This window comes from Cyclobacterium sp. SOCE241, from assembly GCF_056867545.1.
In genome coordinates this window covers 115,344-173,014 of record NZ_CP149779.1, presented here as the reverse complement: position 1 = coordinate 173,014, position 57,671 = coordinate 115,344, and the positions used below count along the sequence as shown (strand labels likewise).

Annotated in this window: 57 protein-coding genes and 2 pseudogenes; 19 read left to right on the top strand and 40 right to left on the bottom strand. The window is 37.5% G+C overall.

Annotation, left to right across the window (positions count from 1 at the left end; all coding sequences use genetic code 11):
• Positions 1–290: 290 nt before the first annotated feature.
• The 14 genes and pseudogenes from WG932_RS00810 to WG932_RS00745 all read right to left on the bottom strand — a co-directional run.
• Complete coding sequence (locus WG932_RS00810) at positions 291–2,762, bottom strand: SusC/RagA family TonB-linked outer membrane protein (RefSeq protein ID WP_483088540.1); 2,472 nt, start codon at positions 2,760–2,762, stop codon at positions 291–293.
• Positions 2,763–2,785: 23 nt separating this feature from the next.
• Positions 2,786–2,998: a peptidase associated/transthyretin-like domain-containing protein gene (locus tag WG932_RS00805; RefSeq protein WP_483086584.1), complete on the bottom strand. Its 213-nt coding sequence runs from the start codon at positions 2,996–2,998 to the stop codon at positions 2,786–2,788.
• Positions 2,999–3,041: 43 nt separating this feature from the next.
• Positions 3,042–4,937: a RagB/SusD family nutrient uptake outer membrane protein gene (locus tag WG932_RS00800; protein WP_483086583.1), complete on the bottom strand. Its 1,896-nt coding sequence runs from the start codon at positions 4,935–4,937 to the stop codon at positions 3,042–3,044.
• Positions 4,938–4,948: 11 nt separating this feature from the next.
• On the bottom strand, positions 4,949–6,052 hold the full coding sequence (locus WG932_RS00795) for a hypothetical protein (RefSeq protein ID WP_483086582.1): 1,104 nt from the start codon (positions 6,050–6,052) through the stop codon (positions 4,949–4,951).
• Between the two features lie 101 nt (positions 6,053–6,153).
• Positions 6,154–6,984, bottom strand: coding sequence for a hypothetical protein (locus tag WG932_RS00790; protein ID WP_483086581.1), 831 nt, complete (start codon positions 6,982–6,984; stop codon positions 6,154–6,156).
• Between the two features lie 93 nt (positions 6,985–7,077).
• On the bottom strand, positions 7,078–7,659 hold the full coding sequence (locus tag WG932_RS00785) for a TonB-dependent receptor plug domain-containing protein (RefSeq protein ID WP_483086580.1): 582 nt from the start codon (positions 7,657–7,659) through the stop codon (positions 7,078–7,080).
• Positions 7,590–8,393 carry a carboxypeptidase-like regulatory domain-containing protein gene (locus WG932_RS00780; RefSeq protein ID WP_483086579.1) on the bottom strand — a complete coding sequence of 268 codons (804 nt, stop codon included), beginning with the start codon at positions 8,391–8,393 and terminating at the stop codon, positions 7,590–7,592. Before WG932_RS00780 ends, WG932_RS00785 begins: the two co-directional genes overlap by 70 nt.
• Before the next feature lie 162 nt (positions 8,394–8,555).
• Positions 8,556–8,894, bottom strand: coding sequence for a FecR domain-containing protein (locus WG932_RS00775; protein ID WP_483086578.1), 339 nt, complete (start codon positions 8,892–8,894; stop codon positions 8,556–8,558).
• Positions 8,803–9,558, bottom strand: coding sequence for a FecR family protein (locus tag WG932_RS00770; protein WP_483086577.1), 756 nt, complete (start codon positions 9,556–9,558; stop codon positions 8,803–8,805). Before WG932_RS00770 ends, WG932_RS00775 begins: the two co-directional genes overlap by 92 nt.
• Positions 9,559–9,725: 167 nt before the next feature.
• Positions 9,726–10,205: a sigma-70 family RNA polymerase sigma factor gene (locus tag WG932_RS00765; protein WP_483086576.1), complete on the bottom strand. Its 480-nt coding sequence runs from the start codon at positions 10,203–10,205 to the stop codon at positions 9,726–9,728.
• A gap of 233 nt (positions 10,206–10,438) precedes the next feature.
• Entirely contained in the window at positions 10,439–10,828 is a 390-nt protein-coding gene (locus WG932_RS00760; RefSeq protein ID WP_483088539.1) for an alpha-L-rhamnosidase C-terminal domain-containing protein, read from the bottom strand.
• Between the two features lie 24 nt (positions 10,829–10,852).
• Positions 10,853–11,672 (bottom strand): annotated as a pseudogene (locus WG932_RS00755) (alpha-L-rhamnosidase-related protein); the annotation flags it as partial.
• Positions 11,642–12,166, bottom strand: coding sequence for a family 78 glycoside hydrolase catalytic domain (locus tag WG932_RS00750; RefSeq protein WP_483088538.1), 525 nt, complete (start codon positions 12,164–12,166; stop codon positions 11,642–11,644). The pseudogene WG932_RS00755 and the gene WG932_RS00750, both read right to left, overlap by 31 nt.
• Positions 12,167–12,205: 39 nt before the next feature.
• Positions 12,206–13,170, bottom strand: a pseudogene (locus WG932_RS00745) (alpha-L-rhamnosidase N-terminal domain-containing protein); the annotation flags it as partial.
• A 959-nt stretch (positions 13,171–14,129) separates the two neighbouring features.
• On the opposite strand from WG932_RS00745, the gene WG932_RS00740 reads away from it, so the two are divergent.
• The 6 genes from WG932_RS00740 to WG932_RS00715 all read left to right on the top strand — a co-directional run bounded on the left by WG932_RS00740 (position 14,130) and on the right by WG932_RS00715 (position 20,129).
• Positions 14,130–14,360: a hypothetical protein gene (locus tag WG932_RS00740; protein WP_483086575.1), complete on the top strand. Its 231-nt coding sequence runs from the start codon at positions 14,130–14,132 to the stop codon at positions 14,358–14,360.
• A gap of 264 nt (positions 14,361–14,624) precedes the next feature.
• Positions 14,625–18,023, top strand: a complete 3,399-nt coding sequence (locus tag WG932_RS00735; RefSeq protein ID WP_483086574.1) for a SusC/RagA family TonB-linked outer membrane protein — start codon at positions 14,625–14,627, stop codon at positions 18,021–18,023.
• Positions 18,024–18,042: 19 nt separating this feature from the next.
• Positions 18,043–18,933: a RagB/SusD family nutrient uptake outer membrane protein gene (locus WG932_RS00730; RefSeq protein WP_483086573.1), complete on the top strand. Its 891-nt coding sequence runs from the start codon at positions 18,043–18,045 to the stop codon at positions 18,931–18,933.
• Positions 18,915–19,214 (top strand): hypothetical protein, encoded by a 300-nt coding sequence (locus WG932_RS00725; protein WP_483086572.1) that lies wholly within the window; start codon positions 18,915–18,917, stop codon positions 19,212–19,214. Before WG932_RS00730 ends, WG932_RS00725 begins: the two co-directional genes overlap by 19 nt.
• The gene (locus WG932_RS00720; protein ID WP_483086571.1) at positions 19,184–19,648 is read left to right on the top strand and encodes a RagB/SusD family nutrient uptake outer membrane protein; all 465 of its coding nucleotides are present in this window, start codon (positions 19,184–19,186) and stop codon (positions 19,646–19,648) included. Before WG932_RS00725 ends, WG932_RS00720 begins: the two co-directional genes overlap by 31 nt.
• A 37-nt stretch (positions 19,649–19,685) precedes the next feature.
• Positions 19,686–20,129: a hypothetical protein gene (locus WG932_RS00715; RefSeq protein WP_149394768.1), complete on the top strand. Its 444-nt coding sequence runs from the start codon at positions 19,686–19,688 to the stop codon at positions 20,127–20,129.
• 1,391 nt (positions 20,130–21,520) lie between these two features.
• Here the strand turns inward: WG932_RS00715 and WG932_RS00710 are convergent.
• The 4 genes from WG932_RS00710 to WG932_RS00695 form a co-directional block, all read right to left on the bottom strand.
• On the bottom strand, positions 21,521–22,660 hold the full coding sequence (locus WG932_RS00710; RefSeq protein WP_483086570.1) for a PKD domain-containing protein: 1,140 nt from the start codon (positions 22,658–22,660) through the stop codon (positions 21,521–21,523).
• Positions 22,661–23,162: 502 nt separating this feature from the next.
• The gene (locus WG932_RS00705; protein ID WP_483086569.1) at positions 23,163–23,492 is read right to left on the bottom strand and encodes a hypothetical protein; all 330 of its coding nucleotides are present in this window, start codon (positions 23,490–23,492) and stop codon (positions 23,163–23,165) included.
• A gap of 22 nt (positions 23,493–23,514) precedes the next feature.
• Positions 23,515–24,192, bottom strand: coding sequence for a serine hydrolase domain-containing protein (locus tag WG932_RS00700; protein WP_483086568.1), 678 nt, complete (start codon positions 24,190–24,192; stop codon positions 23,515–23,517).
• Between the two features lie 446 nt (positions 24,193–24,638).
• Positions 24,639–25,127, bottom strand: coding sequence for an acetyltransferase (locus WG932_RS00695; RefSeq protein ID WP_483086567.1), 489 nt, complete (start codon positions 25,125–25,127; stop codon positions 24,639–24,641).
• 460 nt (positions 25,128–25,587) lie between these two features.
• Between WG932_RS00695 and WG932_RS00690 the strand changes: the two genes are divergently transcribed.
• Positions 25,588–26,418 (top strand): phytanoyl-CoA dioxygenase family protein, encoded by an 831-nt coding sequence (locus tag WG932_RS00690; protein WP_483086566.1) that lies wholly within the window; start codon positions 25,588–25,590, stop codon positions 26,416–26,418.
• 360 nt (positions 26,419–26,778) lie between these two features.
• Here the strand turns inward: WG932_RS00690 and WG932_RS00685 are convergent, their stop codons facing one another.
• The 22 genes from WG932_RS00685 to WG932_RS00580 form a co-directional block, all read right to left on the bottom strand.
• Positions 26,779–27,699, bottom strand: coding sequence for a hypothetical protein (locus WG932_RS00685; RefSeq protein WP_483086565.1), 921 nt, complete (start codon positions 27,697–27,699; stop codon positions 26,779–26,781).
• A 623-nt stretch (positions 27,700–28,322) separates the two neighbouring features.
• Complete coding sequence (locus WG932_RS00680) at positions 28,323–29,009, bottom strand: Fic family protein (protein ID WP_483086564.1); 687 nt, start codon at positions 29,007–29,009, stop codon at positions 28,323–28,325.
• Positions 29,010–29,023: 14 nt separating this feature from the next.
• Positions 29,024–29,278, bottom strand: coding sequence for a hypothetical protein (locus tag WG932_RS00675; RefSeq protein WP_483086563.1), 255 nt, complete (start codon positions 29,276–29,278; stop codon positions 29,024–29,026).
• Between the two features lie 725 nt (positions 29,279–30,003).
• Entirely contained in the window at positions 30,004–30,705 is a 702-nt protein-coding gene (locus WG932_RS00670; RefSeq protein WP_483086562.1) for a hypothetical protein, read from the bottom strand.
• 680 nt (positions 30,706–31,385) lie between these two features.
• Positions 31,386–31,922 (bottom strand): hypothetical protein, encoded by a 537-nt coding sequence (locus WG932_RS00665; protein ID WP_483086561.1) that lies wholly within the window; start codon positions 31,920–31,922, stop codon positions 31,386–31,388.
• Between the two features lie 103 nt (positions 31,923–32,025).
• Positions 32,026–32,829 (bottom strand): GIY-YIG nuclease family protein, encoded by an 804-nt coding sequence (locus tag WG932_RS00660; RefSeq protein ID WP_483086560.1) that lies wholly within the window; start codon positions 32,827–32,829, stop codon positions 32,026–32,028.
• An 852-nt stretch (positions 32,830–33,681) separates the two neighbouring features.
• The gene (locus tag WG932_RS00655) at positions 33,682–33,954 is read right to left on the bottom strand and encodes a hypothetical protein (RefSeq protein ID WP_483086559.1); all 273 of its coding nucleotides are present in this window, start codon (positions 33,952–33,954) and stop codon (positions 33,682–33,684) included.
• A gap of 12 nt (positions 33,955–33,966) precedes the next feature.
• Positions 33,967–34,200 (bottom strand): hypothetical protein, encoded by a 234-nt coding sequence (locus tag WG932_RS00650; RefSeq protein WP_483086558.1) that lies wholly within the window; start codon positions 34,198–34,200, stop codon positions 33,967–33,969.
• Between the two features lie 675 nt (positions 34,201–34,875).
• Entirely contained in the window at positions 34,876–35,709 is an 834-nt protein-coding gene (locus WG932_RS00645) for a TIR domain-containing protein (protein WP_483086557.1), read from the bottom strand.
• Positions 35,710–35,738: 29 nt separating this feature from the next.
• The gene (locus WG932_RS00640; RefSeq protein WP_483086556.1) at positions 35,739–36,632 is read right to left on the bottom strand and encodes a hypothetical protein; all 894 of its coding nucleotides are present in this window, start codon (positions 36,630–36,632) and stop codon (positions 35,739–35,741) included.
• 554 nt (positions 36,633–37,186) lie between these two features.
• Positions 37,187–37,636 carry a hypothetical protein gene (locus WG932_RS00635; RefSeq protein WP_483086555.1) on the bottom strand — a complete coding sequence of 150 codons (450 nt, stop codon included), beginning with the start codon at positions 37,634–37,636 and terminating at the stop codon, positions 37,187–37,189.
• Between the two features lie 161 nt (positions 37,637–37,797).
• Entirely contained in the window at positions 37,798–38,088 is a 291-nt protein-coding gene (locus WG932_RS00630) for a helix-turn-helix domain-containing protein (protein ID WP_020891685.1), read from the bottom strand.
• Positions 38,085–38,453, bottom strand: coding sequence for a type II toxin-antitoxin system RelE/ParE family toxin (locus WG932_RS00625; RefSeq protein WP_483086554.1), 369 nt, complete (start codon positions 38,451–38,453; stop codon positions 38,085–38,087). Before WG932_RS00625 ends, WG932_RS00630 begins: the two co-directional genes overlap by 4 nt.
• A gap of 240 nt (positions 38,454–38,693) precedes the next feature.
• On the bottom strand, positions 38,694–39,278 hold the full coding sequence (locus tag WG932_RS00620) for a hypothetical protein (protein WP_483086553.1): 585 nt from the start codon (positions 39,276–39,278) through the stop codon (positions 38,694–38,696).
• Positions 39,279–39,904: 626 nt separating this feature from the next.
• Positions 39,905–40,579 (bottom strand): hypothetical protein, encoded by a 675-nt coding sequence (locus WG932_RS00615; RefSeq protein ID WP_483086552.1) that lies wholly within the window; start codon positions 40,577–40,579, stop codon positions 39,905–39,907.
• The gene (locus WG932_RS00610) at positions 40,566–40,934 is read right to left on the bottom strand and encodes a PD-(D/E)XK nuclease family protein (protein ID WP_483086551.1); all 369 of its coding nucleotides are present in this window, start codon (positions 40,932–40,934) and stop codon (positions 40,566–40,568) included. The genes WG932_RS00615 and WG932_RS00610 overlap by 14 nt, the downstream gene beginning before the upstream one ends.
• 205 nt (positions 40,935–41,139) lie before the next feature.
• Positions 41,140–41,388 carry a hypothetical protein gene (locus WG932_RS00605; protein ID WP_483086550.1) on the bottom strand — a complete coding sequence of 83 codons (249 nt, stop codon included), beginning with the start codon at positions 41,386–41,388 and terminating at the stop codon, positions 41,140–41,142.
• Positions 41,389–42,344: 956 nt separating this feature from the next.
• Positions 42,345–42,923, bottom strand: a complete 579-nt coding sequence (locus WG932_RS00600) for a hypothetical protein (protein WP_483086549.1) — start codon at positions 42,921–42,923, stop codon at positions 42,345–42,347.
• Positions 42,924–43,099: 176 nt separating this feature from the next.
• Complete coding sequence (locus WG932_RS00595) at positions 43,100–43,891, bottom strand: restriction endonuclease (RefSeq protein WP_483086548.1); 792 nt, start codon at positions 43,889–43,891, stop codon at positions 43,100–43,102.
• Positions 43,892–43,895: 4 nt separating this feature from the next.
• Positions 43,896–44,975 carry a hypothetical protein gene (locus WG932_RS00590; protein WP_483086547.1) on the bottom strand — a complete coding sequence of 360 codons (1,080 nt, stop codon included), beginning with the start codon at positions 44,973–44,975 and terminating at the stop codon, positions 43,896–43,898.
• Between the two features lie 425 nt (positions 44,976–45,400).
• Positions 45,401–46,345: a HEAT repeat domain-containing protein gene (locus WG932_RS00585; protein WP_483086546.1), complete on the bottom strand. Its 945-nt coding sequence runs from the start codon at positions 46,343–46,345 to the stop codon at positions 45,401–45,403.
• A complete protein-coding gene (locus WG932_RS00580; protein ID WP_483086545.1) occupies positions 46,270–47,274 on the bottom strand; it encodes a sulfatase family protein in 1,005 nt (334 codons plus the stop codon). Before WG932_RS00580 ends, WG932_RS00585 begins: the two co-directional genes overlap by 76 nt.
• 301 nt (positions 47,275–47,575) lie before the next feature.
• On the opposite strand from WG932_RS00580, the gene WG932_RS00575 reads away from it, so the two are divergent.
• The 12 genes from WG932_RS00575 (at position 47,576) to WG932_RS00520 (ending at position 55,174) form a co-directional block, all read left to right on the top strand.
• The gene (locus WG932_RS00575) at positions 47,576–48,403 is read left to right on the top strand and encodes a LytR/AlgR family response regulator transcription factor (RefSeq protein WP_483086544.1); all 828 of its coding nucleotides are present in this window, start codon (positions 47,576–47,578) and stop codon (positions 48,401–48,403) included.
• A gap of 82 nt (positions 48,404–48,485) precedes the next feature.
• A complete protein-coding gene (locus WG932_RS00570; protein ID WP_483086543.1) occupies positions 48,486–49,037 on the top strand; it encodes a dioxygenase family protein in 552 nt (183 codons plus the stop codon).
• Positions 49,038–49,039: 2 nt separating this feature from the next.
• A complete protein-coding gene (locus WG932_RS00565) occupies positions 49,040–49,696 on the top strand; it encodes a hypothetical protein (RefSeq protein ID WP_483086542.1) in 657 nt (218 codons plus the stop codon).
• Between the two features lie 255 nt (positions 49,697–49,951).
• Positions 49,952–50,584 (top strand): hypothetical protein, encoded by a 633-nt coding sequence (locus WG932_RS00560; protein WP_483086541.1) that lies wholly within the window; start codon positions 49,952–49,954, stop codon positions 50,582–50,584.
• A gap of 70 nt (positions 50,585–50,654) precedes the next feature.
• The gene (locus tag WG932_RS00555) at positions 50,655–50,855 is read left to right on the top strand and encodes a hypothetical protein (RefSeq protein WP_483086540.1); all 201 of its coding nucleotides are present in this window, start codon (positions 50,655–50,657) and stop codon (positions 50,853–50,855) included.
• A 17-nt stretch (positions 50,856–50,872) separates the two neighbouring features.
• Positions 50,873–51,274 carry a hypothetical protein gene (locus WG932_RS00550; RefSeq protein WP_483086539.1) on the top strand — a complete coding sequence of 134 codons (402 nt, stop codon included), beginning with the start codon at positions 50,873–50,875 and terminating at the stop codon, positions 51,272–51,274.
• 35 nt (positions 51,275–51,309) lie between these two features.
• A complete protein-coding gene (locus WG932_RS00545; protein WP_483086538.1) occupies positions 51,310–52,686 on the top strand; it encodes a Dyp-type peroxidase in 1,377 nt (458 codons plus the stop codon).
• Entirely contained in the window at positions 52,679–52,927 is a 249-nt protein-coding gene (locus tag WG932_RS00540) for a hypothetical protein (RefSeq protein WP_483086537.1), read from the top strand. Before WG932_RS00545 ends, WG932_RS00540 begins: the two co-directional genes overlap by 8 nt.
• A complete protein-coding gene (locus WG932_RS00535; protein ID WP_483086536.1) occupies positions 52,894–53,634 on the top strand; it encodes a catalase family protein in 741 nt (246 codons plus the stop codon). The genes WG932_RS00540 and WG932_RS00535 overlap by 34 nt, the downstream gene beginning before the upstream one ends.
• Positions 53,635–54,090: 456 nt before the next feature.
• Entirely contained in the window at positions 54,091–54,363 is a 273-nt protein-coding gene (locus WG932_RS00530; RefSeq protein ID WP_483086535.1) for a hypothetical protein, read from the top strand.
• A gap of 32 nt (positions 54,364–54,395) precedes the next feature.
• Positions 54,396–54,551 (top strand): hypothetical protein, encoded by a 156-nt coding sequence (locus WG932_RS00525; RefSeq protein ID WP_483086534.1) that lies wholly within the window; start codon positions 54,396–54,398, stop codon positions 54,549–54,551.
• A gap of 2 nt (positions 54,552–54,553) precedes the next feature.
• Positions 54,554–55,174: a hypothetical protein gene (locus tag WG932_RS00520; RefSeq protein ID WP_483086533.1), complete on the top strand. Its 621-nt coding sequence runs from the start codon at positions 54,554–54,556 to the stop codon at positions 55,172–55,174.
• Positions 55,175–57,671 lie beyond the last annotated feature (2,497 nt).

The following is a 57,671-nucleotide window of genomic DNA, read 5'->3' as shown; positions in this document are numbered from 1 at the left end:
TTGTCCACTAAGAATGATTCTAGTATGCTCTGATCTAATAATCCTGGACACTGAGAGCGGAAAAGTATATCCTATCTCAAGATTTTTAAGCCGAACATAGGACCTGTCGAAATTCACAAAATCGCTTGGTTCATGATTGATAGATTTAGCCAGTGATAATGCCGGCCAACTTATAGGTTGATCGTTGGCATACCTTTCTGCTGTCCAGGCATTCTGATGAATACTTCCAAAAATACCATCAAATTCAATTTCCCAGATTCCGGTTCCACCGATTAGCGAAGAATAATTGCCTACCCCTGAAAGAGGAAATTTAAATCGAAATTCTTATAGGTAAGACCTCCTGATAACGCATAGGTAGTTCGGGGAATGATACCATTACCAATGGGAGCGTAATCCCTTTCATCGATTTTCTCATCATTGTTTAAATCTTGATAAATCAAATCCCCCACTCTTGGTACACCAAAAGCATAGATTAGATTACTTGCTTCCAGTTCTGACTCGGTGTTAAAAAACCCATTACCATTAGAATAATCAACCAAATAACCAAACTCCTGTCCAAATGAATAACCTTCCTCTCGCTTTCTATAGGCATAATCATCGGTAAGTTCAGCTTCATTCCAATTGATAATTTTATTTTTAGAATAACTGAAAAGACCTCCTATATATCCAGATAAATTGGAGTTAAACTTTTTGCTGTAATTGGCAGATACCTCAAAACCTTTATTTTCAAATTGCCCACCATTGACCTGAGGGTAGTTGGATAAAGGTATTCCTTGATAGGCAGGAATTGTAGCCAAGGCACTGACGATCATATTGTCCATCCTTTCATCAAATACATCAACTGATAATGAAAGTGCATTAAATAATCCTAAGTCTACTCCAACATTGGTTTTGGTAGAAATTTCTGCAGCAATATTGGGATTTCCAACCTGATTTTCATTGATTATGTATTGCAAGTAAGGGATAGGCCCTCCTCCACTTGCAGTTACGTTATCAAGGTAAGCATACCTGGCAATCCCTGACTGGTCATTGGCCGTCTTACCATAGGATGCCCTAAGTTTCAAATTACTTAACCAGTTTGCTGAAGAAATAAACGGTTCATTGGAAACTACCCAAGCAGCCCCTACTGCCGGGGTTGTGGTGTATCTCACATCCCTGGCATACTGCTCAGAACCAGAATAGCCTACCACCAACTTTAATAGGTATCTGTCATCAAAGGCATAATTACCCTCAATGCCACTACTAATCCGGTTATATGGTAACAATCCCGGAGAGGAGTTGTCTGCCTTGGTTAAATTCTGATAGAACATATAAGCCATACCGGAAACTTTGCTCAACCCAAACTGCCTTTCATAGTTTAAGGATGTATTGTAGGACAAGTGATAATAGTATTGGTGACTTTTGCTATAAGCCAATGGCGTATTCTGCTCTGCTCCTTTTTTAACGAATGACAGTTCAGTTAAATCATCTGTTCTCAGCCACCGCTCAAAATTTTGAGTCGTCCCTAAACTACCTACAGAATTGGTTTGGTAAGCAAAGACACCTGTTAAGTTTAGCCCATCAGTAAGAAAATCCATATCAAGGTCTAACCCAAACTGAGAGGCAATATTGGTGACAGTGTGGTTATAATATCCTGACCTGTTCAACATACCGTAAGTTGGAGAGGATACCCGCTCAGTGGTGATTACCTGACCTGCACCCGGATATGGCTCACCATCCGCTGTCAATTCAGGAATGACCGGACCAAACATAGTTGGGGGAATCTGAAATATACTACTGTAGATGCTCTGATTGCCAACCCCTGGAGTGTGCTCCCGTTTGATATTGCCACTCAACCTCACAAAACCGGAGAGAAAATCATTGAATTTCATGTCCACATTGGATCGGAAATTTACCCAGATATTTTTAGGGCTGGGATCATAATTGCTCTGATCAGTTTTGAATTGTCCGGATTGATGCATGAAATTAACATTAGAGAAAAACTGAACCTTCTCATTGCCTCCGGTGACATTCACCCCTACTCTCTGCATGGTAGCATGGTCTTTTATAAATCTGGAATACCAATCATTGCTGGGGTAATTGGGATTGGTTCCATTCTGAAATTGTTCTACCTCACTATTCGTAAACAAATACTCCGCACCCAAGCCATCATTGTACGCTGCTTGGTTTCTCATTTGAGCATATTCACCTGCTGTGAAATATTGAGGTTGAGTAGTTGCTTCCTGAATAGAATGGTCCAATCTGGCTTTTACCTGTAATGGTCCTTTTCTACCACGTTTGGTCGTAATTACAATAACTCCATTGGCTCCTTGAATTCCATATATTGCCTGAGTGGAAGCATCCTTCAATACAGCTACCGAGGCAATTTCATTCGCTGATATGTATTCCAAAATCTGGTTGCTATTGTAGGAAACAGGAATACCATCAATTACAACCAATGGGCCGTTTTGACGAGCTCCTGATATGCCCCGAACAAATAAATCCGTATTTGCTCTGGACAATTCAGAGAATGTTTCCTGAGTAATTAAACCTGCAAACCTTCCTGAAAATGTCTGGCTAAGATTTGCTACAGGAGAACGTTCGAGTTCATCTCCGTTTACAGTAGCAACTGACCCGGAAAGCTCTCTCCTGGATTGAGTTCCATAACCCATTGGGATTATCTCATCAAGCCCATGCCTGTCATATCTCAGTTCAACCGTGACGTTATCACTATTTTCGATTTGCAGATTTTTATTCGCAAAACCACTTGCTTTAAATAGCAGGTTTTCTTCAGTTGAAGGTATTATTAAAGTAAAATCCCCTCAGCATTAGAGTAAGTACCCTGATCCCCTGAGTTAGCATTAATTAAAACTCCCGGGATGGGTTGCCCCAATTCATTTACAACTTTTCCACTAATGGTGGACATTGTCTCCTGAGCCGTTACAAGGTTGCTTTGCAGGTAGGTCAACAGGCAAAGGAAACTTAAAGTAAGTCTTATATAATTTATTTTTGTTTTCATTTTGTCTTCATTCTAGTCTTTCAGAAATGCTTAACAATAAAATTTACCAACCGGGTGTTTGCCAATTTTGACCGGTAATGGATTGAAGCCGATTGGCTTCGTTAAGAGGAATGGGTACATGTAAAAATTTATTGGTATAATTTTTACGCTCAACCTCTCTCACATTTCTCCTACCATGGGTGTAGGTTCCATCGGCATTTCGAATAATCTCTGTTCCTGTTATCCAACGGTCTGTTTCCGAAAGGTCATCTTCCGGTGAGGACCATCTTCTCACATCAAAATACCTATTCTCCTCCAAGGCAAGCTCTACCCTCCTTTCATTTCTGATCCTCAAAATGAGTTCTTCCTGCGTAAGAGATTGGGGCAATTCCGGCATGTTCACTCTGGCCCTTATTTCATTTACAGCGGTTGTCGCCTCCATCAAATAACCAGCCTCGGCAGCTGCTTCTGCAAGGTTTAATATAATCTCTCCCAATCTGTAATATTTCCAATTGGCCCCACCTACAGGGTTATCTCCTCCGGAATTGGGGTGCAAAAATTTTCTTTGAAAATAACCCGTTCTTGTTGCCCTTCTCACCGTCGGATGAATACCGGTCTGTGGTTCTCCAACATAAGTGGCGATGATCCTTGTTCTATTTCCGATTGGCGCCGGATAATTTTCATGAGACTCCGGAGCTTCAGCAAAATTCCATAATGCTTTCCTTTTGGATCCGTTATAATAAATAGAAGCATAAAACCTAGGGTCTCTATTTTTATAAGGGTCTTGTGGGTCATATAATGTATTGTCCGGATTGTAATTCGGGTTTAAATGTTGCTCGTCAAGGTAGGGGTTCTCTAGATTTAAAATGGGTTCGCCGTCAATGGTCTCATAAGCATCTACCAGTTCCTGAGTGGGGCATGTTCCTGACTTGTATCCATCCTGAGCACCAATCCCATCAATGTTCCAAATATTACCTTGCCCTGCCCTACTTTGGTAAATTGTTTCTTTATCCACAGGGTTAGCGGAATAAGCACTGGTCTGAGTGAAATATTCATTGTATAGAGCCGCGTAGGGATTTTTATCCTCCCCTATAAAAGCAACATCAGAGAGGTAGGTTTGGGGTAAGTTCACCTGATTATACAACTCGTAACCATTGCTTTTAAGGTTTTGCACTGCCTTAAGATTTATTTGGTAGGCTTCTTCCCAATGGTTTTGACCATCATTGTATAGTGTGCTTGCGGCAAATAAAATGGCCGTAGATTTTATGGCCTCTGCCAAAGCTTTATTTACTCTTCCAGCTTCACCTCCGGAGGTAATTCTATAGGGCAACTCCTCAATAGCTATGGCTGCCTCACAATCTTCAAGAATAAACTGAACTACTTCATAATAACTGGCCTTTTTTACCGTGGAGAAATCATCAGAAAAATCAAATGGAGTCCTTACAATAGGTAAACCAGTCCCGTACCATTTCAACAATTCCATATAATAATAAGCTCTCAACACGTGAGCTTCAGCCTTCCACCTTTCTCTATCTTCAGGGTTTTCTACAGTGGCTTCATCAATCCTTTCGAGAAACATTGCCAGATTACGAATAGAGCTCCAATATCTATCCCAATAAGCCCCGTTATTTTCATTTCCCCATTGAACCGCAGGATGATTAGCCGCTGAAGCATCCCCATTATAGAGTCTGCCAGAAGTAAGCCAAGACTCAGCCTCAGCATCTGTATCCCATGATTCATCACTCCAATTAACAGGTCCCCTACTCCAAAAGAAATAACGGGTTCCTTTTACAGGAAGATTATCATAGCAACTGTTAAGAAATGCACCGACTTTGTCACTGTCAGCAAAAACATCATCCAATGATATTTTTCCATCAGGAGCCATATCCAGCACATCAGCACAAGAATATGTAAAAAAGATCGCTGGCAATAATGCCAGGTATATTTTTATAGATTTCATGGTTTTTGGGTTTAAAAGGTAGCGTTGAAACCAAAGTTCATCATTCGGGTAACCGGGTACCCGATGGAGTCATTATTCTCAGGGTCAAGGTGTCCCATTCTCAAATTATCCCAGGTCAATAGATTTTGACCACCCACATAGACCCTAAGTGAACTCATGCCGATCGCATTAATTAGATAATTTGGAAGTGTATAGCCTATGTCCAAATTCTTTAATCTGACAAAAGACCTGTCCATAATAAAAAAGCTATTGGCTGTATGATTAGTAGTACTCCTAGTACTTAATGCCGGATAGGTTATTTCTTCTCCTGAAGCATACCTTTCAGGTGTCCAGGCATTTTTATGATAATCAAAATATGTCCCTTGAATGATGTTTTCATAAACTCCCTGAGCGGCATAATTACCAGAGTATTTACCTACCCCCTGAAAGAAAATAGAAAAATCAAAGGATTTGTACTGGAGGCTAATTCCGGCACCATAAGTAACCCTTGGAATGGAGGAATAACCGATTGGTGTACGGTCCTTGTCATCAACAATTCCGTCTTCGTTAAGATCTTTATATATAAAATCACCCACTCTAGGTTCTCCAAAACCATATTGAGTTTTTCCTCTATAAGCATCTAATTCTTCTTGGGAATTGAAAATACCATTTCCATTGTCATAATCGATCTGGTAACCCCAATTCTGCCCAATAGAATATCCGGTGCTTCGGTATCTGTGAACATAAGATTCATCCCTTATTTGTTCATCTATAAATTTGACAACATTGTGATTATAGCCATAATTCCCTCTCACATTGATATTAAAATCCTCAGACAAGTGCTTTCTATATACAAGTTCCAATTCAAAACCGCTGTTGTCCACTTGTCCCATATTTACTTTAGGAATATTGCCGAGAGGAACTCCCTGAAATGAGGGCACTGTTCCTCTGGAAATAAGGATATTTGTTCGGTTTTCAATGTAATAATCAAAGGATAAATCCAATTGATCCATTATCCCCAAGTCAATACCATAGTTTTGTTTGTCAGCTATTTCCCATGTAATATTTGGGTTTCCTAACAAGCCCTGACTTACACCTTGACCTCTACCTAGACTCGGTAATGGCCCACCGCTCATGGTAATATCACTCTGGTATAAAAATCTAGCAGAACCCATCTGGTCATTACCAACCCTTCCATTAGAAGCCCTTAATTTTATATTGGTAAATACCGGGTTATTTAATAAAAAATTTTCATTACTAAGGATCCAACCCAAAGATACCGCAGGAAAAAACCAAAACGTTTACCCGGGGCAAATTGCTCAGATCCATTGTATCCGATATTTATCTCAGCGAGGTATCTGTAATCATATTCGTACGTGGCTCTGGCAGCGATACCCAAAACATTAAATGGAATTTCACCTATTGTAGACTCCCAATTGTCACGTTGAGCCAAAATCAAACCACCCACTCGGTGCTTATCGTTGAATGTTCTGGAATATTGGATGGCAGCCTGCATGTTAATATTAAACCTTGAGTCTGCTCCCTTTGATAATGATAGTAGAGTTTCATCAGGCCTTTTGACAGCATAGCTCAATTCATCGGTATCGGGATTTACTTCTGCCAAAAACAACCTTTCTGATTTACTTCCTTCCATGGCAGTAGTAGCTCGAGCATCATAGGAAATCATTCCTCTTACACTTAAACCTTCTGTCACCATATTGCTCAAATCTAATTCCAGGCCAAAGGAAGAATTAAGATTAGACCTAACTTCATTCCTATAGCCAAAACGATTCATGATTTCGAAAGCAGAACGATCCATATATCCTGGGTCAACAATTTGACCAGGTGCCACTCCAAATCCATCAATGGTGGTAGGGCCTGGAGTTATAGGTAATATAGTTTGTGCCTGATAAAACAAATCCCTCATCATCCAGTTTGTATCGCCTCCCCCATAAAGCCAGGCAGCAGGCATGTTGACTTGCTCTATATAGCTTCCTATATTTAAAAAAGCTTTGAATGAATCGCTGATTTTATAATCGAGATTCCCCCTGAAGTTATATCTTTTCATCCATGAAGATGGATCGTATCCCAATTGGGATTCCGGTTCTGTGTTTAGATTCCCCCTTGGTTAAGGTAAGCACCATTTACAAAATAGCTGACTTTATCCGTACCCCCTTGCACTTACGTTTACCCTTGTTTGTGGAGAGTATCTAGAAATAAATTCACGGTAATAATCATGATTAGGATACATGTATTGCCGAACCATTGCTTTTCGTTCATAGTCTGGGTCATTTGGATCTAGCCCCGTTAGTGGGTTGGAATATTTTGCCATTACCTCCTCACTAAAGAAAGGGGTTGTCATGCCATCATTTCTTCCTGCCTCATTCCTTAGGTTCATATATTCCAAAGAAGTCAACCTTTCAGGTTCATATGTAAAAGAACTGAAACTTTGATCAAGGCTTACATTTAATTGCATTTCCCCTTCTTTACCTCGCTTTGTAGTAATTATTATTACTCCATTTGCTCCCCGAACACCAAACACAGCTGTAGCAGAAGCATCTTTTAAAACAGTGACTGATTCGACTTCATTAGCATCCAAAGTTCTAATATTATCTCTGGGAACTCCATCAATTAATATCAATGGGCTTCTACCATTTGTAGTAGCCGCTCCCCTTAGGTAAAGGGTTGCATCATCTCTTCCCGGCTGGCCTCCTCCGGATTGTATGGAGGTAAGACCAGGCAACCTTCCTGCAAGGGCATTTGCCAGACTTGGAGAAGAACTTTTACTAATTCATCAGAAGAAACGGAACTCACTGCACCGGTAACAGATAACTTCCTTTGTTCGGCATACCCTACAACGACAACCTCCTCTAAAGAAGATTCATCTTCCAATAAGGTCACATCTATAGTAGTTTGGTTTCCAATATCAAAGCTTTGATTTTGGAAACCTATATAAGAAAATACAAGCGTTACTCCTGTTTCAACCTCTATTGAATAAGTCCCATCTATTCCGGTAACTGTTCCTTTGTTTCCTCCCATAACAGAAATAGTAGCACCAGGTAATGGCTCTCCTGTAGCATCCTTTACCGTACCGGAAATTGTGATCGGATCTAAAAACTGATCTTTAATAACACTTTCTCTATTTACCATTTTTACATCAATGGTATTGTTAAACTGTCGGAAAAATAGATTGGACTGATGACTAACTTCTATTAAAAAATCTTCTACAGTGCCATTGGTGGCACTAAATGATATGGCTTTCGACCTTTTAAGACTTTTTTTATCATAGGAGAACCTAAAAGAGGTTTGACGCTTGACCTCTTCAAAAAAAGTAAAAACACCTAATTTATTACCTGAGAGGGTGACTTCTACCTCTTCGATGCTTTTATACTGGCCTTTTGCTTGTATAACACTGGTAAAATTAACTACCAACATTTGGAAAACTAAGCCGTACAAGAAACCTTTGGACAATATCATAATTGTCTTAAGTAATTTTTTTCATATTTTTAAGGGTTTATTGATTTATTCAATTCACAGGGTCTTCAGATGGTCCCATTCCCCAATGTTCTCCATCTTTAGACCGCTTATTACCGGTTGGATCAATCCAACCGGTTTTATTAAGGTGGTATTTTTATCATTCTATTTAATCTTAATCGTAACATTTTTTCCATTTAACTCAAATTCAAAGTTTTGTACATACCCCATACTCTTCAACACATTCTCTAGGCTTTGTCTATGGTATTCACCGGAAAATTCCCAATTAGCATTTGTAGAATTTTCAACCTCAATCTTTACCCCATACCAATTTTCAAGTATTACAACCACCTCTTCAAGATTTGATTTCTGAAATAAAATAGTCCCTTCCTTCCATGATGAAATAGTATGCCTATCGAACTTCCGAATGCTTTTTTCCTGTAATAGGGTCTCTATGCAATTGTTCTCCCGGACTAAGAAAGAAATCTTCTCTTTTGTCAACATTCTCAACCTTTACTTTACCGGTTACCAATGAAATACTAATTTCTGCCTCCCCTTTTTCCTTAATATTAAAAGAAGTACCTAAAGCTGTGGTCACCAATCCCTGAGCCTCCACCTTAAACGGTCTAAGACTATCCTTCTCCACTTCTATAAATGCTTCTCCTGCTAATCTTACTTTGCGCTCCACACTTCCGAATTTTTCCGGAAAGGATATTTCACTATTGCTATTCAACCAAACCCGTGTGCCATCAGGAAGGGTCAATTGCAATTTTTCACCTGGGCCTGTATTTTTGTGAAGCATAACCAAAGCTTCTTCAACCGGCGCTAATAAATCTTTTGTGAAAATTCCGGATAACCACACCAAAGTAAAACCTATGAGCAGCATCGCTGCCAAATTAAATAGCCAACGGTAGCTTTTCTTTTCATTTATGTATTCTGTGGATTTTTCGGCCAAAAGCTTTTGCCTAATATCCTCTTTCATGCCTTCAGGAGCCTTATATTCCTTATACCTAGAGCGCAATAATACTTCACGGGCGAGTTTTAATTCCCTTACCTGTTCGGGATTGGCATCCATCCATTTCACCCAATAGTCATTCAACTGATCATTGGGATGTAATGTCCAGGCAATAAACTCAGGGTCCATTAAAAAATCCTCTTTGGTATTCATTTAAATTTTCTTGACTTTATATGTAAATACAAAGCTCCTACAAAAGAACACCTATAAAATCTGATTATTTTCGAATTATTTTAAAATGAAGCGTTGAAAGCTAAAAATTACACCTTTTGTGGTACCCTATCTAAGGGTTTCACGCAAAAAACCCAATGCCTTGTACATTAGATTTCGAGTTGTTTTAACACTGTCCAATCCCATAATTTCTTGAACCTGAGAATAATTGAAACCTTCGTAAAAAAAATAATAAATGATTTCTTTTTTCTAGGACTAAGCTTGGCAATAGCGCTATTTAACTCCTCAATCTTCTCCATATCCATTTGTTGATCAATCAACTGCTGTTCATAGGATATCGTAAAATCAAAATCCTTTCCGAAGTCAAGATTTTCTCGTCTTTGTTCCCATTTAGAAAACTGACGCTGAAGCTTTCGTTTAAGGCATTTGAGTAAATAGAACTTAATATTTTCAGTAGGGCCTATTTTGTGACGTAGGCGCTTTAGGTCAAAAAAGACTTCCTGGATCCCGTCCATGGTCTGGTATTCATCCTTTGATAAACGCATACCATATGCAAATAGGCTATCAAAAAATTGCTCATAAATCTGAATTAAGGCCGCATCTGCACCTTTTCTGAATTCATCCCACAACACACTATCTTTTAATAATTCGGGGACTCCAAATTATTAATATTGAACTTTTCACTTGAAAAAGAATCAAGTTTAAATTGAGGCATTTTAGGGTTTATTGTTGCTTAATTTTTAAATATAAGGATATTTTGAACACTCACTATTTAAAATTAAAATTATTGCCTAAAAAATAGAACAATTACATATTTGAGCATTATACCGTAAATTTTAGTAATGTTGTTGCGTCTGAAAAACTAGAAAATAGACTTAATTTCTACTACCACTACCTCATAAACCCCGGAGGACAATTTTGATGAATAGTACAAAGCACCTTTTTTATCTATTGTTTTTTCGAAACTTTTTCTTTTTTGGTTTAAAAAATAGGGCATCTTCTTTCCTTTTACCGGCAACCTTATTTCAGCCTCTGTATTGGAAGGGACGGTAATGATCCATTCTACTCCTTCCGGTATTCGCTTCCAGTGACTTTTGATCATTCCATAGGGAGAGGAATGTCCTGATTCTACCCATTCCAGTGCTGAAGGAAAAGAAGGGGTGAGCATAAACTTTTTGAATCCTGAACCTTCATCAGTTGGACGGATACCTCCTAGGCTTTTAAAGAAATAATCCCCTATAGTACCGAACATGATATGGTTTCGAGATTGACTCCCATCCCAATTTTGGAACATGGTGTTGGCATTCAGCTCATCTATCCAATATCCCCAGCTCGGAAAGGTTCTTTTATTGGCCATTTCATACAATACCTCCTCCTGATGGTAATCCATCAACACATGAAGAATGGCTTTGGTCCCCACCACCCCCGCATCAATATGCCCGTCTTTGGCAGCTATGGCCTTTAACAAGCCTGACAACACTAACGCTTCTTTCTCCTCAGGAACCATTCCAGTGAATAGCGGTACAGCTTGAGAAGCTTGCCCTCCATGGTCATATAGACCGGTTTGAGGGTTGAAATAAGCCTTATTGAAGGCATTTGCAATATTTGCTGCCAATGCCCCATAAGTTTCCCTGTCTTCCTCTTCACCCAAAAAACCTGCCATCTTAGCCAGTAAATTGCTGAAATAATGAAAAAGGCAGTAGATAAAAATGGGCCTTCCGTTAATTTCTTTAGTTGCTTGTGATCATCAATTCCAAAATTTAACAGGTAACCATCCGCATGGTCTGCCAGATAATCTATATATTTTTTCATATGGGGATAATACTTGGCCAACAATAAGCTGTCTCCTGAAAATCGGTACATCTGCCAGGCTACTTCCAGAAAAGCTCCCTCCCAATGGGGACCATAGCCTCTTTCCCGATCAAGTCCTTGATTGAAAGTATAGCCCCAGCCGCTGGTTGGAATTATGCCGGGAAGATCTCCATTTTTTGCTGCTCGTCCACAAAGTCATCCAACCATTTACCGTAAGCCGGCACCATATCAAAATTGTAATTCCCCATCTCTGCTACCAATAGCGCGTCACCTGTCCATCCCATTTTTTCTCGATGGGGACAGTCGGTGGGATACCCGTGATAATTTCCCAAAAAGACCAACACATGTTTTCCTGCAATTGATTAAACATGGCATTTGAACTTCTGAAATATCCTTTTTCTGACAAGTCTGTATGCACTACATCTGCCTTAATTTCCAATAAATCTATATCAGGTTCACTTAGAGTAACTTCCATGTATTGGAAACCTTGGTAGGTGAAAACAGGGTGCCATGTTTCCTCTTCCCCACCTTTCAGGTAATACCTGTCTGTTTGGGTATCTCCTGACCATATAAATCGGCTAAGCTCCTCGATATCCAAAGTACTGTTAGAATAAATCCTTTCACCATATCTGATTTTCACCTTTGAATGGGCCGGTCCCTGTACTTTGATATTGGCCCACCCAGTGATATTTTGTCCTAAATCAAACATCAGGGTACTGTCGTCAATTGCCCATTGAGCCTTGGGTTCAAGAGATTGAATAACCTTTATCGGAGGCATTACCTGTGCGACCATTTTACCTTTTGGCCCCCTTACCAAATGGGCCATTTTCCAGTCATTCGCTTCAAAATCAGGCATATTCCAGGAATTCATTTCCTTTCCGGCATCATAAGTCTCCCCATTGTGCACACTATCAAATAAAATTGGACCATCCAATGTGAATTTCCAGCTACCATCTGTATAAATCCAATGCTCAGCCCCCTCAGTATCCACGATTTTCAATTGTGTCCTTAATACAGGCACTCCCCGCCAAGGAGCCTTGTCAAAATCCCATGCTTCTCTGGTATGCTGGTTGTACCAACCATTTCCTAATACCACACCTATAGCATTCCCCCCTGATTAAGCAGCGCAGTCACATCATGGACCACATATTTTACACTTTTATCATAACGGGTCATTACAGGATCCAGCACATGATCTCCCACCTTAGTTCCATTGATAAAGGCTTCATAATAGCCTAAGCCTGAAATATAAAGCCTTGCAGATTGTATGGATTTATCAAAGGAAAACTCTTTTCGGAAATAAGGGGCTGCTGTCAATTCGGGATCACTGTCCACTATATTTGTAGCAGCTATCCATGAAGCCTTCCAATCCTCAGGCTTTACAAGCCCCATCTCAAACCAAGTGGCTTCGCTTTCATAAAATATTCCCTTATCATCCTCAATAATTACTTTCCAATAGGCTCTTTTTCCGGAAGTAAGGGTTTTTCCGGTATAGGAAATCCCTAAAGAATGATTAGAGAAAATCAATCCGGAATCCCAAAGGTCTGCTTTCCCCACTTCTAAATCCCCCGGTTTTGAGGCCACCAAAATTCTGTAATTTTGTTGGTGAAAATCCGTCAAAACCTCTTTCATCTGCCAACTAAATACCGGATTTTCTTCTAAGCCAAGAGGACGCTTAAGGTGGTTGGTTTTTAACTCACAGACTTTGTATGTAACTGTAGTATTGCAAGCTAAAACCAAGCCTAACACTAAACAAGATGCTATTTGGACTATCCTTTTCATAATTTAATTATGTTGACATGGTATACACCGAGGGAAAGGGTAAAAGATAAGAATTTTTTAAACCACCACAATTTTTACTCACGATTTGTACAATTAACCCACCTTGGAAATTCCCCTAGTGCGGGTAAGTCCAATGCATGTAAAATATATACTGCAAGGAGATCCACCTACTGAATTACCACGGCTTCGTAGCACACCTTGCGTTAGTATATAGAAGTTGGCGGTTAAAAAATATGGCTGAAAGCTGTTCAACCCAGTGGCATTTATTCAATTAAACTATTGGTTAAGGCCCAATTGAAAAATGGCTCGATAGACCCTTGGATGACCACAAAAACCTACTAAAAATGTAATACAAGCATTTTTTTAAATTCAATTTAAACGACTCATAACCTTATCTATTCAATCTAAATTATTATTAGGACAGAATACAGTTTTAATTTGTTTATATTACTTATTATTTGTTAATTAATAACCATTTTAAAATAAACTACCATAATATTAAACACTTACCCATTATTTAAGCATTTGTTCAATATTAAACTAGCCAACTCAGATTACGATTAGAGAAAATGAGCTTTTAAAAATTCTCAATGATCCTTTTTATTAGGATTCTCTAAAACAAAAAATGCAAGAACCACAGAATCTTACTATTGCTGAATTAGGTTCTAGCTTGCTAATTAATAGTGATTTTTATTAAAATCCAATGAATAAAAGTCTACTTATTTTAATGCTTCAAAATCAATTAAGACAATTATGAAGTTGAACTTTATTGTGGCATCCTTATTTTTCTTTGCTAATTTGACATCATTATTTTTTTATTTAGCGGATCTAAACAGACCAACCAGAAAGACTTTATCTTCTTTTTAGCCGGTAGTTATGAAGGAAAACACTTGATTTTTCCAAATAGCAATACAATAGGGTTGATCACCTATTGTATTTCAACATTTACAAAGGTTTTAATGACACCCTTAATACGCTTTGCTAAAGAAATATTCTATAAAACCATCCCTTTTGGCAGGGCTACTGTCACACTAAAACCTTCCTTTGGAATTGAATTATTAGCCGACAATGATCCCCATATGAGGAGTAGTTATACTTCAAACTTTGATTGGAGAGATGAATTGAATAATGTCCTTTCCAGGATTCAATGTGATTTTCTCAACAGAGTAAAGGGTAATATCTATGTTTAATTGTAATAAACACCTATAAAAAACAAAGCCTATGTAAAATCTAGAAAACAAAATTAAGCTGCCCCGGTTGCACCCGAAGCAGCGCTGCCTTATAAAAGGCAAAAATTGAGTCATTATCAATTAACCCAAATCAATACTATGAAATTACAATTATCTAGGATGAATTGTATCCTGTTTAAAAACCGTGGACTTCATCCAAGGAATTGTCAAACATTGGCAATCCCTTTTAAAACGTTTGGAGCCAGCTTTTTAGTATTTCTGTTAATGATTACTATTACAGCTACTAAGGCCAACAATCAATTACCGGATCTTGAAGATGTTTTTGTCAGTATAGAATTAAAAGACGAGCCACTGCAAAGCGCCTTCAAAAAGATCAATGAAAGCACACCTTTTAGGATCTCTTATAAGGTAGACCAAATCAAAAAACACAAAAATCTAACATTAAATAAGTCTGAAAGAACACTCAAAACCACGCTGGATCTACTTCTAGCGAGCACCGATTTACAATATTTTAAGAAGGAAAACAGTATTGTAATTACTAAAAAGGAAAACCTACCTCAAAAAGGACAACAATCCAGCGCTACTCCTTCCCTTAGGTTTATTACGGTAACCGGAAAAGTAACTACTGAAACAGATCCTGAGGGTATCCCCGGAGTAAATGTAAGGGTTGTCGGTACTCAAAACGGAACTGTCACTGATTTAGAGGGACGTTATGAGATAGACGTCGCCGATGGGAATGCAATATTGGACTTTTCATTTATCGGATTCGAATCTGTACAAGAGACAGTAGGCACTAGAACAGTAATCAATGTCACCCTGACTGAAGATATCAGCGGCCTCGATGAGGTGGTGGTGATAGGTTATGGTACGCAAAGAAGAAGTGATCTTACAGGATCTGTTGCCAGTGTATCCACAAAGGAGCTCGTAGACAGGCCTGTTGTCAATATTGGACAAGCATTGCAAAACAAGGTTTCAGGGGTTCAGGTAGTTAAACAAGGAGCCGGGTATCCGGGTTCAAATCCTATCATTCGAATAAGAGGTACAAACTCAATTAATTCTAACAGTGACCCACTATTTGTTGTCGATGGGATTATTGGAGTAAGTAATGCTTTGAGAAACATTAATCCACAAGATATTTTGACCATGGATATTCTGAAAGATGCATCAGCCACTGCGATCTATGGTACCCGAGGAGCAAATGGCGTTATCATCATCACCACCAAACGAGGAGAAGTTGGTAAAGTGAAAGTTAATTATAATGGTTCCGCGACATTGGGAACAATGCAGCGACATAATCATACGGTTACAGCTGACCAATTTTTCTACCTCTATGAGCAAGCGTTTACTAACACACCTAAGTATGGTACCCTGGATAAATCAAAGGATTTCAGAGGCGGACAGGGCACAGGCGCTTCTTGGTCTGAAATGCCGCATTTGTTTGAACAGGTTGCCCAAGGAGAATACTTTATGGACCTGGTTGGGAATGACGGAAACTATTACAAACCAAGATATTATTCAAACTGGGAGGATATCGCTTTTGATAATTCCTTTTCACAAGACCATTATATTGATGTGAGTGGTGGAACTGCAGATGCAAAATACTCATTTGGTCTGGGCCATACGGATCAAGATGGCCTTTTGATGCAATCTTACTACAGGCGTACCAATGCCCGATTTACAACAGATATCGAATTGAATAAATGGTTGGGCGTAAGTACAAATATTTTGTATTCAAGGGCAAAAAATACAAGAGGTGATGACCAACTTAGAACAGTTTCAGAAACATGGCCAATATTGCCTACCAAGTATCCGGATGATCCTGAATTTGGTATCTATGCAGGTACTTGGAGTACGGGAAGGGATTTTCCTGTTGGAGAAAATTGGAGAAATATTGTGTACACAACTGATCAGAGAGACGGATATTATCTTAACCAACAGTTGACAGGAGGTATAGTTCTAAACGCGCAAATTACTGACAACTTAAGTTTTAAGTCTAATTTTGCCATCGACAACAGAAGTGAGGACAGTAGATGGTTTAATGGAGATTTCCAAGGAACAAGGAGCTCAGATGCCAGGGGAAGCAATCAAAGGTGGTTTTATTGGCAAAATGAAAACTATTTTAATTACGATAAAATAATTGACAACCATTCATTTTCCGGTGTACTCGGGCTTTCCTGGCAAGAAACTAAAATGGATTGGTTAGAAGCGCAAGCTTCCAATTTTCCATCAAATTTTTATGGTTTCAACAATTTAAGTGCAGGTGCAAATACTCCGGTAGCCCTTTCTTCTAATCAAAGAAGTGCCCTTAACTCCTATTTTGCGCGTGTCAATTATGCTTATGACGGCAAATACATGTTGACCGCAACCGGGCGTATGGATGGATCTTCAAAGTTCGGACCCAACAATAAATATTCATTCTTTCCATCTATTGGATTAGGCTGGACAATTTCCAATGAAGAATTTTTAAAAGATAGCAGGGTAATCTCTAACCTAAAAGTCCGAGGCAGTGCCGGTGAGACGGGTAACCAGGAAATCGGAAGCTTTGTAACCCAAAGGTATATCAACACGACGAATGTGATGTTTGGTGATGGCTTAAGATCAGGATTCTATCCGGGGTCTACGGGTAATCCCGACTTAAAATGGGAAACAACTTTTCAGTGGGACGTTGGAATAGACCTTAGCCTGTTCAATGATAGGTTCAATATCGTAGCTGACTATTACCATAAAACTACAAGTGATATGTTGTTTAATCTTCCATTACCAAATTCAAGTGCACCCGGTAGTGCCTTCGTAAACTTAGGAGAAGTAGAAAACAAAGGGGTAGAAATCGGATTGGCAACCACCAATATTCAAAGGCAAAATTTCACATGGGCTTCACGCTTTACCTTGTCTGCCAATCGAAATAAGATTTTGAAACTTGGTCCCACAAATGCCGACGTTTTCGTTGATACCGGGGCAGGAAACGCTACTTCAGTATATAGAGTTGGCGAACCAATAGGTTCTTTCTTTGGGCTTAACCGTATGGGTGTATATAGTACCCAAGAAGCGGCTTTGGCTGCGCGCTATGGTAGGGTGCCCGGTGACCTGAAGTTTGAAGATGTAAATCAAGACGGAAAAATCGAGCTGATTTCCGATGGTAATATTATTGGGAATTCCTATCCTAGAGTTTACGGTGGATTTATCAATTCATTCACTTATGGAAATTTTGATGCGAACATTACGATACAATTTGTTGGCGGGGTAGACAAAGCCATCGTGCATGAGTCTGCTGAAGACCGGCAATTTGTATCAGGTATGGTAAACAGGGTTCTAGACGCTTGGCGTCCGGACCATCAGGAGGGCACGATAGTAGCCCAGGTTAGAGCGGGTAATGCCGGTGCACGTTACGATTCTTTTACGGATACCCATGAAATTTACAATGCAGCATTTATCAGAGGCCAAGCAGCTTCGATAGGCTATACATTTTCTGAATTGGCAGGTATTGATAATTTGCGGGTTTATTACTCAATGGAGAACTTCTTCCTGTTAACGGCTATAGAGATGGAAGGGTATGATCCTGAAGGTAGTTCGTTGGATAAAGGGCGATCTAATATTCAGAATATTGATAAATATCAATATCCTAATCCTACAAATTTCATTTTAGGAGTTAATGTTAATTTCTAATCTAAAAAGAGCTAATAATATGAAATACAACAATAATTATATCGTGATAAGACCCGCAATTTTCTTATTGGTATGCTTTATTACCCTAAGTAGTTGCGAGGAGTTTTTGGAGGAAGTACCGACCAATCAACTTACCGCTCAGGGGGATCTGACGGCTAGAGAATTCGGAGAACCTTTGGCTATTGGTGCATACAGAATGCTGTCTTCCTGGACAGGTGGTGCTAGAGATTGGGGAAATATTTTGCCCAATACCTTAGAGTTCCCTACAGGTGGGGCATTTACAAGTGAACCACATGCCCAGTTTGATAAATATGCTACCAATCAGGTTACAGGTAACCTATTGGATAATTTCAATAATCAGTGGGCCAATTGGTATGCCGGAGTTCAGGATGCTAACCTTGCACTGGATTTGCTCCCTTCTGTCGACCTACCCCAAGCTTTAATGGCTCAATATCAGGGAGAAGTTCGTGCCTTACGTGCATTCTATTATTTCAATATAGTTCGGTACTGGGGCGATGCAGTGATGATCACCGCACCGCTTGACAATGTAAATGAAGCAGCATTACCTCGAACCAGTCTCAAGCAGATTTACGATGAGGTAATTATCCCTGATCTTGAATTTGCACTAAATGCGGTCCCTGCCGGTAAATCAACCAATGGACGAGTAACACAGGATGTTGTCAGAGCCATTTTAGCGGATGTATACCTTACAGTTTCCGGATATCCATACCAGGAGGTAGAGACTGATCCTAGTAAAGATTGGTGTAGAGAAGGATCTTGGGCCATGCAGGAATATCCTGTGAGCGGTGGCAGTGCGACGGCATTTTTGCAAAAGCAAAAACCCAGCTTGACGCGCTTTACGGTAATTATGTTCTGGGTACTTATGATGATTTGCATGACCCGGCCATGAATAATAATGGAGAGGCAATATTTCAAGTACAATATTCCACCCAGCCAGGTTATAATAATGGCATATTACAACCTTCTTTACCATTATTGACTAAAATATCGAAATCTGATGAGAACGGTTCCTTTGTTCCAGCTCAGCATTATTATGATTCCTATGGCACCAATGACAAACGTGCCATGGAAAGAGCGATGTTTTTACTTGGGATACGAACATTGATGATGAATCCGACACAATTCGGTTTCAACCTCACTTGTTCAAATACTACGATGCAGCAGCCGTAAAGTCAGTGAATGGATCCGGACTGAATTGGTCACATTACAGGTATGCTGATATATTGTTAATGCTTTCAGAAGTAAACTGGGCATTGGGGGAAAGTCCCGCAGAAATAGAAAAAGGAATAAATGAAGTAAGGCTAAGAGCAGGTTTAGCACCTCTAAATGGCGCAACAATTACATTGAAAGAAATACTCAGTGAACGGGCCTGGGAGTTGGTATTTGAAAACAAAATGCTTTGGGATCAGCGACGTACAAGAAGGTGTATTGTGTATGGAGATAATGAAATCTCAAGCATTGACAACTTCATTGGTCACCAAGCTAAAATATTCAACTTTGCTTTTACCCCCCAGCATTTATTATCTCCAATACCTGGAGATGAAATGAACAACAATGGGGTTATTCAGCAGAATTTTGGGTATTTGCCAACGCAAACAAATTAGTCTTGAGGAGTTCATGTAATCAAAAAGTTGAATAAATATGAAAACTAAAAATATATTGTCGATATCATTCATTGTGTCATTTGTACTAATGATGGGGTGTACAGAGCAACCCTACTTTGACATCCCTTATGATGAAAATGGAGAGGTAATCTTTACTGATATTTCTGAAGTCACATCATCCGGTGTGACAGCATCAGATCCTGATTTTACAGTTAATGCCTACTTTCCAAATGCAAAACCGGGAGATGTGATGAAAGCAGAGGTATTAAAAAACCAAGTACCCTCATGGGATCCGGAAGGGGCTTTACAGTTATTGCCTTTGGAGGGATCTTTAAAAGAAGTAACGGTTGGCGGTGATTTCACCACTTCCGTCACCTATACAAAGGAGGAAGCTGGTTTGAATAATGTAGGTGATGTGGTTACTATAGTTTTTTCCGGAGATACCGATTCAGGGATCATCTCGATCACGCTTGAACCATAGATCATTAATTCAATTTATGTTTTAATGAACTCCTTGCCCCTAGAAAAAAAGGCTTATTGGTCAGCGAAATATTGATGGTGAATAGATCGTCATGAGAGGCAAAGGCTGATAACACTAGGTGAGTTACCAATGAGATCCTGCCAAAAATTGGCAGGATCTCTTTTTTCGTATTGGTCCTGCCCTGAAGTGGAGCAACTCAGGAGAAAAGAAATGAACACTTTACTTTCCGTTAAATATATAATTTTTACAAGCAGTTCAATGTAATAAAGCATTTCTATTTCTACTATACCAAGTAATTGGTTATGACCATTTTTACTTTTTTGCTATAGGCTTGCCCTGAAACGAAGTAACTCAGTGGTCAAAAAGTAAGCAACCTGTCCTGAAGCGGAGCAAGTCAGGAAAACCCCACCGCTAAGTATCTTTTCGGCTAAAATTTAAGGCCTCCCGCACACAGGCAAACTCCTTGTTTTTGGTATTATTGTTTTATTGCTTTTTTAATGATTACTAAACCAAAAACTTCGTCAAACAGTGCCTGTGCCCTTGCCTTCTCATCTTAAATTTCTTAACCCCGAAAATCTACAAGGCGAATTTTAATTTTCTATAAGACCTTAACCCCAAGTGGTTTAATAAATAATCCGTCATTCCAAAACCTATCATTTTAAAAATACAGAAACCAATTTGACAATCCAATCCAGCACTCCAGCGGAGTGTAATCTTGGAAGCCCCGGGTAAGTCGACGCAGGAGATGCGACCCAGGGTATTATTAAGTTGGGGTTTTAGGGCATAGCCTATAGTAAGCTCAAATTTCTGTTCCTACTATACCAAGTAATTGGTTATGACCATTTTTACTTTTTTGCTATAGGCTTGCCCTGAAACGAAGTAACTCAGTGGTCAAAAAGTAAGCAACCTGTCCTGAAGCGGAGCAAGTCAGGAAAAACCCCACCGCTAAGTATCTTTTCGGCTAAAATTTAAAGCCTCCCGCACACAGGCAATCTCCTTGTTTTTGGTATTATTGTTTTATTGCTTTTTTAATGATTACTAAACCAAAAACTTCGTCAAACAGTGCCTGTGCCCTTGCCTTCTCATCTTAAATTTCTTAACCCCGAAAATCTACAAGGCGGATTTTAATTTTCTATAAGACCTTAACCCCATGTGGTTTAATAAATAATCCGTCATTCCGAAACCTATCATTTTAAAAATACAGAAACCAATTTGACAATCCAATCCAGCACTCCAGCGGAGTGTAATCTTGGTAGCCCCGGGTAAGTCGACGCAGGAGATGCGACCCGGGGTATTATTGAGTTGGGGTTTTAGGGCATTAGCCTATAGTAAGCTCAATAGTGAAACCGGCTTTTCGCTAATGCCAGTGGCCCCTTGCTGCAAAACAATTTTTACCTAATCATTACTTCCCAGTACTTCGTGTGCTTAGATTTACCAGCCGGACCTTCTACGGTTAATGTCACTACTTTGTGAATTCCTTTTTCTTTAAATTCATAGATGGGATTTTGTTGATTCGAGTAATTACCATCCCCAAAATCCCATTCCCATTTTAAAATCTCACCTTGTGATTCATCTCTGAAGGACACACGCTTGTTTTCCATATCTATTACTTCAAAGGACCAGTCTGCCTTGAGCAAATCCTTTAATTCACTCTCTATGGGCATCAATTTAAACTTGCGCAGGTAGCTTGCATCTTTTACCATGCGCGTATCATGGGATAAGTTAAAATGTCCCTCTCTTTCCCCACCATCAAAATCCAATATTGACCAGGAGAGTCCAATGCTCTCCCCTTGGATGAGTTCCGATTCAATGGCCTTTTGAGGACCTTCAAAAGGGGCATAATCATAAGGAGTAACCCAAAACTCCAAAACGAGTTTCCCTTCCTCCCCAGGTTCAAAGTTGTAATCATAAGCATAATTGGATTGAGGAAAATCACCTATCCAATGTTGATTTCCCCAAATCAAAACCCATGCGTTATTAACAGGCGGTGTATAGATATGGTAATTCTGAGCGTGGACACCACTGAATGTAAAATGATTTTCTAAATAGGCTTCCGTTTGGCTATCCCACTTCAGGTCTTCTTTAGTATAAACCGGGTTATAAATAAAAGGACCACCGGAAAGGTCGCCATCAACCACTATTTCGAAAATATCATTGAGGTAACCCTTGTTACTAAACCTCCCAAAATCCCAAAAATCATCAGTAGCTTCATACAAAAAGTATAACCTGTTCAAACCCTCTACCCAACCTACTTTGACGCTTACATCCAAATCATTGGTATGATCAATAGCATTTCCCAATCCATCCTCTGTATCTTTCAACATTTCATTGCCATATTCATATGAACTTGGTACTATTTCCCAGTCATCGGATTTCCCATCGATACGTGGCATCTGATCTTTAGGAAACTGAAAAATTTTGAAAAGTATTTCATTTCCGGAGGTCTCATTCGAGGATTCATTTTGCGACTTCACCGAAGAAGTACAAAAAATGGCCAATATAGCTAACAGACAAATTTTCAGTTCGGTCATTGTTGTTCATTTACCAAAAACATTTAAAATGCATAAGAATATTTATTTATCTTTTTTTACCAATCATTTATATGGGTTGCTAATGCGTTGCGTATACATAACCTATGCTTTCAACCACTTAGGTCTATTATTTATCAAATTAAGTATTTCGGTCAAAGAATCTAGGGAGTGTCCACATTTTTTATTGGAATTGCCAATAGTTTGTCGATCCAGTTAGATCTGATTGGCTTGTAAAAAGGTATTGAATCAAAAAAGTAAGGATCAAATAGCTTAGTCCAAATGGTATAAACAGTCCAAAAATCAACCTTAAACCATCGGAAAAGTGGCTTTAATCATCTAAAAAAGTAAAAGAGGGAAAATCTTTCCACATAGTAACCCATATTCCCGATACTATGAGCTGGACCCAATACCGAAAACCGGATCCTGAGCCGGTGGTTTCTGAGCCTGTCGAAGGGTCAAAGAGTCAAAGGTTGTCATGGATTCGTACCGTTAAAAGGCTTGGTTATTGTATCTCGTTATTCTTTCTAATGATTTTTACGATTCGATTAATTGTAATTTCAGATAAATTCCACTCATAACCATTAAAATCTGTGGTATTGATAAATTGAACCACTACCGCATCGATATCTTTGTGGTATTCTGCAAGGCTTTGATAGCCAACCACCAATCCTCCATGATTGTATTCATAAGGATAGATTTCCTTTTCTCCTTCGTCAAATACCGAACCATCGTTTAAGGCTCTCAAAAATATACCCACATCTTTTGCTGTAGCCAACATCCCATAGTCACGTGCTTTGAAATCTTCTTCATACCCAACATAATACCCACTCATAACATCATCTAAATCGACTTCATTAATCGAAAAAAGTGTTTTTAAGCTCAAGTGGAATCAATATTTCCTCTTTGATATACTTATTGTGGCTATACCCCAAAACATCATCTATAATCCTCCGAAGCAATAAATAATTCGTGTTGGAATATTCATATCCCTCATTGGGTTTAAAACTAGCAGGTAGGTCGAGAGCAAAATCCAAAGCATTATTGCCATTTTCTTGTTCGTTTTCCCAATACGCTGGATTATCTGTGAAATTTGGAATACCGGAACGGTGTTGGATCATCATCCTCAAGGTAATTTCTTCAGCATTTTCAATTCTACCTATAAGTTCAGGAAGATAATCAGCGAGTGATTTATCAAAAGACAAACGCTGTTCTTTGACCAATTTAGTAGCTGCTACAGCGGTATATAACTTGCTAATACTTGCAATTTTAAACAATGAATTTGGGTCAGCTGGTATCTTATTTTCTCTATCTTTCCAACCACCAGTATAATGTTTCGGTGATTTTCCTGCTTGGTCCACGTAAACAATCATGCCATCAAAACCATGGCCTAGCGCTTCCTCTACTTGTCCTTGAATCGTATCAGGAAGAGGTAAAATCCAGGCTTTAACTAAAATCCATGGCACAAAAAACAAGGAAATTGCCGTTCCACCGAACAAAATGATTCTAATTATTAAGGTCTTCTTTTGAGTCATAATTTACATGAATGACAGTTTTCTTAATCAACCGCAACCATTCTAGATTGGTATATTTAATCTTGGCATTTCGTTTATATTGACAATGTTATCAACCACTTAGGGCTAATATTTATCAAAATAAGTGTTTCGGGCAAAAAACCGAAGGGAAAGATCACATTTTTATTGAAAATGGCTTTAATTATCAATAAAATCGAAAGAGGGAAACCAATCCCGCTATATACCTTTTTTAAGGGACCTGAGTGGACCTTGAGCAAGTAGAAGGGGAATACTAGTGTTTTCCCCAAAAACCGAGATCAAAAAACTCCCCACTTTCAGATACACTACTCGAAGCTTATAAAGATTCATGCTTATGGGTTTTAACGCTCAGCACCTAATAGATTATCTATTACTTATTTCGGGTTAAAGCTTGCAAATAAAACCGTATAGAAAATTCGCGAGGATTTTCATAAATAGGCTAGAACCAAGCAATTAACTATCCACGTTCTTGGAGGTAGTTTTTTTAATTCCATATGTAAAGTTGGAAAAGGTTTTCCGGATGAATCTAAATCAGAACGTTTAATAACTTCAAACCCGAAATGCTTGTAAAACCCGACAGCTTGTTCATTTTGTTCATTTACATCAACTTTTCTCACGTTCAACTTGTGTATTGAATAATTTAATAGCGCTTTTCCTATTCCTTTTCCTCTAAAGTCAGGATCAATAAATAACATTTCTAGGTTTTGGTCAGCCACGCCAAGAAAACCTACTATTTTTCTGTCATTATTCCTAATACATTTTAATTCAACTGCATCTAAATAGGTATTTAAAATTAGTGGTTTAAAATATTCAATATCTTCCTCTTTTAGAAAATCGTGTGTCGCTCGAACAGAGGCCTCCCAAATTTCTACGACTTCTTTATATTCTTCTTTACTAATATTATCTATTGCGTTCATTTTGTTTTAATTACAGCCAGCTTTCACATTTGAGCATACCGAGCTTCAGCGAAACCCTCACGAATTTAACTGTCGGGAGTTCTTCTAAATAAAAAACAAATTATTTAGGTAGGATTTACACCTACTGGATTACCATAGCTTCGTGGTACACTAACGGTCTAGTATAAGCGTAACGCAGTTTTAATAGCGATTCACTTTCTGCTTATACTAAACTTTACTGGAAACCAAAATACTCAATTTTAGCCAATCTGCCCACATTACGCTTATACAATGTTATGTGGATACCCTTCTTTGTTTTGTTGATTTAGAAATATTTTTTTTAATTTTATCGCTATGAGAATAACTGTAATGCTATAATATTCCTTTCGAGCTTAGTTCTTTAAGCAATGCGCTTTATTTATACAAAGCGTACTTTTTTTATTATTCACTCATTTTATTAATAACCCTATAACCAAGTATATTGACGACAGTATTTATTGTTGCCTGGGGTTGGTTATATAAACAAAAATATATGTCAGATATACTAAGTAAAAAGGAAATAGAGCATTTTATTTATAACGGTTTTGTTCGTCTTGATAATTCATTTTCCAAGGAAATAGCAGATGCTGCTTTAGAAATTCTTTGGAAGGACCTTCCTTGTGACAGGTCAAATCCTTCAACCTGGGTTGAGCCTGTAATTCGTTTGGGAATGTACACAAATGAACCTTTTGTCAGTTCCATAAACACTCCAAAGTTGCATAATGCATTTAATCAGTTAATTGGTAAAGACAAATGGATTCCTTGTCGGAATGTAGGAACATTTCCTGTCAGATTTCCATCTAATCAGCAACCTAGCGATACGGGAAAACACGTAGATGCAAGTTTTCCGGGAAATGACCCAAATAATATTCTTGAATGGCGTGTCAATGTCAAATCGAAAGGAAGAGCGTTATTGATGTTGATTCTTTATTCTGATGTCAGGGAAAATGATGCTCCAACAGTTATTTATGAAGGTTCACATATTGATGTTGCAAAGGTACTGTCTAAAGAAGGAGATTTAGGACTTTCTTTTATGGAACTTGCAGACAAATTGGACGAGTTGCCAAAAAGAAAAGAAGTTTATGCAACTGGTAAAGCAGGTACAGTTTACTTATGTCATCCGTTTGTAGTCCATTCAGCTCAACCACATAGAGGAAGTACTCCTAAATTTATGGCACAACCGCCTTTGTTGTTAAAGGGCGAATTGTCTATTTTAGATTCTGATATCGGCTATTCTCCCGTTGAAAGGGCTATTCACTTAGGAATAGATTAGAAAGCATACACTGGCCTATATTAACCAACAGGGGCCACCAGCCAATTGGTTTAATAAAATAAGAAAGCAAAAGAAAAAGCGCCAGTCAGCTTAATGGGACAGCTATGTCCAAAAGGGAAAAACCACCTAATAATCACGATTAAAACATCATAAAAGTGGCTTCAGCCTCCAAAAAAAAAACGTAAAGGAAAAACCTATAATTACCTAACTTTCTCATTCTCCAACCATTAAAAAATAAAACAGGGAAAACCATTCCCCAATGTAAACCAAGTTCCCCACACCCTGTACTGGTCCATGAGCACGGCCCCTGAGCGAAGTCGAAGGGTTCCAGCCGTCAGAATACTTAGTTATTGGCAACAGTTATTTATATTTCCAGTTATCTAAAATATCAGCTACTTCTTTTCCAACTTCTTTTTCTAATCGAGTTGATAATTCCGATTCAGTAAGAAGTTTTGTTTTACTTAAGTCCGTATTTATTAAAAACTTTTGAAGCTTTATTAAAATGTCACTTTTATTTGAATCAATTATTGACTTTGCGTTTTGATAGAGTTGCATTTGAAACCATTCGTAGTTTTGAGGTGTTAGTTTCTGAACATATTTTTCTTCAAAGTCTTTGAGTGTTTTAAATTCAGCCATTCTATCTCCAGATTGTATTACAAATTCAGGATAGGTATTCATCAATTGGTAAGAAAAGTTTGATTTTTCTTTTATGAAAGAATACATACTCATTGTGGCAAATAATTCTTGTAACCACTTTCTTTGAGGTTTAGTTCCTTCTTTAAAATGATAGAGATGGGCTAATTCGTGAATTGATAATGTCTCTCGATAAAAGAGGTCTAAATCTATATTCTCTCCGTAAACAGTCTTTAATGAAGTCAAATATTGTTCAGGTAGTTGGGAAATCATTTTTTCCACTCCCATTGAAACTATTGATTTATCCAGTCCGAGTATTACATTTCCTGTTCCAGCTTGAGGTAAACCAGGTGGTGGAAAATAAGCATATTTATTCCATTCTCTATTTGCTATGAATAGGACAGCAAAATCTAAATCAGTTTTAAAAATTTCGTCAAAATACAGTTTAGCATTGTTAAGGTTCTTAAGGGTTTCCGATGTGGTCTTAATTGAATCATCCGAAACCAAGGTTTTAAAAGAGTAATCTGTTTTCAATTCTATTAATCCACTATAAATAGAAGTGTCAATCCAAGATTCTTGACCTTGCAATTGGGTTGTTAAACAACATAGTAAAATTATAATCAGATTTTTTAAAATTAGTTTTCTCATAGTTCTGTCTTAATTGTTGCATAGAGTAGAGCCTGATAGCCGACCCTATTTAATTACCTATAAAGATAATAATAAGCAGTAAAGAATCAGCAACCCTTCATTAAACCGTACCCCGACAAAATGGGGCAGGCAGTGAAATTTCCCCTCATACGGCTCACAGATAGCTTTCTTTACTTGCTTTTCAAATGAATCTACCAAGCATAGGTATAATCCATCTATAACCACGCCACCCCTATGACTCCGGTAGACCATTACACTTCACATTGCTGTTAATCCTGCATGCAATATCCCTGGGTTTTCCCTAAAAATCGGGATCAAAACGCTCCCCATCAATAGGATACACTTCTACATTAACTACTATGGGTTTACGCTTACGCATTACGGCTTGCACATTTGAGCATACCGAGCTTTAGCGAAACCCTCACGAGTGAAGCTCTTCTAAATGAACAGCAAATTATTTAGGTAAGATTTACACCTACTGGACTGTCACAGCTTCGTGGCAGGCTAACGTTTAGTAGAAGAATAGTAGCCGATAACGTCCTACAAACTTTCAAGCCATAAAACTACAACCCTTGAACTTACTGCTGTTTCGTCTATAATTATTGTACGTTCTTAGGCTTTTTTTATTTGAATTTATATCTTGTGGAGTTTTTGTCTCCGATTTTCTCAACCATTCCATTTTCAAATGCAAACTTTAAATCACGACTTGCAGTTGCTGATGATATTTCTCTAAAATTCTTTAGGTAATCCTTTCGGGAAAAGTAACCTTCCTTTATTATTGATTTGAACAGGTTGATTCTGTCAATATTTTTGAGGCTTACATTCTGTATATTTAGTAATTCTTCAAATGATTCATGAATAATTTCAAGCATAAATTCAATGAATAGGGTTGATTTTCCGGAATTATCAGATTTCCTTAAAGCCTCATAATAATTTTCCTGACGTTCCATTATTAAGGTTTCTATGGGCAAAAACTCAAAAACGGGGTGGTATTTTTTTAAAATTAGGGTTTGCCATAGTCGTCCCATCCTTCCGTTACCGTCTATAAAGGGGTGTATAAATTCCATTTCATAATGAAACACACAACTTTTGATTAAAATTAAATCATCATCATTCTTAAGATAATCAAATAAATCATTCATTAAGGGTTTAAGCATTCCACTTTGTGGAGCAATATGCGCAATTTCTGACCCCTTAACTATTCCAACAGATTTACTACGGAGTTGTCCAGCAGATTCAATTAGGCCATTCATTAATAATCCATGGGCCTCACAAAAAGACGCGAAACTATTGGGGTTTAAGTTATCCAAATAGTCATATACTACTATGGCATTTTTACTTCCAGAATGTCCTTCTTGGGTCCAATCACCCTTCTGTTTTCAACAATTGCAGTAATTTGTTCAATGGTCAGCGTGTTTCCCTCTATTTCAAGAGAAGAGTGAATTGTTTTAATTCTGTTTTTCTTCCTTAGTTCGGTTGGAGGTTTACTCAAATGAGCAGCGTTTACCTCGCCTATCTTCTCTGAAATTAAAGCAACAAGCTTTAAAATTTTACCCGTTATAGTATAAGGTGGTTTCATTCCATACAATCATGATAGTATCATTTGATAGTATCAAAGATAGGCAATAGCCTTTAATATTTCTACAATTTTCAAATTGTTGTATTTTGTGAAAGACAAAAGCCGTTGAGTAAAGCCTAATAACCTAAATCATTAGTACCAATAATAATAATAAGCAGTAAACCATCAGTGTCTCCTTTATCAAATTGTATTCCGTTAAACACAGGGAAAGCTATAAAGCTTTCCCTCATACGGCTTACCAATAGCCTTCTTTATTTGCTTTTCACATGAATTTACCCAACATAGGTATAATCCATCTAAAACTACCCCACCTCTATGACTCCGGTAGACCATTGCACTTCGCATTGCTGTTAATCCATGTCATATTCCAGGGTTTCCCCGAAAACCGGGATCAAAACGCTCCCCATCTATAAATTTACTTCTCAAAGGTACTCTGGGTTCACGCTTACGCATTACGGCTTGCACATTTGAGCATACCGAGCTTCAGCGAAACCCTCACGAAATTTACTGTCCGCTTTTCTTCAGGGTGATCAGTCAATTGCCCTGGTAGGATTTACACCTACTGGATAAATGCCACTTCGTGGCGCACCAACGTTTTGGGGTTTTGCGTTCGGGCGGGTTTCGGAGCACAAACTTTCAATTTATTACTTGTATTCATTAGAAGCACAAAACTTCAAGTATGCACGTCAGCCCGCCTGACGCAAACTCGTGTTATGTGTGCAGTTTTAATTATAAAAAGTATCGTAAAAACTAAAAAATGAATATATATCATCTATTTCTGTCACACAAACTTGATTTATTATTTCATCTTTTGTTTCTTCAATATTTGTAAAGTTACCACCAATTAGATAATAATATTTTAAATATTTTGTTTGTCTATAAGCATTTGTAGTTCCAATTATTGTTTCAAAACCTAACTGAGTATTATAAGATTCAAACTTGTGGTGATTTTCTATAATAACTTCTGAAATTTTGGCTTTTCCTAAAATTTCATCATCTTCTTCAAATGACAATCTACAATTAATAGGATGATTATTATCTAATTTTGAAAAAACAGTTAATGCAACAACATTGCTATATCCTTTACTAGATATAACTTCAAGCTTAGCATTTTGAAATTCAAATATGTAATTTTCGTATTCGTTTAATTGATGTTTTCTTTGTGGTTGACCAAAATCTTCAATTAATTTGTCAATGGTTATTTTTCCAGGTTCATATTGATATAGAAAATCTTGACTAAGAATTTTCAAATCTTTTTTGCCAACAATTGAATTCTCAACTTTTATTTTTTCTTGTTCAAGTTTCTCTTTCTCCTTTTCTTTCTTTTCGGTTAATTTCTGAACAAAAAGTACAATTAAGCCACCTATAACTCCACTAAAAATATTTTGAAAATATGAGTTTTGAAACAAATTGTTGATTATCTCCATAAAAACGTCTAGTTTGGGAAAATTTCACAGGAGAGTTGAGCCTGATAGCCTACCCTATTTAATTACCTATAAAGATAATAATAAGCAGTAAAGAATCAGCAACCCTTCATCAAACCATAACCTATTAAACACAAAATAGGCAATGAGGTTTTCCATCATAGAGCTTACCGATAGCCTTCTATTTGCTTTCAACATGAATCTACCCAGCATAAGTATAATCCATCTATAACCACCCCTCCCCTATTACTCCGTAGACTATGCACTTCAAATTGCTATTAATCCATACAACATTTCAGGGTTTTCCCGAAAAACCGGAATCAAAACGCCCCTCATCTACAGATACACTTTTCAAAGCTGCTCCTGGGTTCACGCTTATGTATTTTACTTGTACATTTGAGCATACCGAGCTTCAGCGAAACCCTCACGAATTTAACTGTCGGGAGATCTTTTAATGAGACAGCAAATTATTTAGGTAGGATTACACCTGCTGAATTACCACAGTTTTGGGGCAGGCTAACGTTCCATGGGTAGGGCAGGCGGGATTTTAAACCTGCTTATCTGTCTGCCAAGACAAAATTTTGTTTAAAGGATTAATGTTTGATTTAGAAGTATCTCCCCCGCTTGCTTATACCCGATGTTGGCATAATTATTTTATTATGTCCGTATTGAATAGATACAAACTAGGCTTTTGGCAGTAGATCAATGGTAAACGAATCATATTCTTTGCCATCATCTATACTGATTAAAATTTGTTCAGGGGATTCCGTGCCTAATGTTATTTCGTAATTTACCCCTTCAAGATTATGTTGATACCATTTCCCTGGATTTCCACCAATCATATTATAATCCACGGAACCTCTATCGGTTATCACAGTAATTTTGCTCTTGTTTCTGTGAAACCAGATTTCTAGAGCGAAATCTCTCCCACCAACTTGGATATATTTGTCGTGCCCTTCTTTACCTGAGAATTCTGACAAATATTCAGTTTTGTCACGACCTTCAATTTGTTTTGCTTTTTCATCGCTCTCCTGTTTTATTCTATAAAGTGCTTCTATTTTCTTCTTATCGTTGCTTAATTTTTTAATCAGTTCTTCACATGTAATCGCTCTGATTCTCCAGTCCGAAGCGCTTTGAGGTATTCCCGATTGTTTCTCAAGTATTTGAATAAACTTTTCGTAGTAACTCTTATTGAAAATTCTGGTGATGAATCTAAACATAGCTGCTGCGTATTTTACGTATTAATGCTAACGGTCAGGTGTATGTGGCGGACGAAGCGTTAGCGAGACTGATCATCATACAATATGTTAGCCCTCGTGTCCATTAACTTATGTATATCATTTCAAATTTTGACATAATTTTGTCAATTTCCTCAATATCTATAGCTTTTAGTTTAAACCACTCACCTCTAGTTCTTTTGCTATTGAAATATTCATGTAATTTATTTTCAATTTCCTTAGGTGCTTCCCATGCGGTGATTAATTCAATCATCGGGTCAATCCCTCTTAAAGTTGCTTCAGCAACATCCTTTTTTCTCTTCTTAAGCATCCCTTTTGTTTCTCCGATTTTTATCAAATTTTCTTTTCTATCATACATCAAATAAATCTTTGGTGATTTATCTTTTTCAAAGACTTTTCTATTTCTTTTAAAAAATGATCTATAAAAACTCCAAATATCTATTCTTAAAATTCTGTCAACTCCATGTTTGTTGAATGGAAGTAATATAGAAATTGAACTCCCAAACTTAAATATGTATTCTGGAATACAAACGATACCATAATTTTCATAAACTTGTTGGACTTTGGATTGAAAGGTATTAAAAATCTCCAAGGTATTTAATTTGGGGAATTCGTTTTCAATAGCTCTGGCAAATCTTAAGGTGTATTCGTCTCTGTTTTTTAAATTTCTTCCCGATTTCAAAACTAAACCACTAATTTCAGGTTGATTTCCAATGAATATTAATGAATAATCATTTAAGCTTTCTTCCTCTGTAAATGCGATAGTAAAGAAGAGGCTTTTAAACCCTTCAATAACATTGTTCAATTCAACTACCTTATGAATTCGATAAAAGGTACATATATCTTTGTAAGTCATGTAGCTAATTCTATCTTTAAATTCATCTTTCATATCTGCGATTTAATCATTAGATCGTAGAGTAGCACCTAACAACCTACTTTATTAATACCTATAAAGATAATAAGAAGAAGTAAACTATCAGCCCCCTTCATCAAACCATAACCTATTAAATACAAGACAGGCTATGAAGTTTTCCCTCATAGGGATTACCGATAGCCTTCTTTATTTGCTTTTCACATAAGTTTACCCAGCATAGGTATCATCAATCTATACCCACCCCACCCCTATGACTCATATAGCCCATTACACTTCACATTGCTGTTAACCCATGAAATGTTCCAGAGTTTTTCTAAAAAATCGGTATCAAAACACTCCCCATCTACAGATACACTTATTAAACAACTATGGGTTCACGCTTATGTATTTGGCTTGCACATTTTAGCATACCGAGCTTCAGCGAAACGCTTTCGGGTGTAACTGTCAATAGCTCTTCTTGATGAACAGCAAATTATTTAGCTAGGATTTACACCTACTGGATTACCACAGCTTCGTGGCACACTAACGGTTTGGCTATGCTCAGTGCGGGATTAAAAAATCTTAACTTTTCAAATTTGCACGGACGGTAGCCAAAGCTGCGTTTTGTGTTTTTAAATTTATTCAACAAAACGTCAAAGCGAACCTATGGCGGAATAGATGCACCGACCTTTCGGCTTTACTGTTAACCTGCATTGCATATAGGTTTTATTGGCTTTAGTTTTTAATTTTTATTTCTACTATTTCTTCTTTAGGTCCTACTATTATGCTTACCAAACCAATATTCAGTACCTGTTTGTAATGAGAATCATAGAACTCATTATAAAGTAGAGTTGATAATGTCTGGGTATCAAACATCTTATTTGCAGTTTAGGAGCCAAAAAGAATAATAGGCTTTATCTTATAGTCAGCTTTTAATGTGAATGTAACATCAACATTGCCTTCATTTTCATTTACTATTTCATGTTCAATTATTTCGTCAATAAAAAAGCCATTCACTTTGCTAACAAATTTACCTGCAACCGCACCTATTATACCTAAAATGATGCAGGTTATAGTGGAATCAAATCCAAGTATTAAACCTGCGAAGCTGTAAAAGGTCGCAAATCCTAGAAACTCGTAGATGAATTTTTTAATATTCATAGGTTTGTTTAATTAGATGGCGAAAAGACCAATTATGAAACCAAAAATTGGTGAAACATTAAGACTGAACTCATATGCGTCTGGCTTTGCTCTGTCCCATGCAGATATACTTAAATACGATAATAAAACCATTGTCGCTACAATCCACCAAAAGCTTATTTCCGCCTCAAGATAAGAAGTTAAATAAACAACAAGAAATCCCCTGACAATTCCTTGTATTACCATGTCAGGTCGGAATCTATACATGGCTGGATTATTTTGAACTTTGCCAATTATCCATGTAATAGGTAAGGTAATAATTGGTGTTATGATACCTAGTAGAAGATTAATAATGAAGGCACCTATTGGTGTCAATATGTACAATAATATTTTCATGTTTCGTTTTTTCAAATTAAAACCAACAATTGTAAATAAACCTATTTAGCCTCAGAGTTACGTATATATCAACTAAGCCCCCAACCCCTTCGGCATGTAATTATTTATCAAATTAAGTGTTTCGGTCAAAGAATCTAAGGGAAAGACCACCTTTCTAATGAAAATGGCTATAAAATGACTTTCCAGTTAGATCTATTTGGTTTGTATAAAGGTTTAGAAGCAAAACAGTAAGGATCAAATAGCTTAATGGGACAGGTATTTCCAAATGGTAAAAACAGCCTAAAACCCAGGCTTAATCCACCAGAAAAGCCCCATTGATCACCTAAAAAAAATGCAAAGAAACAACCTACAACCACCTACTTTTTTATTCCACTAACGCTAAAAAACAAAAGAGGGAAAACCATACCTCAAAGTAACCCTAATTCTCGGTACGATAATCTAGTCCCTGAGCACGGTCCCTGAGCCTGGTCCCTGAGCGGAGTCGAAGGGTGCCGAAGGGTCGAAGGGCCAGCCGTCAGAATGCTTGGTTATTGTAGCTAGATTTTTTTACATTTCTATTTTTAATCCAATTGCCTTTAATTCTTTAATTATCTCATAGCCAATTGAGTCTATGGTATCTGACACCTTTTTATAAAGAAGTCCCGAAACGTCATTAGGAAGAGTAACACCTTCTTTATAAATGCAGCAAACATTTCTTCTTCCTAGTTTTGCAGTGAAGTAACCAAATTCAAAAATGACATTCTGCCGGGCTCTATACTCAATTTTCCTTTTATCTTGTTGCTTATTGTATTCATCTACAGTCATTCCAATATCGTCCGGAGTTAATAGAATAAAAGCGTACACTACGTCTGAATGTTTCTCAAACTTTTCAATTATTGTTAGACCTTCATCAGCTTTCCGGTGGAGAATTACTGGTTCAAGGCCGATATCTCGAAGAAAAATATCTACATCATTTTTCAATTCAGAATCATGACCATGTACCACAAAAACCTTGTTATTAGATTTCTTTTCTGTTTTGGATATCGCTTTTATTTCCTTTCCTTTTTTATAACCTACTGGTCCTTGTATCAATTCATCTGTTACATCCTGGGCTTTTGATGCCGAACGCCATGAATAACTTGGTCCACCTATAAATGCTACAGTACTAGCCCTATCCTCAGCCTTTATTCGTTGAATTATTTGCTTGCTTGTTTCACTACTTTTGCTTATTCTAATTCTATCGATGTCATTCGGCTGTATCGTCTTCCCATTGATTATTATCGGCTCTCCTTGTTCATAGGGTTTCAAAATCCGAACTTTTAGTTGTTCCTCAGTAAAGTCGGTTTTTGTTTCATCACTTGACTTTTGTGATTTAAGTGAAATTCGTACATGGTAATTCATAGAGTCCTTTTTAATATTAACCAAAACACCTATGTTTGAGGCTTGTGCACCCACTTGGCTAATAGCTCCAAAATAGTAAAGTCTGCCTGTGAATCCAAAATTAGTAGAAAGGACTGCGTTCTGAAGAATAAAAATCCCCATACAGCATAACAGTTTTTCGGTGGCAGAGAAAACGGTTTATTTCTGATGCAGGCTGTAGAAAGCACCCAAGCATATACCTTCATACATATTGTTAGGGCGAGTTTATTCTTCGTTAAAAGATATTCTGGTCTTCGCCCCCCGTGTTCTTTGTTGTTAATGTCCGTTAGTCGTTCCAGTAATGCTTCTTCGTTCTCATCAACCCCGTTCAGCCAGTTTTCAAATTCATCCCTTACTGATGGAGTTAGGGTGTTAAAGTCGAAAACACCGTATGTTAATCCGCCATCAATAATCTCAAAGAACTCGGTCATTAGGTAGGTGACTGACTCTTCTACAAGTTCAATACCCGAATTAATAAAGTCACTACCGAATACCATGTCTTCAGGCATTCGAGAATATGTATGGACATATTGGGAAAGATCAATGCAATATTGATCCGATTTTTTGTAGTCAAACTTGTTGAGAGTTCCACCTTCAAAAATTGCTTTAGTTGCGGCACTAGAGAATGATTGATAGCGATATTTCAGTATTTTATACTTCTTGTTCGTCTGCTGAATACCTGTTTTACCGCGAATGCCATTCAGGAATTCCTCTGTTTCTGTACCTCTTGCTGCAATTGCTAAAAGTTCGAACTCTAGTCGTTCAAATAGATTTCTAGTTTCAAGAGCTGCATAAATAACAAGGCTTGAATCTTTAAATTTTTTGGCTGACCGAACTAAATTTTCAATTTGACCTATCAACCAATTTGCTTCAAGTGATCTTTCAAGTGGTTTGAATTCTGACATGATCTTGATTTTTATGCCATAACAACTGTATATATACCTTTTTGGACTAGGAGTTACGTAGATATGGCCTATTCACTAATCCCCTCGGCTAATTATTTGACAAATTAAGTGTTTCGGTCAAGGAATCTAAGGGAGAGACCATATTTTTAATGGAAATGGCATTAAAATGACTTTACAGTTAGATCTGCTTGGTTTGTATAAAGGTTTAGAAACCAAACTACAAGAAATAAATAGTTTAATGGGAAAGGTATTTTAAAATGGTAATAACAGCCCAAAAATCCCGCTTAAACCATCAGAAAAGCCCCATTTATCACCTAAAAAAAATGCAAAGAAACAACCTACACCCACCTACTTTTCTATTCCCCAGGCGCAAAAAACAAAAGAGGGAAAACCATACCTTAAAGTAACCCTAATACTCGGTATGATGAACTGTCCCCTGAGCACTGTTCCTAAGCCTGTGATCCCTGAGCATGGCTCCTGAGCGGAGTCGAAGGGTGGCGAAGGGTCGAAGGGTCAACCGGCAGAATGCGTAGTAATTGGCATGCGTTCACTTTTCATTGATATAAGAAGTCATTGAGTTCACCAGTTTCAGGGTTATAGAGAATGAATCTCTCATAACCACTTAAGTTTCCTGTTGGAGGGATATAGATCGGCTCCATAAATTCAACTGTATCGTATTTCAGAATCGAATCAACCCTAGCATTATCTTGCATAACAAGGGCTCTTGAGGCAAAATTCTGATAGTGTCCTATATCAAATTTCCATGGTATCGTGTCAGTTTGATACCCCATTAGATAAAGGCTGTCAAGAGGAGCATTCTTTGCCCTTAAATGTCCAATAATTAAATCGAGTGCATCACTGAGCTCAGTTTCTTGAGTCTCGAATTCGATTAATAATGGCGCATCAATCTCAAGTTCTAAGACGTTAGATTTTTGTTCCGATGTGCTAGTTGCGCAGGAATGTAGCGTTAAGGCAAGAGCAAGTATTGTAATTTTATTCATCATTGCAGATAATGCACCACAACGGGGTCCAGCTTTAAGCCGGAGGGCATTTGGAGACGTTCTCTTCCAACCTACTACTAACCTCCTAAAGCTATTGATTTTGCTATTTAATCGGAACCGCCCGCTGTATCCATGCTGAGGTTATAGCGTGTATTTTTTTGTTGTCAAACTTCAATAGTAATTTTGACTTTTCCTCCCAATCCTTTTTCTACTATGTCGAAGAGCGTTTTTAGCGTGAGGTTGCTTCCGTTATTTTCAACTCTTGAAATATAGGTTCTTTTCTTATCTACTAATTCTGCCAGTTGTTCCTGGGTCAAATTCTTGTCCTCTCTGGCTTTCTTCAATAATACACCGATTTTAAAGGATTCAAAATCTCTATCAAGTTCATCTCTTCTGGGTGTGCCTTTCATTCCATACACATCCTCTTTTATGTCTTTCCAGCTTTTCGTATTCATGGTTTCGTCCTTTTCTTATTTTCTGATTCTTTTTCGGAAAAGTATTGGTCCATCAACCTATCCGCTTTTTCAATTTCCTTGGGAGGTGTTTTTTGTGATTTCTTTTGAAAGCCATTTAATAAAACAACAAGCTTGCCTTCGTCAAAAAAACAAAATACCCTCCAAATGTTTGAACCCAACTGAATACGGGCTTCAAATAACCCTTTCTTGGTCTTGATAGGTTTTAAGTAAGTTTTAGGTACTCTTTCCAGGGTCTCAATAGCCTCAATCACCTTATAGATTTTATTTTGAACTTTTTCCGTCTGTTTTCTCAGAAATTTCTCAAAATGGTCTTGGTAGGCTATGACTTCCCTTACTTTATCCATAGACGTAAATGTAACTTAAAAGTTACTATTTTCAAAATTTAAAACTTGTTGATAAGTAACCCCTATCGGCAAATTATTATTTGTTAAATTAAGTATTTCGTCTCGATACAATAATCTTAACCCTGAACATGATCCCTGAGCCTGTGGTCCCTGAGCACGGCCCCTGAGCGGAGTCGAAGGGTGCCGAAGGGTCGAAGGGCCAACAGGCAGAATGCTTGGTTATTGGACAAAGTATTTTATTTAACTTACCCCATTAATTATTTCGTTAACGATTCTCCATTTATCAGTCTTGTCCTTTTTTAAAATCATTTCACCACCCCAACCGCACTCTCCGCCACATACAAAGCCAAAACGTACAAATCCAATACTTTTATCAAAATTAAATACCGGAATACTAAAATAAACATACTCATTAGGTATTGGATTTCCCTTTTTGGCTAATATATAATCTGGAAAATCTAACTGGCTAAGCCATACTTCCATATTAGTCTCTTCTTGCTCTTTAAAAAACTGAAAATCCTCATTTGACATAACATAGCTTGGCATATTTGATTTTAAAATTTGTTCGATATCAGGAAAAATGTACGGGGAACCGGGCGGAGGCCCAGGTGTGAATTCTTCCCATCCTTTTCTTGAAATATATTTGGGTAATTGTGCGTAAATTTCAAAATCAGGGAAGTTTTCTTGAAATAGGTTCTCCTTAATTATGACTCTTACAACTTCAACGATTTCCCTATAATGAGCATTTGAAGCATTTTCATTAAAATCGTAAAAACTTGAAGTAATAATTGAAAAAGATAACGATATAAGGTAAGGAATCTTCATATTATTATGTCGTAGAGTAGTGCCTAAGAACTTACTTTATTATTACCTATAAAGATAATAATAAGAAGATAATTATCAGCACCCCCTTCATCAAACCATATCCTGTAAAACAAAGGACAGGCTATAAAGTTTTCCCTCCTACGGCTTGCCGACAGCTTTCTTTATTTGCTTTACATATAAATCTACCTGTCATAGGTTCAAGACATACTCTTGGGTACAGATTGCGAAGGAAAAGCTCAATTACAATCCTGAAAGGTGCCACTGCTGTGGAATTGAAACGCTTAATACAACCAAGCTAATCGTCCCAGAGCAAGTACCACCTTTACGCCAACTTAAAAATGCATAAACTCGCCAATAATCACACTTTATCAAAAAGGCTTCACTGGAAGCCTTGGAACACCTATTCATTAGGTTTTATAAGACCTCAAAAATCAATAAAGCAAGTACTTAAAAGTGCTACTAGACAATCAATTCGTCTACTTTTTAATAATTTTACTGCCACCTAATTCCCTGAATTACCCAACAAAACCAATCCAATCCCCATAGCAGAAAGCTACCGGAGACTGAGCCCGATCCCGATCGATCGGGACTACAATGAACCGAAGCCTTAATCGCATAATTATAGCTTAATTGTTGTAAACCGAATTTTCTACGGTTCGTTTTAAAAACTTCTTATATTCTTTTAATGTTTCGGCTAATTTCATAGCGTCAATTTTGTCATCTTTTTCACCAAGCCAATCGTGTTTTTTGACAATTGCAACAGTCATATATTTTCCGTGCCCAAATCGGTCAGGTCTTTTAATTTTGCCTAAACCTTCTTTTTTTGAGCTTTCTGTAATCAAGTGATAGATTTTATTACGAATTTGACTTCTTGTTATATTTTCAGGCATTTCCAATTCTTTTGGGTCTGTTGAAATTTTAAAACATAAATTTCCCTGTTCTATTTGGAGAAAAACAGGGAATATATCCCAATAGTCCCAATTTAAAACAGCATTCCAAAATCCGCCATTTTGATTATTTACGTAATGCCAATTTACCAAACCGATTTCTTTTTCTAAAAATTGATAGAATCCTTGCCAATCTGCGCCATTCCAATCGCCAATAATTTTATTCGTGTATTGATTGTTAGAATATTCTAATTTTGCAAGTCTTTCTTTAAAATCGATAAAAATATCATTATTGATTTCTGTGTATTTTTCTAAAATCTTTAAAAAATCTTGCCTTTTAAAAATTAAAAACCTTGTTTCACTACAAAATCTAAATTCCGCATCGATTCGTTTCCAGTTTTTAGGTAAATACAAATTGGTTCAATGTATTTTTTTCCAAACACCAATCAATTGCTATTTGTTTGTAACGAGCTAACTGGTTGGAATGAAAGGAACTGAAAGTTTTATCCTCAATTATTATTAAATATTTCTCATTTATAGTTGCCCAAACATCAATTTTTTGCCATTGTCTTCCAGCCTCAACATTTACTATTTCTTCATTGAAATTTGGTATTTGACTCTTAATTAAACTCGTAATAAAATCTTTACCACAAGTATTTAAAAACTCATTTGTGTTTCTACATTCATTGTCTGAATATTGAAGTAGCCAAGTCAGAAAAGCATCTTGGTTTAATTCTTTGGTTGCAATATTGAAAATATTTGGTTTCATATAATTTATAGTATTTCCATGTGAAGTCTGTCGCGTCTAAATAACATTTTAATACTAGAATGGAAACGAGGTTCAATATTATATTTTCTTGTGAATTCTTGAACGAATTTTTCTCAACAATATTATTAAAAGGTGAGCCACTAGAACCCAAACCAGTAACGGCAACTTTCACATTGATACCATCGCCATATTTCACCCCTCCACCTCATCCATTTCCCTTAACCCTAAATCTATAACCAGCACTATTTCCTGACATCTCATGTTTTATTTCTGGCGATGTTGAGCTTTCTCTTCTTACTGTTTTTGATGATTTACCACCGAACAATCGGGATATGAAACTTTTTACCTTGTTTAAAATATAGCCAATAATACCAAGCCCAATTAACCAACCAATTAATGAATTACCATCTTCTTTTTCTTCCGATTTACCATTGATTGAAGTAATGTAATTCAATGATACAAAGCTTTGAAATTCTTCTGTCTTATTTTCCGAACAATTTCCTGATTTTGAAATTTCTATGACTTTTTCATTTAGTTTAACCTGTCCAACAACATCACACCCCGTCCCTTCGCCACTTCTAACGTTAAGAAGTTCAGTATTTACGAAAAATTAGATTTGTAAAAAAGTCTGAAAAGAAATTAATAGAAGCCCAAAAGTATAAATGTATATCATATGTTTCTTGGTTTGTTCAAATGGCTTACGTTGAGAATATGGAGCGTTTAGCATTTTGAAACACCAACCTATCAAACGGTTATAAATTTTATTAAATGTTAACATGCTCAAATTTAGCACTATCCGACAAATGACCAATATTTATTGTTAGGCACTGGGCTTAGTTCCTTTTATAGTTTAATATTATTCTTTCAGATATCTTTCTTATCAAAGTAATATATTTCTCAAGGTTGTCATTAGATATTATCGTCGTCTGTTTTATCGGGTATGACCTATTGGAATGAGTACAATTACATCTATAATCATAAATGATATTTGCTAGCATTTGAAGGTCTTTAATATCTTCCTTTTTCTTTATGAGTTTCATATCTGTTAATAATGCAATAATCTCCTTATTAACTAATAAATATGCTTCATCATGCAATTCTCCTTTAAAATATTTTTCGAGAACAAGTTTTGTTTTATTTCTGTCATTTTTGTCTTTATTGTACCTGTCAACGATATTTATTAGGAGTCAATATCATCATTATTCGTATTTGAGAACCAGTTAGATTGTAAAATTCCCTTTACATCTTGGATTGTTTCATATTTATATACTTCATCAAAAATGCACTCCAATACTTGAAAATATGCCAAATACATAAATTCACTCTCTACCATTATTGAAGCTCTGTTATAATATGATATCAAATCATTATCAAACTGGTCAAAGGTGATTACAGTACTATCAATCGGACCTACCTTTTTTCCTCATAGTAGTAGGTATCATATTTTTCATAGTCGGATAAGTTAAGTAACTCAACTTGTAAATTATGATTATGATGTAACTCAAAGAAAACCCTTTGAGCTAGAGCATTCCAAACTTTCTTTATTTCATCTTCTGAGTCAATCCTTAATACTGTATTTGCGTTAAATATTTTTAAACTAATAAAGTATTCCGTAGAAAAATTATCCCATGTAATTGTCTCATATAGGAATTTACCTAAATCATCCGATAATTCACCAATAGAATAGTATATATCTGAATCTTTGAAATTTGTCGCCTCAATATCTAAATCATCCTCGAACCCTCCGTATAAATAATAATTCTTAACGGCGATTACTGCTTCGTAATAATCCTTTTTTCTAACACTTCGCCCTTCAACGTAATCATAAGATAGGAAATCTTTAATTCTTGATAAAGTGTCGTTGTCATTGTCTAAACGGTAAAAATCATAATCAAAAAGAAAGTCCTTATGGCTCACTTCAATTATTTCATCACCAACCGAAGCAGTTAAATCTTTGCCTAATTTTTCAATTTCTAACTTTAAATCCATTATCGTAATATTATTATATACTCATTCGCTGGGCGACTTGTGCCTAACGTGTTTCAGCTTGGAGGCGGCAGGCAATCGAATCCGTTCTCTTCCAATCTACTCCTAACTTCTTAAAGATACTGATTTTAATATTTAATCGAAACTGCCCGCTGTATCAAAGGTGATGTTAGCTGATGTCACTTATTTTTTAGAACTAGTTTCATACATTCCCAATCTTTATCGGGTTTTTCAGAAATTACGTGCGCCAGTTTAGTTGAATCAAATAATTTAATTTTGTTCTTTTCTGCAAATTTTATTGCTGGTTCTGTATACCCAAAATGTGAAAAAACAATTAAATGAAAAGCATTATGGTTAATTTCTAAATATTCAAGTTCATCAAACCTAATGAATAAAGAATCACCAACTAGTTTCCTAATTACCGGTGTATCAATTCTTTTATTAAAATACTTAGTTTGTATCAACAAATATATGTCTTCATCAAACACTAAATCTCCTATTTCTTCTGAAAGTCTAACTTTAAAACTACCAAGTATGTCAATTCCTTTATCATTTGTTACTCGTGTCTTATTACATTTTATTCCCAAATCTTCTAAAAAAAGCTTACAAAAATCTTCATATACTATCCCTTTATTCTTTTGCAAATCAATTCTATTGAGAAACTTAATAACTTCTAAATATTTACCGATTTGTTCATTACTTTGTGTTTGCTTTTCAATATAGTATCCATCTAATTCTTCACAAATAGAAATCTTTTGAAAATATGAATTTGAACTATTAACAGAATTAATATGCTTAATTAACCTTTTGAAATTGTTATTTCTTGAATCTGCATAATTATCAATAACAAATTCTCTAACTTCATAATTCGGAATTAAAGTATGAGAAACATCAATAATCAAGTTTTCCAAATTTACTTTACCTGCCCAATTAAAGCTAATAATCAAGTTGACCAAGTCCTCTACTTTCATATAGTTAGCTTGTAATTATTTGTAAATGTTTTGATATTTTAGAATTTATACTTTCTAGTTTTTCTTTTAAATCTATAGCCCAATCTTGAACACTAGGGAAACTCGAAATTTTGTCAAACATTTGATCTAGGTCAATCTCCCATTGCTCTTTATCACTAACAATTTTTCCTTTTTTACTTAAATTGATAAGTAAAGTTGGTGAAGAGGGATCCAGTATATCATTTATTAGCGTATTAAAATCTTCTGAGGATTCTATCTCTTTTGAAATATCTATTATGATATCTCTAAATTGTTTAGTATTTAACCCTTGATGTAAAGCTTGACTAATTAATTTTGGAATTTGTATTAAAATTTCTTCATAATATTCTTCATCATTATCCTCAAATTCATTAGTATCTTTGTTAATCCCTATTTTTTCACGGATAGAAACATTTTTATCAAAAGCTTCTAAATAACCCCAATGATCATCAGATATAGGCTCTGATAATTCTGCTATTTTTGAGAAAATATTATATCTAATAACAGACTCACGCACTTCTTTTAATCCAATTCCTAATTCGTTTGAAATAAGCTTATATACATCATGAGAACGTTTACCTTCAATAGAATCTTGGTATAATGCGTTCAAATGTTTTGCTTTTGCAACTTGGCTCCATTCTTTGACGATTGTTACATTTGCAATTCCTTGTGTAACTCTTACTTGTTTCCAAAATTCTTCTTTAAATTCTCCATCTACAATTTCTGCCAATAATACTGGAATTTTTGTTAGATCATCATATCCAGGTATTTTACCTGATTTTAAACAACTTATTCTTGTATTCCCTTCAATAACAATGTATTCGAAGTTATTACTTGTTTTATTTAATTTTTCAGAAAATTGGTGTGTTTCAATTTTTTGAATAACAATTCTATTAACCCATTTTATATCTTGTTGCATGCTTTTTAATAATTCCTTGGATTGTGAAGATTGCAACATTTCATTTATTAATGATTCCTGAGAGACTATTTTTTCATTAACAAACCTTGGATTAAATGGGTCAATCATTATCTTTTTTAATTCGACTTCAAATGGATTTAGTTTCATATTGTTATTATAAATTATTAAATATGTGATTTTCTGTGGTTTCAGCTAACTCATCTATAGACCCAGTTTATCTTCAAAACACTACCATATTTTGTTGACTTGGTGCAGTTTTATTTCCTTTTATACTTTTATATCCTTGTCCTAAATCGGACACCGGATTTCTTTAATTCCCCGAATACTTAGCTATGTATCAATCTCTGTGGTATTACTGCTTTGATGTCCATGTAGCTCCTGTTTGTATCAGCTCCCCTTCATGCAAATGAGTAGCATAGGAATGCAATAACAAATAGGGAGTAAAAGGCTTTTTAATACCAGCTTATTCCGCAGCGAATCTCAATACTTCTCCCAAGCTCCTTTCCCAATAATACCCTCCCACATAAAAACCAGGATAAACTTGTGCATAGCTTTAAATAAAAAGTCTTTTTTTACCAATCCATTTTGAAACCATGGTCCGCTGGGTCAATGTGCCATTTGTCCAATAAACCTTTGGCTGCACGTAGATCGTAATGGTTGCGGTTCAATTCTTCTGTAGCTCCGATCATTCCTAGTACTGCTTTGTGGCTAAATTCGGAATCGTCTTCTATGCAGTCTATTACATTTAAAGCATGGGTTCTGGCAAAAGAATTGGGCGCTTTTAATACCTCGGCCAAGGCTTGCCATGCTTTGTCTTTTTCACCCAAATTGTACAGGGCTTCTGCAGCAACTGACTTGACAATTGGAGAGGAATCATTTAAGGCTTTCTCCAGTGCACCCAAAGCCGGCCTGGCCTTTTCTCCCAAAATCAATAATCCGGTAGCTCCCCAGTACCGTTTAGCGGCTTCCTCCGAGTTCAGTAAGTCCATCAATTGGGAAAGGTCTTCTTCTTTGGCTGTTGAGGCCAAATTGGCGGCTTCTATCAATTGCTCCAAATTGATATCGGAGTTGCGCATATAATCATAGGCAGTAGTGCCTTCCGTTCTGTCTATCAACTCCGCTTCGGGGATAAATCCGGTATCGTGAATTTCCAACATCCACTCTTTGGCCGCTCCACGCATCCGCTCCAATACCTCACGGTATTCGGGATCATTGGCCAGATTATTTACTTCCCATGGATCATTTTCCGTATCATACAATTCTTCCGCAGGCTTGGTATTCCAAAAGGCCGATTGAATGGGGTTCAACTCTCCGGCTTTAAAAGCAGCTTGCCAAGACCTAATCGATGGTGCCCTGAATAAGTATTCTAAATATTGCCCATAAACCCTGTAAGGGATATAGTTACGGATATACCTGAATTTTTGGTCACGTACTGCCCTACTCATGTCATAGCGCTCATCCATTCTACCCCGAAACATAAATACATATTCAGGATCTTCTGTTTTCTTCTCTCCCAAAAGGCTTTTCCTTGCAGGTAGTCAGGAATATCGGTGCCGATAATGCTTAGCAGTGTAGGAAATAAATCCACGAAACTGATCATTCGATCTACTTTATCACCCGGTTTTTCGGAAGGAAACAAGTGCTTGTATTTTTCAGGGATTCGCACAATAAATGGCACGCGGGTACCGGTTTCATACACATAGCGCTTGCTCCTGGCCAATACCCCACCATGATCGCCATAATAAAAAACAATGGTGTTTTCCGCTTCTCCACTTTCTTCCAATTCTTGAAGAATCTCGCCGATTTTTTTATCCATGTCCTCCACCTTGTCATAATATTGAGCCCAATCATGGCGCATTTCCGGAGTATCCGGATGATAAGGAGGTAAGGTAACCTCCTCAGGACTGTGCCTTAAGTCTTCATTGGGAATGGATTTGTGAATCGAACTTTCATGAGAGATGGTACTGTTAAAAACAGCAAAAAATGGCTTCCCTTCAGGTCTGTTTTTATAGTGCGCATCTTTACTTGAGTCGTCCCAAATGTTTACATTTTGCGCTGGGTTGATATTGTAGTCTTCTTTGGAATTATTAGTGGCATAATAACCTGCCTCTCGTAATATTTGTGGATAGAACTTCACTTCATCCGATTTGTCATAATAACTCCTCATATGCTGGTTTCCACCCGAGATCGCGTAAATACCTGTCAAAATAGTATTTCTGGCCGGGGCACAGACCGGTACATTGGCATAGGCATGGGTATAAAGAAATCCCTCTGCTGCCAGGGCATCCATATTGGGAGTGGTGGCAAATTCATCTCCATAGCATCCGGCGATTGGACTGTTGTCCTCACTAGTGATCCATAAAATATTGGGGAGAGGTAATTTTTCTTCAGCCTTTGCACATCCAAAAAATAACAAGAGTGTAAGAAAATATAAAGTATGTTTCATTTTGGGTTTTACTATTTATTATCGTGAAAACATAAATAAACTCATTTTTTTGAATTTATTTAGCGTATAAAGTGAAAACAAAAAATTTATCTATAAAATAAGTTGGTTTGAAGCTATCAATTTTCGCAAGCCATTATATGGGTTTCTTTTTATAAGTAATTCCATTGCCAATTGCTTTCTTATAAATTATGGAGCCAAGGATTAAATTACCTGACCCCATTAAATTGATATTCAACAATTTAAAATCAAAAAAAGTGAGTTATATTCCTTATTTTAGGGAGTAAATACAGGTCAAAAAACCATGGAGCCTTCCAATCCTTCTTTATCGATCAATAGTTTTCAAAAGTTAGGCCGGCAAAAAATCGCTATAACCGGCCTGTTATGCATTGTAGGACTTGCCATTAGCCAAGATTATTTAACAAGTAAAATTCAAAACACCGGATTTTTTATTTCTGAGTCGATGCTTTACAATAGCATTTGGGTATTCCTATTTCCATTTATTTACCTTGAAATGCTTCTTCTAAAAAAATTACCATTAAAGAAGCGTTCCTTCCGTTTTCTACTGGCCCTTTCCATGGGTTTGGTTATCAGTTTATTGCACACACTGATTTTTGCCGGGTATTTTGTCTCCATCAGTCATTTTATATATTCACCAAGTCATCATTTTTCTCATCTATTCAACACGGCTATTTCCAACCAGCTCGCGTTGCTATTTCTAATTTATTCATTGGTACCTTTAATATACAGGTCATTTATTACAACAAATTCACATGTATTGGCCTCCAATCCTCTCCAATATCCGGAAACAATCAATATTCGCCAAGGTTCAAAAATTCTCCTCCTACCAACAGCAAAGATCCAATGCATCACCACCAACAAACCCTACCTCTTTGTTCATACAGATAAACAAAAGTACTTGGCGGATCTTAGGTTAAAAGAATTTGAACCTCTCCTCGACCCAAAAATTTTCCTTCGTGTTCACCGGTCAAGCATTGTTAACTCCACTTGTGTGAAAAGCCTCCAATCAAGAAAAAACGGTGATTTTGATGTCTCATTAAAAAATGGCCAAACGGTTCGGTTAAGTAGGCATTACAGAAATAACTGGCAACAACTCCTCCACAGGGACTGACTTCTACTCCACTGGGTGAGTTTCATAGGGTCCATTGATTAAGCATTATTTGTTGTTCCTATATTGAAGGAAAAGGCAGCCCATGAACCGTTTAATTTATTATAGTCTTCTACCTCTTCTTTGTAGCATCAGTCATAATTGTACCGGACAACATCCAAAAATGGATGTAGACAATAATTTACTTAGCCAAGATTTTGATCAATCCCCTCCCATTTATTACAAAATGCCGGCTCAGCTTTTGCCTACAGACACCAGCCCGGGGTATTCCCAAGAAGGCCAAAAGATATTGTTGACCGGTAAAGTCTATAAGAGAGATGGCCAAACGCCTGCTGCCAATACTATTCTTTATTACTACCACACCAATATCAACGGAAAATATGCAACAAAACCTTCCGAAGTCTCCAACATGCCCAAAAATAAGCTCGGGCAAACCCATGGATACATCAGAGGTTGGGTAAAAACAGGAAAAGATGGGAAATATTCAATTTTCACGGTAATGCCCGGAACCTATCCCAACCGATCAGAACCTGCCCATATTCACATGTACGTTAAGGAAGAGGGGAAACTCCGGCATATTATATTGATGATTTTGTTTTTGATAACGATCCCTTACTTACTACTTCCAAGCGATTAAAAATGGAAGAAAGAGGTGGCAATGGTGTCATCCGTTTTATTGAAATTAATGGCCTTTGGGTGGGAGAGAGAAATATTTTTCTAGGCTCAAATATAGAGGAGAATTTGATGACCCCTGATTCAGCTTTTAGCACAGGCAATGCAATAGGTGAAGCCATTTATTCCTTTACCCCCTACCATGCTTATGGTCCTGATAAAGGGACACAAACCTGTCCCATTTGCAAATATGGCTGGTACCATGGTATTTTGTATTTTGTTGGTAATAGGCCGAATTGGTCGAATATTAAAAAATGGTTACTTTTCTTGGACAAGGAAAGCATCCTTAGAAAAGAGCACCTAAAAGTATATTTCGTATATGGCAATGAGCGGAATTATCATAAAAACGAGCGAATTCTCCAATTAGAGAAATTAGGAAATCAAATTCAATTACAATCTGTAGCTTTGACCTTTGTCCCGTCATTCTCTGACACCCTTTCAAAAATCCACCTAAACAGAATAAATCCGGATGTGAACAATACCATGATTGTCTATAAAAGGAGTATTATCATTGGGAAATTTATCAACCTACTTCCGGACCAAGCGAATTTCAATACCATCCAAGAACTATTGAACAAATCATCCAACCAATATTTTAAACTTCGACCTGTAAGGCCCAAGTAATATCAGGTATTTCAATTGCCGATAACCCAACCGTTACCTAATTCCTTAAGAAAATATCCCTTTTCAATAAGAAGAACTCTAAATAAGAAATTAGCGAAGTTTGCACTATTTATAACTCCAATAGGATTCCCCTCACAGAACTTTATATCATCCTCTTTTTTCTATAAAATTCAAATAAAACCTTATTTATTTATGGCATTTCTTTATTAAATAGAAATAAAATTTTTTTATATTGTATCAAATATTATAAGGTTTATGTCTACAATTCATAAAGGGCTTACAGTTACCGTTACGTTACAAGAAGATAAACTAGCAGATGTCAATGCCCTATTGTTTCAATTTCGAAATGAGCTAAAGACCAACAGAGAACAATATGAGAAAGCTTTGCCCGGCACCTTTTTTATCAGCTGGTTGACCTTACCCACACAGGTTTACGAGGAAAAGGAGCAACTTCCCGCCAGGATTATTTTAATGACAAGTTATGTTGGTGATAAAAACCAACACATTGAAGAGCTAGTTGCCTTTTTGGAGCCCAAATTAAAGAAGGTGTTTGGGGAAAGTGAGGAGTTTCCTGTTAGTTATTCAGGGGAATCAGAAATGATCGCTTTTCTTCACGATAAATCTGTGCCCAACACTTTTTATAGTGGTTTTAAATTTATCAGTACTACAGATGTGGTCAGGGAGAAAGAACTTAAAGCCAAAGTATGGGAGTATGCCCGGCAAATGAACACAGATCCGGAGGGTGCCCAACTTCCACCTTCAAAAATAAAGCAAAAAATTGAGTCTTATGTAGCCAATAACCCCACACTCAACTGGGCTGTTTCGGGCATTCCTTATGCCCGAAAAATAAAATACAGATGCTTCTTCCCCTTGTCATTTTCGGCTTGATCATGGCATGCTCCATTGTTTGTATTGTTCTAAGTTTTTTTGTGGATGCATTATTTGTAAAGGTCATGGCATGGGTTTTCCCATTGTTTCTCCTGTTGATGGGGGAATGTTATTGCTGCTTCGCCAAAATGAAAAAAAACCGCATATACCGGGTAAGGAACTGACAGATGAGGAAGTAAGAAAGATCGTTGCCTTGGAAACCAATCCGGTTATTAATGAAATGACTGTCATTGCTCCATTGAAAAATGGCTGGATCAGAAGGGCTTTTTAGGTGTAAGTTTAAAACTAGTGGGGCTGCTGGCCTACTTCACCTATATCCCCACAGTGCATACTGCAAGGTGGTTGCAACTGGACAAGGGGAAAAGATTGGTTTTTATCGCCAACTTCGACAACCTATCTGAGGCTTATGCCCATGACTTTGTAGACAGTGAAAGAAGGACCAAAAACATGGCCGTTATTTTCAGTCATGCATTTGGTTTCCCTGCCACTCGTTGGTTGATTCATAAACAATACAACCACAGATCTGAATACATGAAAGGGGTCCGGGCCCACCAAAAAATCACTCAATTTTGGTACAGTAGAAACCAGTATGAAAGCGTAGAAAACCTCAAAAGAAACCGAGCTTTCCGAGAAGGTTTGTTTAAAGAAATGGATAATGAAGCAATAAAAAAATGGCTATTAACGATTTGAACCTATGAAATTGGAAAAAAGACATTCAGGGGCTTATGGTTCGTGGTCATGGAAACCTAAAAAGCGCAAGATTTTTATTGTACAACTGCACAGATCCTGCTACCTCCTGTGATTTCTTGAAAGAAATAGTCCCATTGATCACTAATGCCGAAGAAAAACCTGAAAAAGAGGCCATTCAGATCGCTTTTACCTATGAAGGACTTTCTTTTCTTCAGTTACCTCCACCTCTTTTAAATAGCTTTTGCCGAGAATTTAAAGAAGGCATGACTGCCGATCAACGAAGAGCTGTGTTGGGGGATATAGGAGACAATGACCCGGATCATTGGGATTGGGGACAAGACAGCATACATTTTTTGTTGATGGTTTATGCCAAAGACCAGGAGCAGCTGGATAAAAGCATGCTTCGAATAAAAGAACAAACAGACCGCTGCGGCATTGAATTAATCCACACGCTACCTACGGGCCTATTGCAGCATCAGAAGGAACATTTTGGGTTCCGGGATGCTATCTCCAGGCCGGTTATTCGGGAATTATTGAATGAAACACCACCTGAAAACATTACCACCTTTCCTGCGGGAGAATTTATCATAGGCTATAAAAACCTCTATGATGAATATGCACCTGCTCCCCATGTCCCTTTCGAGCTGGATACCAAAGGGATATTGCCTGTGCATCCGGATTTCCCGGAGAGAAAGGATTTGGGCAAGAATGGCAGCTATTTGGTCTTCAGACAGATGCATCAAAATGTCCACAGTTTTTGGCAATACATGAAGGAGCAAACCGGAGAGAAAGGGGAAGCCATCAAATTGGCAAGTAAAATGGTGGGCAGGTGGCCGGATGGTTCCCCACTGGCCCGCTGCCCAATGGCTCCCGATCCCGAATTATCAGAATCTAACGATTTTGGTTATTGGGACGATGACCAAGCCGGACTAAAATGCCCTTTAGGTGCCCATATCAGAAGAACCAACCCCAGGGATCACTTGGTGACCGAAACAAGTAAAAAAGACTCCTCCGAAATGGCAGCCAAACATCAATTGCTTCGAAAAGGCAGACCTTACGGGCCACCGGTCACTCCGGAACTTGACCCGCAAAACATTATGGATTCCGGTGATGATGATCAAGAAAGAGGCCTACATTTTATTTGTATGGTAACAGACATCAGAAGGCAATTTGAATTTGTTCAGAACAATTGGGTAAGCTTTCATAAATTCGGTGGTTTGGAAAATGATGCTGACCCCATCATCGGCAACCACTTCAATAATGGCCACTACAAAACGGATGAGTTTAGTGTCCCCAACTACCCCATTAGGAAAAAGTATAGCAATCTTCCCAATTTCACCTTAATTAAAGGTGGAGCCTATTTCTTTTTTCCGGGAATCAAAGCCTTACAATACATCGCAAACCATGAATGATAACCAAAATACCAGAGAGGAAGAGGAGATTCAAGACTTGATCCGGACCATGAAGGATTACCTGGACAAGGAATACCGGAATGGTAAGAAACTTAGAAATTTCCATCCCAAAATGCATGGACTTTTAAAAGGCACCTTAAGTATAGCAGAGGGTTTACCGGAAGAGTTTAGGCAAGGTCTCTTTAAAGAGGCAAGAAGCTATGAGGCATGGATCAGGCTTTCAAATGCACCCCCAAGATAAAATCAGATAAGCCGGCCTCCGGAAGAGGCTTGGCCATTAAAGTAATGGGCGTTCAGGGAGACATTATTGAGCAGGATCCCATAGGAGTACCCACCCAAAACTTTTTATTGACCACTAGTCCAATTCTATCGGCCTGGAATATTTCTTTGTACGCCAAAGCCATAAAAGCCGTGTTGTTCGGTCTTTGGGAACAGGTTAAATTTGCCCTCAACCCTTCACATTGGAGAAGTATTTACCTGACATTTAAGTACAGTAAAAAGCACGACAACCTGCTCTCACAAACCTATTTTTCGGGGGGAGCTTTTAAATTTGGTCCCAATTTGTATGTCAAATTTGTTTTAACTCCTATGGAAGCCAATTTGGGTTATACACTCAATGAAGAAAAGGGGGATAATTTTTTGAAATCCCAATTAATAAAAGACTGTGAAACAAGGGATAACGGATTTACTTTAAATGTGCAAGTCCACAAAAATGACAAAGACCAGCCATTGGAAAACACTTCAATTGCCTGGAAGGCTCCCTTAATTCCCGTGGCCACTTTACATATTCCCCAGCAATCTTTTGACTGTGAAGGCCGAATAGAAATGGGAGAAACGCTGGAGTTTTCTCCTTGGATGGGATTAGTTGATCACGAACCTGTTGGCGGTATCAATCGAGCAAGACGAAGGGTTTACAAAGAATTGGCGGCCTATCGAAAAGAGAATTGATCAGCACCGATCCAATTCATCAACTGCCCACAAACCAATACCATTCTCATTTTCAATTACTTGCATATACCAATTAGTTTTGGTATTTTAGTTGAGGACAATTCATCAACTGAGGTAACCATTACCTTATTGATTTTCTGTTCAGCCATTTTTTTGATCAATGCAGTTTTGAGACCCAATAAAAAGTCCTGCCATGAAAGAGACTTGCCTATCTTTGCTCTTTACCTATCTGCTTGTTTTTTCTATCGCAGCCCAAGTCCCAATCAAAGGCCCCGTTCCGTTACCCACAAACGGATTACTTCATCAACCCCCTACAACTTCCTTGATTAGAAAGCCACTTCCCTTTAAAGAGGAAATTCGACAAATACAATCCATAAAAAAGCTTACGATTCTCTAAATCGGGAAATCCGAAAACTACAGGAAAGTAAAATTGACAGTACCCAAAAAGATAGCCTTGTGAATGGTTTAAAGATTCGTGGGCTAAAAATTATCGAACAGGAAAAAGCCATGCTTCTCGGATTAAGCTCTCAAACAAGTTCTTCAAGTCAACAATTAAAAAATTCCGCCAATTACCTTTTAAGTCAGGTAGAAAAGTCACAGGCAGCCATGCATGAAGCAAAGGATATGGTTGCCATAGAAAAAATTATCAGGCAAAATGAGGAAAACTTGAAAGCAATTTTCAATGAACAGCTGATGCCTGAACTCGAACAAAAACTAGGGGGCCCCTAAGTAATCAGATAAAATCTACCGGTGCAACCACCATGGATTATTATGGTAAAGGCGCAGTGGAAGAATTGGTACGTGAAAAAATAAGTCCAACACTTACCATGGCCAAAGCTCAAACTATGGTTAAAGAAAAACCAAGGGTATTACTAATGAATACTTACGGAACATCGGAAATAACTATAGCAAAATAAGTATGGACTCCTTGGGAAATATCCAAGTGGAGGAGGCGAAAAAATCAGTTAAAAAATTTAACCTTAGGGAATCCAAAAGCTTGAAAAATGCTCCATTTGTTAACCGAACAGGTTTATACTTTTGGTATGATCCATTGACCTCATTTGCGGAGGGAATTTTTATAGACCTAGGTATAAAATACAGCATAAACAGTCAGTGGCACCCCTATGCCGGAATCATCGCCAAACGTCAATTTAAAAGTCAAATAGGACCTGTAAGTACCGGTGAAGGAATTAAAGGAGGATTGCGCTTTACCCTTGGAAAATGGATGGTTCAGGGAGAATTGGCAAGAAGTAGGCTTAGCGTGGCATATGCCCCTGGTTATGAACACAAAAATTTTGATGGAGTCATCTGGATATCGGGTTTAGGGGCCGGAAGAAGCATTCCAATTGGAAAAAGGCTTCAATCAGTATTTTTCCTGACCTGGGATCCCTTATTCAAAGAAAGTCGGAGCATTTCTACTTCCAGGTTTCAATTGAAAATTGGCTTTGAGCTAAATCAACTAAAAAAAATTATGGAAGAAGTCCCAAAGAACCTAATTCCTACAATTCCCCGCCCAAAGGCTACCAGTGAGGGCATGTAATTACGAGAATCGACATTTTAAAAATGAAGGAATTAAGATTTTAGTAATCAATGGAGTTCTCCAGGGGAGTGCAATCTTTGTAGCCCGGGGTAATCCGACGCAGGAGGAGCACCCCGGGTGTTAATGAGTTAGCTTTTAGGGCATTAGCCTTCAGTAAGCTCAAAAGTGAAACCGGCTTTCCGCTAATGCCAGTGGCTCCTTAACCCTGATTTTTGAAATCCTTCATTCCGAGACTTTGCAGGAGCTTGGTGTAGAAAAAATCGAAGGAATCTCCAACCTGTTAAGATTGCCACTCCCTTTCCTTTCCCTTCACTACACCTCCCAAAAAAGGGTTCTTAATGATGAAATGGTATGGCTAATTCGGTGCACTTCGACAAGCTCAGTGACCGAAAAACGTCATTCCGAGACTTTGCAGGGACATTACTCGTAGAAAGCTTAATGAATTTCCAGAGAATTGGGATCGAAAAATTCCCCTTTTTCCCTTCATAAGATTAAGCGATTTACATTACTTGTATTTCCTGTATCTAGGGAACTGGCTTTGATCACTAAACCTAATTTTACCTGCTAAGATTTAAAATCAAATCCAGATTATACGATAGAAGCCTGAAAAGCTTCAACAATAATAACCACGGGTGAAACCCGTGGACGGCCAATTCCACAACTATTCCTCAACCCCGATAGCGGGTTGAACAATACCTCTCTTCACAACACAAAAGGTATACAATCATAGTTTTCAGGATGTTAGGCTTTAAATCTAATGGATAGGTTCCTCGATATTTACCAGTAAATTTCAGCACTCCAGGAGTGCACCTTTGTAGCCCGGGGTAATCCGACGCAGGAGGAGCACCCGGGGTATTAATGAGTTACTTTTGGGCATTAGCCTTCAGTAAGCTCAAAAGTGAAACCGGCTTTCCGCTAATGCCGTGGCTCCTTAAACCTGATTTTTGAAATCCTTCATTCCGAGACCTTTGCGGCCTTGCGCGTAGAAAGTCGAAGGAATTCAACAATGGCGAGACTGCCGCACGCACTATTGGCCCGCCTTAAAGGTTCACAGTGACGGCAACTAATTTCGAGAATTATCATTTTGAAAATGCAGAAACCAAGTTGACAATATCCAATGCAGCACTCCAGAGTAAAATCTTGGTATTATATTTCCGATTTTTATATACATATACAAATAAAAATACAATTGTTACTTTTTTGCTACAGGCCCAAAAAGTAACCAACCTGTCCAGAGACATCGGGAAAAGCCCGCCGCTGAGTATCTTTTCGGCTAAAATTTAAGGCCTCTCGCACACAGGCAAACTCCTTGTTTTTGGCATTTCATTTTGCATTATTTCATGTTAATTACCTAGTCCAAAAACTTCGTCAAACAGTGCCTGTGCCCTTGCCAACCCCGCTTAAATTTCTTAACGCCGAAAATCTACAAGGCGGAAATTAATATTATCTGCTCTTTCGGTGTTTATTTCAGGGAGGGCACTCCTTGACTAAATAAACCCAATTTTACCCATAAGATTTAAAATCAAACTGAAATTATACGATAGAAGCCTGAAAGGCTTCAACAATAATAACCACGGGTCAAACCCGTGGATGGCCAATTCCACAACTATTCCTCAACCTCGATAGCGGGTTGAACAATACCTCTTCACAACACAAAAGGTATACAATCATAGTTTTCAGGATGTTAGGCTTTAAATCTAATGGATAGGTTCCACGATATTTACCAGTAGAATTTCAGCACTCCAGGGGAGTACCTTTGTAGCCCGGGGTAATCCGGATGCAGGAGGAGCACCCGGGATGTTAATGAGTTAGCTTTTAGGGCATTAGCCTTCAGTAAGCCCAAAAGTGAAACCGGCTTTCCGCTAATGCCAGTGGCTCCTTAACCCTGATTTTTGAAATCCTTCATTCCGAGACTTTGCGAAGTCTTGAAGCGTAGAAAGTCGAAGGAATCTCAACAATGGCGAGACTGCCGCACGCACTATTGGCCCGCCTTAAAGGTTCACAGTGACGGCAACTAATTTCGAGAATTATCATTTTGAAAATGCAGAAACCAATTTGACAATATCCAATGCAACACTCGAGAGTAAAATCTTGGTATTATATTTCCGATTTTTATATACATATACAAATAAAAATACAATTGTTACTTTTTTGCTACAGGCCCAAAAAGTAACCAACCTGTCCAGAGACATCGGGAAAAAGCTCTCGTTGCTGAGTATCTTTTCGGCTAAAATTTCATAAGCCTCTCGCACACAGGCAAACTCCTTGTTTTTGGCATTTCATTTTGCATTATTTCATGTTAATTACCTAGTCCAAAAACTTCGTCAAACAGTGTCGCCCTTGCCAAGCTCTGCTTAAATTTCTTAACGCCGAAAATCTACAAGGCGGAAATTAATATTATCTGCTCTTTCTGTGTTTATTTCAGGGAGGGAACTGCTTGACTAAATAAACCTAATTTTACCCATAAGATTTAAAATCAAACTGAAATTATACGAAA

Coding starts and splice junctions, on each gene's coding strand:
- WG932_RS00645 (WP_483086557.1), bottom strand. CDS start 35,709: ATGAATTACCATGTACGAATTTCACTTAAATCACAAAAGTCAAGTGAT.
- WG932_RS00535 (WP_483086536.1), top strand. CDS start 52,894: ATGGATCAGGCTTTCAAATGCACCCCCAAGATAAAATCAGATAAGCCG.
- WG932_RS00780 (WP_483086579.1), bottom strand. CDS start 8,393: ATGATATTGTCCAAAGGTTTCTTGTACGGCTTAGTTTTCCAAATGTTG.
- WG932_RS00800 (WP_483086583.1), bottom strand. CDS start 4,937: ATGAAATCTATAAAAATATACCTGGCATTATTGCCAGCGATCTTTTTT.
- WG932_RS00670 (WP_483086562.1), bottom strand. CDS start 30,705: ATGGAGATAATCAACAATTTGTTTCAAAACTCATATTTTCAAAATATT.
- WG932_RS00660 (WP_483086560.1), bottom strand. CDS start 32,829: ATGAAAGATGAATTTAAAGATAGAATTAGCTACATGACTTACAAAGAT.
- WG932_RS00715 (WP_149394768.1), top strand. CDS start 19,686: ATGAAAACTAAAAATATATTGTCGATATCATTCATTGTGTCATTTGTA.
- WG932_RS00540 (WP_483086537.1), top strand. CDS start 52,679: ATGAATGATAACCAAAATACCAGAGAGGAAGAGGAGATTCAAGACTTG.
- WG932_RS00655 (WP_483086559.1), bottom strand. CDS start 33,954: ATGAATATTAAAAAATTCATCTACGAGTTTCTAGGATTTGCGACCTTT.
- WG932_RS00750 (WP_483088538.1), bottom strand. CDS start 12,166: ATGCCTCCGATAAAGGTTATTCAATCTCTTGAACCCAAGGCTCAATGG.
- WG932_RS00730 (WP_483086573.1), top strand. CDS start 18,043: ATGAAATACAACAATAATTATATCGTGATAAGACCCGCAATTTTCTTA.
- WG932_RS00705 (WP_483086569.1), bottom strand. CDS start 23,492: ATGAGTGGGTATTATGTTGGGTATGAAGAAGATTTCAAAGCACGTGAC.
- WG932_RS00790 (WP_483086581.1), bottom strand. CDS start 6,984: ATGAAAAGATATAACTTCAGGGGGAATCTCGATTATAAAATCAGCGAT.
- WG932_RS00650 (WP_483086558.1), bottom strand. CDS start 34,200: ATGTATAGATTCCGACCTGACATGGTAATACAAGGAATTGTCAGGGGA.
- WG932_RS00620 (WP_483086553.1), bottom strand. CDS start 39,278: ATGAAGATTCCTTACCTTATATCGTTATCTTTTTCAATTATTACTTCA.
- WG932_RS00625 (WP_483086554.1), bottom strand. CDS start 38,453: ATGGATAAAGTAAGGGAAGTCATAGCCTACCAAGACCATTTTGAGAAA.
- WG932_RS00695 (WP_483086567.1), bottom strand. CDS start 25,127: ATGAACGCAATAGATAATATTAGTAAAGAAGAATATAAAGAAGTCGTA.
- WG932_RS00545 (WP_483086538.1), top strand. CDS start 51,310: ATGGTTCGTGGTCATGGAAACCTAAAAAGCGCAAGATTTTTATTGTAC.
- WG932_RS00640 (WP_483086556.1), bottom strand. CDS start 36,632: ATGTCAGAATTCAAACCACTTGAAAGATCACTTGAAGCAAATTGGTTG.
- WG932_RS00520 (WP_483086533.1), top strand. CDS start 54,554: ATGGACTCCTTGGGAAATATCCAAGTGGAGGAGGCGAAAAAATCAGTT.
- WG932_RS00600 (WP_483086549.1), bottom strand. CDS start 42,923: ATGGATTTAAAGTTAGAAATTGAAAAATTAGGCAAAGATTTAACTGCT.
- WG932_RS00760 (WP_483088539.1), bottom strand. CDS start 10,828: ATGTTCGGTACTATAGGGGATTATTTCTTTAAAAGCCTAGGAGGTATC.
- WG932_RS00685 (WP_483086565.1), bottom strand. CDS start 27,699: ATGAGAAAACTAATTTTAAAAAATCTGATTATAATTTTACTATGTTGT.
- WG932_RS00590 (WP_483086547.1), bottom strand. CDS start 44,975: ATGAAACTAAATCCATTTGAAGTCGAATTAAAAAAGATAATGATTGAC.
- WG932_RS00775 (WP_483086578.1), bottom strand. CDS start 8,894: ATGTTGACAAAAGAGAAGATTTCTTTCTTAGTCCGGGAGAACAATTGC.
- WG932_RS00665 (WP_483086561.1), bottom strand. CDS start 31,922: ATGTTTAGATTCATCACCAGAATTTTCAATAAGAGTTACTACGAAAAG.
- WG932_RS00700 (WP_483086568.1), bottom strand. CDS start 24,192: ATGACTCAAAAGAAGACCTTAATAATTAGAATCATTTTGTTCGGTGGA.
- WG932_RS00565 (WP_483086542.1), top strand. CDS start 49,040: ATGGAAGAAAGAGGTGGCAATGGTGTCATCCGTTTTATTGAAATTAAT.
- WG932_RS00575 (WP_483086544.1), top strand. CDS start 47,576: ATGGAGCCTTCCAATCCTTCTTTATCGATCAATAGTTTTCAAAAGTTA.
- WG932_RS00635 (WP_483086555.1), bottom strand. CDS start 37,636: ATGATGAATAAAATTACAATACTTGCTCTTGCCTTAACGCTACATTCC.
- WG932_RS00735 (WP_483086574.1), top strand. CDS start 14,625: ATGATTACTATTACAGCTACTAAGGCCAACAATCAATTACCGGATCTT.
- WG932_RS00610 (WP_483086551.1), bottom strand. CDS start 40,934: ATGAAACCAAATATTTTCAATATTGCAACCAAAGAATTAAACCAAGAT.
- WG932_RS00740 (WP_483086575.1), top strand. CDS start 14,130: ATGACACCCTTAATACGCTTTGCTAAAGAAATATTCTATAAAACCATC.
- WG932_RS00560 (WP_483086541.1), top strand. CDS start 49,952: ATGTCTACAATTCATAAAGGGCTTACAGTTACCGTTACGTTACAAGAA.
- WG932_RS00555 (WP_483086540.1), top strand. CDS start 50,655: ATGGGTTTTCCCATTGTTTCTCCTGTTGATGGGGGAATGTTATTGCTG.
- WG932_RS00710 (WP_483086570.1), bottom strand. CDS start 22,660: ATGACCGAACTGAAAATTTGTCTGTTAGCTATATTGGCCATTTTTTGT.
- WG932_RS00525 (WP_483086534.1), top strand. CDS start 54,396: ATGGATTATTATGGTAAAGGCGCAGTGGAAGAATTGGTACGTGAAAAA.
- WG932_RS00570 (WP_483086543.1), top strand. CDS start 48,486: ATGAACCGTTTAATTTATTATAGTCTTCTACCTCTTCTTTGTAGCATC.
- WG932_RS00795 (WP_483086582.1), bottom strand. CDS start 6,052: ATGAGCGGTGGGCCATTACCGAGTCTAGGTAGAGGTCAAGGTGTAAGT.
- WG932_RS00595 (WP_483086548.1), bottom strand. CDS start 43,891: ATGAAAGTAGAGGACTTGGTCAACTTGATTATTAGCTTTAATTGGGCA.
- WG932_RS00580 (WP_483086545.1), bottom strand. CDS start 47,274: ATGAAACATACTTTATATTTTCTTACACTCTTGTTATTTTTTGGATGT.
- WG932_RS00805 (WP_483086584.1), bottom strand. CDS start 2,998: ATGAAAACAAAAATAAATTATATAAGACTTACTTTAAGTTTCCTTTGC.
- WG932_RS00630 (WP_020891685.1), bottom strand. CDS start 38,088: ATGAATACGAAAAGCTGGAAAGACATAAAAGAGGATGTGTATGGAATG.
- WG932_RS00675 (WP_483086563.1), bottom strand. CDS start 29,278: ATGAAACCACCTTATACTATAACGGGTAAAATTTTAAAGCTTGTTGCT.
- WG932_RS00770 (WP_483086577.1), bottom strand. CDS start 9,558: ATGAATACCAAAGAGGATTTTTTAATGGACCCTGAGTTTATTGCCTGG.